The organism is Actinacidiphila cocklensis, from assembly GCF_907177275.1.
Classification (GTDB): Bacteria; Actinomycetota; Actinomycetes; order Streptomycetales; family Streptomycetaceae; genus Actinacidiphila; species Actinacidiphila cocklensis.
This window is the reverse complement of the sequence record NZ_CAJSLV010000042.1, coordinates 57,672-112,959: the sequence shown is the minus strand read 5'-3', so window position 1 is coordinate 112,959 and position 55,288 is coordinate 57,672. Positions and strand designations below refer to the sequence as shown.

The 55,288-nt window shown below is 70.1% G+C and carries 52 protein-coding genes and 6 pseudogenes (2 of these 58 only partly in view); 24 read left to right on the top strand and 34 right to left on the bottom strand.

Going from position 1 to position 55,288, the window contains the following annotated elements; translation table 11 throughout:
- Positions 1–636: the 5' portion of a PP2C family protein-serine/threonine phosphatase gene (locus tag NFU81_RS06440; protein WP_251485898.1), read on the bottom strand. Its footprint begins 354 nt before the window's first position; 636 of the gene's 990 nt are visible here — the first part of the coding sequence; it begins with the start codon at positions 634–636; its stop codon lies beyond the left edge, outside the window.
- Between the two features lie 475 nt (positions 637–1,111).
- Between NFU81_RS06440 and NFU81_RS06435 the strand changes: the two genes are divergently transcribed.
- Positions 1,112–2,032 (top strand): SMP-30/gluconolactonase/LRE family protein, encoded by a 921-nt coding sequence (locus NFU81_RS06435; protein WP_251485896.1) that lies wholly within the window; start codon positions 1,112–1,114, stop codon positions 2,030–2,032.
- Positions 2,033–2,597: 565 nt separating this feature from the next.
- On the opposite strand, the gene NFU81_RS06430 is transcribed toward NFU81_RS06435, so the two are convergent.
- Both NFU81_RS06430 and NFU81_RS40765 read right to left on the bottom strand, forming a co-directional pair.
- Positions 2,598–3,245: a dihydrofolate reductase family protein gene (locus NFU81_RS06430; RefSeq protein WP_251485893.1), complete on the bottom strand. Its 648-nt coding sequence runs from the start codon at positions 3,243–3,245 to the stop codon at positions 2,598–2,600.
- 349 nt (positions 3,246–3,594) lie between these two features.
- The gene (locus tag NFU81_RS40765; RefSeq protein WP_274038116.1) at positions 3,595–6,480 is read right to left on the bottom strand and encodes a helix-turn-helix transcriptional regulator; all 2,886 of its coding nucleotides are present in this window, start codon (positions 6,478–6,480) and stop codon (positions 3,595–3,597) included.
- A 221-nt stretch (positions 6,481–6,701) separates the two neighbouring features.
- Here NFU81_RS40765 and NFU81_RS06415 point away from each other — a divergent pair, with 221 nt between their 5' ends.
- Complete coding sequence (locus NFU81_RS06415) at positions 6,702–7,379, top strand: esterase/lipase family protein (RefSeq protein ID WP_251485891.1); 678 nt, start codon at positions 6,702–6,704, stop codon at positions 7,377–7,379.
- 106 nt (positions 7,380–7,485) lie between these two features.
- Here NFU81_RS06415 and NFU81_RS06410 read toward each other — a convergent pair.
- Positions 7,486–7,779: pseudogene (locus tag NFU81_RS06410) on the bottom strand (helix-turn-helix domain-containing protein); the annotation flags it as partial.
- 419 nt (positions 7,780–8,198) lie between these two features.
- Between NFU81_RS06410 and NFU81_RS06405 the strand changes: the two are divergent.
- A complete protein-coding gene (locus NFU81_RS06405) occupies positions 8,199–8,861 on the top strand; it encodes a hypothetical protein (RefSeq protein WP_251485890.1) in 663 nt (220 codons plus the stop codon).
- A gap of 8 nt (positions 8,862–8,869) precedes the next feature.
- Positions 8,870–9,511, top strand: a pseudogene (locus NFU81_RS06400) (IS701 family transposase); the annotation flags it as partial.
- Between the two features lie 193 nt (positions 9,512–9,704).
- On the opposite strand, the gene NFU81_RS06395 reads toward NFU81_RS06400, so the two are convergent.
- Both NFU81_RS06395 and NFU81_RS41215 read right to left on the bottom strand, forming a co-directional pair.
- Positions 9,705–10,637 carry a hypothetical protein gene (locus NFU81_RS06395; protein WP_251485889.1) on the bottom strand — a complete coding sequence of 311 codons (933 nt, stop codon included), beginning with the start codon at positions 10,635–10,637 and terminating at the stop codon, positions 9,705–9,707.
- 350 nt (positions 10,638–10,987) lie between these two features.
- Positions 10,988–11,458: a transposase family protein gene (locus tag NFU81_RS41215; protein WP_422665156.1), complete on the bottom strand. Its 471-nt coding sequence runs from the start codon at positions 11,456–11,458 to the stop codon at positions 10,988–10,990.
- 72 nt (positions 11,459–11,530) lie between these two features.
- Here NFU81_RS41215 and NFU81_RS06380 point away from each other — a divergent pair.
- Together NFU81_RS06380 and NFU81_RS06375 are read left to right on the top strand one after the other, a co-directional pair.
- Positions 11,531–12,221: pseudogene (locus tag NFU81_RS06380) on the top strand (transposase family protein); the annotation flags it as partial.
- A 108-nt stretch (positions 12,222–12,329) separates the two neighbouring features.
- Positions 12,330–12,953 carry an HD domain-containing protein gene (locus tag NFU81_RS06375; RefSeq protein ID WP_251485888.1) on the top strand — a complete coding sequence of 208 codons (624 nt, stop codon included), beginning with the start codon at positions 12,330–12,332 and terminating at the stop codon, positions 12,951–12,953.
- Between the two features lie 152 nt (positions 12,954–13,105).
- On the opposite strand, the gene NFU81_RS06370 is transcribed toward NFU81_RS06375, so the two are convergent.
- Positions 13,106–13,636, bottom strand: a complete 531-nt coding sequence (locus NFU81_RS06370; RefSeq protein ID WP_251485887.1) for a hypothetical protein — start codon at positions 13,634–13,636, stop codon at positions 13,106–13,108.
- Positions 13,637–13,700: 64 nt separating this feature from the next.
- The gene (locus tag NFU81_RS06365; protein ID WP_251485886.1) at positions 13,701–13,994 is read right to left on the bottom strand and encodes a hypothetical protein; all 294 of its coding nucleotides are present in this window, start codon (positions 13,992–13,994) and stop codon (positions 13,701–13,703) included.
- 521 nt (positions 13,995–14,515) lie between these two features.
- Between NFU81_RS06365 and NFU81_RS06360 the strand changes: the two genes are divergently transcribed.
- The gene (locus tag NFU81_RS06360; RefSeq protein WP_251485884.1) at positions 14,516–15,019 is read left to right on the top strand and encodes a GNAT family N-acetyltransferase; all 504 of its coding nucleotides are present in this window, start codon (positions 14,516–14,518) and stop codon (positions 15,017–15,019) included.
- On the opposite strand, the gene NFU81_RS06355 is transcribed toward NFU81_RS06360, so the two are convergent.
- The 3 genes from NFU81_RS06355 to NFU81_RS06345 all read right to left on the bottom strand — a co-directional run bounded on the left by NFU81_RS06355 (position 14,938) and on the right by NFU81_RS06345 (position 17,211).
- Entirely contained in the window at positions 14,938–15,876 is a 939-nt protein-coding gene (locus NFU81_RS06355; RefSeq protein WP_251485882.1) for an aldo/keto reductase, read from the bottom strand. The two genes, NFU81_RS06360 and NFU81_RS06355, sit on opposite strands and share 82 nt — an antisense overlap.
- Before the next feature lie 91 nt (positions 15,877–15,967).
- Entirely contained in the window at positions 15,968–16,180 is a 213-nt protein-coding gene (locus NFU81_RS06350; RefSeq protein WP_251485880.1) for a hypothetical protein, read from the bottom strand.
- On the bottom strand, positions 16,177–17,211 hold the full coding sequence (locus NFU81_RS06345) for an alcohol dehydrogenase catalytic domain-containing protein (RefSeq protein WP_251485877.1): 1,035 nt from the start codon (positions 17,209–17,211) through the stop codon (positions 16,177–16,179). The genes NFU81_RS06350 and NFU81_RS06345 overlap by 4 nt, the downstream gene beginning before the upstream one ends.
- Before the next feature lie 301 nt (positions 17,212–17,512).
- On the opposite strand from NFU81_RS06345, the gene NFU81_RS06340 reads away from it, so the two are divergent.
- Together NFU81_RS06340 and NFU81_RS06335 are read left to right on the top strand one after the other, a co-directional pair.
- Complete coding sequence (locus NFU81_RS06340) at positions 17,513–18,418, top strand: helix-turn-helix transcriptional regulator (RefSeq protein ID WP_251485874.1); 906 nt, start codon at positions 17,513–17,515, stop codon at positions 18,416–18,418.
- Positions 18,419–18,442: 24 nt separating this feature from the next.
- Complete coding sequence (locus NFU81_RS06335) at positions 18,443–19,462, top strand: aldo/keto reductase (protein ID WP_251485871.1); 1,020 nt, start codon at positions 18,443–18,445, stop codon at positions 19,460–19,462.
- Positions 19,463–19,711: 249 nt separating this feature from the next.
- Here the strand turns inward: NFU81_RS06335 and NFU81_RS06330 are convergent, their stop codons facing one another.
- Positions 19,712–20,434, bottom strand: coding sequence for a hypothetical protein (locus NFU81_RS06330; protein ID WP_251485868.1), 723 nt, complete (start codon positions 20,432–20,434; stop codon positions 19,712–19,714).
- Positions 20,435–20,723: 289 nt separating this feature from the next.
- Between NFU81_RS06330 and NFU81_RS41210 the strand changes: the two are divergent.
- Positions 20,724–20,843 (top strand): annotated as a pseudogene (locus tag NFU81_RS41210) (VOC family protein); the annotation flags it as partial.
- A gap of 59 nt (positions 20,844–20,902) precedes the next feature.
- Here the strand turns inward: NFU81_RS41210 and NFU81_RS06325 are convergent.
- The 7 genes from NFU81_RS06325 to NFU81_RS06295 all read right to left on the bottom strand — a co-directional run bounded on the left by NFU81_RS06325 (position 20,903) and on the right by NFU81_RS06295 (position 28,615).
- On the bottom strand, positions 20,903–21,820 hold the full coding sequence (locus NFU81_RS06325; protein WP_251485865.1) for a TauD/TfdA dioxygenase family protein: 918 nt from the start codon (positions 21,818–21,820) through the stop codon (positions 20,903–20,905).
- Positions 21,821–21,871: 51 nt separating this feature from the next.
- Positions 21,872–23,221, bottom strand: a complete 1,350-nt coding sequence (locus NFU81_RS06320) for an LLM class flavin-dependent oxidoreductase (RefSeq protein ID WP_251485863.1) — start codon at positions 23,219–23,221, stop codon at positions 21,872–21,874.
- Positions 23,218–23,979 (bottom strand): ABC transporter ATP-binding protein, encoded by a 762-nt coding sequence (locus tag NFU81_RS06315; protein WP_251485860.1) that lies wholly within the window; start codon positions 23,977–23,979, stop codon positions 23,218–23,220. Before NFU81_RS06315 ends, NFU81_RS06320 begins: the two co-directional genes overlap by 4 nt.
- On the bottom strand, positions 23,955–24,800 hold the full coding sequence (locus NFU81_RS06310) for an ABC transporter permease (protein WP_251486049.1): 846 nt from the start codon (positions 24,798–24,800) through the stop codon (positions 23,955–23,957). Before NFU81_RS06310 ends, NFU81_RS06315 begins: the two co-directional genes overlap by 25 nt.
- 77 nt (positions 24,801–24,877) lie before the next feature.
- Positions 24,878–25,945, bottom strand: coding sequence for an ABC transporter substrate-binding protein (locus NFU81_RS06305; RefSeq protein ID WP_251485857.1), 1,068 nt, complete (start codon positions 25,943–25,945; stop codon positions 24,878–24,880).
- 477 nt (positions 25,946–26,422) lie between these two features.
- Positions 26,423–27,673: an ROK family protein gene (locus tag NFU81_RS06300; RefSeq protein WP_251485854.1), complete on the bottom strand. Its 1,251-nt coding sequence runs from the start codon at positions 27,671–27,673 to the stop codon at positions 26,423–26,425.
- Between the two features lie 633 nt (positions 27,674–28,306).
- A complete protein-coding gene (locus NFU81_RS06295; RefSeq protein WP_251485852.1) occupies positions 28,307–28,615 on the bottom strand; it encodes a hypothetical protein in 309 nt (102 codons plus the stop codon).
- Positions 28,616–28,796: 181 nt separating this feature from the next.
- Here NFU81_RS06295 and NFU81_RS06290 point away from each other — a divergent pair, with 181 nt between their 5' ends.
- Positions 28,797–29,795, top strand: a complete 999-nt coding sequence (locus NFU81_RS06290; protein WP_251485849.1) for a helix-turn-helix transcriptional regulator — start codon at positions 28,797–28,799, stop codon at positions 29,793–29,795.
- An 88-nt stretch (positions 29,796–29,883) separates the two neighbouring features.
- On the opposite strand, the gene NFU81_RS06285 is transcribed toward NFU81_RS06290, so the two are convergent.
- The 3 genes from NFU81_RS06285 to NFU81_RS06275 all read right to left on the bottom strand — a co-directional run bounded on the left by NFU81_RS06285 (position 29,884) and on the right by NFU81_RS06275 (position 33,020).
- Positions 29,884–31,173, bottom strand: coding sequence for a tachylectin-related carbohydrate-binding protein (locus NFU81_RS06285; protein ID WP_251485847.1), 1,290 nt, complete (start codon positions 31,171–31,173; stop codon positions 29,884–29,886).
- A 79-nt stretch (positions 31,174–31,252) separates the two neighbouring features.
- The gene (locus tag NFU81_RS06280) at positions 31,253–32,437 is read right to left on the bottom strand and encodes an aggregation-promoting factor C-terminal-like domain-containing protein (RefSeq protein ID WP_251485845.1); all 1,185 of its coding nucleotides are present in this window, start codon (positions 32,435–32,437) and stop codon (positions 31,253–31,255) included.
- Positions 32,438–32,648: 211 nt separating this feature from the next.
- Positions 32,649–33,020, bottom strand: a complete 372-nt coding sequence (locus tag NFU81_RS06275; RefSeq protein WP_251485842.1) for a hypothetical protein — start codon at positions 33,018–33,020, stop codon at positions 32,649–32,651.
- A gap of 474 nt (positions 33,021–33,494) precedes the next feature.
- Between NFU81_RS06275 and NFU81_RS06270 the strand changes: the two genes are divergently transcribed.
- The 3 genes from NFU81_RS06270 (at position 33,495) to NFU81_RS06260 (ending at position 38,389) form a co-directional block, all read left to right on the top strand.
- Positions 33,495–35,540 carry an alpha-L-fucosidase gene (locus NFU81_RS06270; protein WP_251485839.1) on the top strand — a complete coding sequence of 682 codons (2,046 nt, stop codon included), beginning with the start codon at positions 33,495–33,497 and terminating at the stop codon, positions 35,538–35,540.
- Between the two features lie 576 nt (positions 35,541–36,116).
- Entirely contained in the window at positions 36,117–36,452 is a 336-nt protein-coding gene (locus NFU81_RS06265) for a hypothetical protein (protein WP_251485838.1), read from the top strand.
- Between the two features lie 278 nt (positions 36,453–36,730).
- Positions 36,731–38,389, top strand: coding sequence for a TerD family protein (locus tag NFU81_RS06260; RefSeq protein ID WP_422665152.1), 1,659 nt, complete (start codon positions 36,731–36,733; stop codon positions 38,387–38,389).
- Between the two features lie 199 nt (positions 38,390–38,588).
- On the opposite strand, the gene NFU81_RS06255 is transcribed toward NFU81_RS06260, so the two are convergent.
- Genes NFU81_RS06255 through NFU81_RS06245 form a run of 3 tightly spaced genes read right to left on the bottom strand, consistent with a single transcriptional unit; the run spans position 38,589 to position 41,597 of the window.
- Complete coding sequence (locus NFU81_RS06255; RefSeq protein ID WP_251485836.1) at positions 38,589–39,854, bottom strand: hypothetical protein; 1,266 nt, start codon at positions 39,852–39,854, stop codon at positions 38,589–38,591.
- Positions 39,847–41,388, bottom strand: coding sequence for an alkaline phosphatase D family protein (locus tag NFU81_RS06250; protein WP_251485835.1), 1,542 nt, complete (start codon positions 41,386–41,388; stop codon positions 39,847–39,849). The genes NFU81_RS06255 and NFU81_RS06250 overlap by 8 nt, the downstream gene beginning before the upstream one ends.
- Before the next feature lie 53 nt (positions 41,389–41,441).
- Complete coding sequence (locus NFU81_RS06245; RefSeq protein WP_251485834.1) at positions 41,442–41,597, bottom strand: hypothetical protein; 156 nt, start codon at positions 41,595–41,597, stop codon at positions 41,442–41,444.
- Here NFU81_RS06245 and NFU81_RS06240 point away from each other — a divergent pair.
- Together NFU81_RS06240 and NFU81_RS06235 are read left to right on the top strand one after the other, a co-directional pair.
- Entirely contained in the window at positions 41,596–43,005 is a 1,410-nt protein-coding gene (locus NFU81_RS06240; RefSeq protein WP_251485833.1) for an amidase, read from the top strand. The genes NFU81_RS06245 and NFU81_RS06240 overlap by 2 nt on opposite strands.
- A 340-nt stretch (positions 43,006–43,345) precedes the next feature.
- Positions 43,346–43,963, top strand: coding sequence for a hypothetical protein (locus tag NFU81_RS06235; RefSeq protein ID WP_251485831.1), 618 nt, complete (start codon positions 43,346–43,348; stop codon positions 43,961–43,963).
- An 83-nt stretch (positions 43,964–44,046) separates the two neighbouring features.
- On the opposite strand, the gene NFU81_RS06230 is transcribed toward NFU81_RS06235, so the two are convergent.
- Together NFU81_RS06230 and NFU81_RS06225 are read right to left on the bottom strand one after the other, a co-directional pair.
- A complete protein-coding gene (locus tag NFU81_RS06230; RefSeq protein WP_251485828.1) occupies positions 44,047–44,379 on the bottom strand; it encodes a hypothetical protein in 333 nt (110 codons plus the stop codon).
- On the bottom strand, positions 44,376–45,512 hold the full coding sequence (locus NFU81_RS06225) for an IS256 family transposase (protein WP_251485826.1): 1,137 nt from the start codon (positions 45,510–45,512) through the stop codon (positions 44,376–44,378). The genes NFU81_RS06230 and NFU81_RS06225 overlap by 4 nt, the downstream gene beginning before the upstream one ends.
- 770 nt (positions 45,513–46,282) lie before the next feature.
- On the opposite strand from NFU81_RS06225, the gene NFU81_RS06220 reads away from it, so the two are divergent.
- The 5 genes and pseudogenes from NFU81_RS06220 (at position 46,283) to NFU81_RS06200 (ending at position 48,681) form a co-directional block, all read left to right on the top strand.
- Positions 46,283–46,573 (top strand): peptidase inhibitor family I36 protein, encoded by a 291-nt coding sequence (locus NFU81_RS06220; RefSeq protein ID WP_251485824.1) that lies wholly within the window; start codon positions 46,283–46,285, stop codon positions 46,571–46,573.
- A gap of 5 nt (positions 46,574–46,578) precedes the next feature.
- Positions 46,579–47,241 carry an FG-GAP repeat domain-containing protein gene (locus tag NFU81_RS06215; protein WP_251485822.1) on the top strand — a complete coding sequence of 221 codons (663 nt, stop codon included), beginning with the start codon at positions 46,579–46,581 and terminating at the stop codon, positions 47,239–47,241.
- Between the two features lie 248 nt (positions 47,242–47,489).
- Positions 47,490–47,724 (top strand): annotated as a pseudogene (tpg, locus tag NFU81_RS06210) (telomere-protecting terminal protein Tpg); the annotation flags it as partial.
- Between the two features lie 427 nt (positions 47,725–48,151).
- The gene (locus tag NFU81_RS06205) at positions 48,152–48,418 is read left to right on the top strand and encodes a hypothetical protein (RefSeq protein ID WP_251485821.1); all 267 of its coding nucleotides are present in this window, start codon (positions 48,152–48,154) and stop codon (positions 48,416–48,418) included.
- A gap of 62 nt (positions 48,419–48,480) precedes the next feature.
- Positions 48,481–48,681: a hypothetical protein gene (locus NFU81_RS06200; protein ID WP_251486055.1), complete on the top strand. Its 201-nt coding sequence runs from the start codon at positions 48,481–48,483 to the stop codon at positions 48,679–48,681.
- Here NFU81_RS06200 and NFU81_RS06195 read toward each other — a convergent pair.
- Positions 48,669–49,235, bottom strand: a complete 567-nt coding sequence (locus NFU81_RS06195; protein ID WP_251485819.1) for a TetR/AcrR family transcriptional regulator — start codon at positions 49,233–49,235, stop codon at positions 48,669–48,671. The genes NFU81_RS06200 and NFU81_RS06195 overlap by 13 nt on opposite strands.
- A 107-nt stretch (positions 49,236–49,342) precedes the next feature.
- Here NFU81_RS06195 and NFU81_RS06190 point away from each other — a divergent pair, with 107 nt between their 5' ends.
- Complete coding sequence (locus tag NFU81_RS06190; RefSeq protein ID WP_251485817.1) at positions 49,343–50,056, top strand: MBL fold metallo-hydrolase; 714 nt, start codon at positions 49,343–49,345, stop codon at positions 50,054–50,056.
- A gap of 747 nt (positions 50,057–50,803) precedes the next feature.
- Here the strand turns inward: NFU81_RS06190 and NFU81_RS06185 are convergent.
- The 6 genes from NFU81_RS06185 to NFU81_RS06160 form a co-directional block, all read right to left on the bottom strand.
- Entirely contained in the window at positions 50,804–52,336 is a 1,533-nt protein-coding gene (locus NFU81_RS06185) for a Kelch repeat-containing protein (protein ID WP_251485815.1), read from the bottom strand.
- On the bottom strand, positions 52,333–52,662 hold the full coding sequence (locus NFU81_RS06180; RefSeq protein WP_251485813.1) for a carboxypeptidase-like regulatory domain-containing protein: 330 nt from the start codon (positions 52,660–52,662) through the stop codon (positions 52,333–52,335). The genes NFU81_RS06185 and NFU81_RS06180 overlap by 4 nt, the downstream gene beginning before the upstream one ends.
- Before the next feature lie 755 nt (positions 52,663–53,417).
- The gene (locus NFU81_RS06175; protein WP_251485810.1) at positions 53,418–53,516 is read right to left on the bottom strand and encodes a helicase associated domain-containing protein; all 99 of its coding nucleotides are present in this window, start codon (positions 53,514–53,516) and stop codon (positions 53,418–53,420) included.
- Positions 53,517–53,726: 210 nt separating this feature from the next.
- Positions 53,727–54,044 carry an EthD family reductase gene (locus NFU81_RS06170; protein ID WP_251485808.1) on the bottom strand — a complete coding sequence of 106 codons (318 nt, stop codon included), beginning with the start codon at positions 54,042–54,044 and terminating at the stop codon, positions 53,727–53,729.
- Positions 54,041–54,607: a dihydrofolate reductase family protein gene (locus tag NFU81_RS06165; RefSeq protein ID WP_251485805.1), complete on the bottom strand. Its 567-nt coding sequence runs from the start codon at positions 54,605–54,607 to the stop codon at positions 54,041–54,043. Before NFU81_RS06165 ends, NFU81_RS06170 begins: the two co-directional genes overlap by 4 nt.
- 58 nt (positions 54,608–54,665) lie before the next feature.
- Positions 54,666–54,872, bottom strand: coding sequence for a hypothetical protein (locus NFU81_RS06160; RefSeq protein WP_251485803.1), 207 nt, complete (start codon positions 54,870–54,872; stop codon positions 54,666–54,668).
- Between the two features lie 155 nt (positions 54,873–55,027).
- Here NFU81_RS06160 and NFU81_RS06155 point away from each other — a divergent pair, with 155 nt between their 5' ends.
- Together NFU81_RS06155 and NFU81_RS41205 are read left to right on the top strand one after the other, a co-directional pair.
- Entirely contained in the window at positions 55,028–55,273 is a 246-nt protein-coding gene (locus NFU81_RS06155) for a hypothetical protein (RefSeq protein WP_251485801.1), read from the top strand.
- Positions 55,165–55,288: pseudogene (locus NFU81_RS41205) on the top strand (replication-relaxation family protein); its annotated part runs 272 nt beyond the window's last position; the annotation flags it as partial. The gene NFU81_RS06155 and the pseudogene NFU81_RS41205, both read left to right, overlap by 109 nt.

Genomic DNA, 55,288 nt, shown 5'->3' with positions numbered 1-55,288 from the left:
CGGCGCCGGATGCCCGCGGTTGATCAGCCGAACTACGCCGCCGTCGGTGGACACCTCTGCCAGTAGTGCCGTGGTGAAGTCCTCGGTGGAGATGTCGGCCAGCAGGTTGCGTTCGTCGCCCCTGGAGAGTGCGTCGTCCATCCGTTCTGCCAGGGTGGTGAGGCCGGGGGAGTACTCCGCCTCCTGGCGGAAGGCGCCGACCGCGACGGACACCGAGGCGAGCGCCTGGAGCCCCTTGCCCCGCACGTCCCCGATGAGCATGCGGACGCCGAACGGGGTGTCATGGATCGCGAAGAGGTCGCCGCCGATCCGGGCCTCCGCATGGGCCGCGGCGTAGCCGACCGCGACAGCCAAAGGGCCGACACGGGCAGCGGGTTGCGGCAGCATCGCCAACTGCGCTGCCTCCGCGACCCCTCTGGACCGTGCGAGATCACGTCCCTGTCGCTCCAGCAGGACGTTCACCGCCAGGGCCAGGATCCCGATCAGGCCGACCACCGCCAGATCCACGACGAGTGCTGACGCCGGCCGCCCCCGATACACATCCAGGCCCACCGAGGCGGCAACCGCGGCGCATGCGAAGCCCGTCGTGAAACGGAAGGACAGCATCGCACCGGCGACCAGCGGCGAAGCCGCCAACAGGGGCAGTCCGATGTACGGCTGAGGCGCGAACGCGGTCAGCAGAGCGCCGGCTATGAGAGCGAGGGCGGCAAGCCCCCACGAAGTTCTGACAGGCGTGTACCGGATTCCCTCCACCGACGATTCCTCCTGGTGGGTACACCCCTCACGGACAAATATTTATATTCTGGCAGAAATACCCCTTGATCGGACGACGGCACGACCCTCGAGAACGAGTGCGCGACCTCGCTGGAGTAGGCCCAAGGCCAAAGACTGCCCCGCAACTGCCGCCTGGGGTCCGTGTCGGTCACTGCGTTCGTGGTTGCGCCTTACACCGAGCAACTTCTACGCTTCGTTCTGTGCCAACGGGAACGCCTCCGCAACGAGCCGACGACCCCAGGGCTGGGCGATGACGGCCAAACCCGGGCTGCGGCCGGTCCGCTGGCGCCCGCCACTTCGCTCCCAACGAGCTGTGCAGCGCACAGGGAGCGACACGATGACGCTCCTGCGTCGCATTCCCGTGCCGGGTACAGGCCCGGAAGACGTGGTCACCGACAACGACGGCACGCTCTACACCGGCCTGGACGACGGAAGCATCCTCGCCGTGGACGTCGAGACAGCGTCCGTACGTCCGGTCGCCCATACCGGTGGCCGCCCCCTGGGGCTCCATCGGCTGCCCGACGGGCGCCTGCTTGTCTGCGACGCCCAGCGCGGACTGCTACGCATGGACCCCGGCAGCGGCCACATGGAAACCCTGCTGACCGAAGTACGTGGTGAAAGGCTGACGTTCTGCAGCAACGCCGCCACGGCCGCCGACGGAACGACGTACGTCAGCGACTCCAGCCGCCGGTTCGGCCTGGATCATTGGAAGGGCGACCTGCTGGAACACTCCGGCACCGGTCGTCTCGTCCGACTGTCCCCGGGGGAGGAACCCGAGGTCGTTCTGGACGGCCTGCAGTTCGCCAACGGCGTCACCCTGGCCGCCGACGGCAGCTTCGTGGCCGTCGCGGAATCAGGCGGCTACCGCGTGCGACGAGTCCATCTCACCGGTCCGCGCGCCGGACAGGCCGATACGCTGATCGGCGATCTCCCCGGCTTCCCGGACAACCTCTCCACCGGCCCCGACGGTCTGATCTGGATCGCCATGGCAGCACCCCGCGATCCACTCCTGGACCAGCTCCACCGCTCTCATCCGGTGCTGCGGCAGGCACTGTGGCGCGTGCCGCAACGGCTGCAGCCCGACGCGCGGCCTACTGCCTGGGCACTCGCAGTGGACGCCGAAGGCCGTATCGTCCACGACATGCAGCGCAACGACCTGCACTACCGGATGGTCACCAGCGCTTGCGCCAGCGGCGGACGGCTCTACCTCGGCAGCTTGGTCGAGAACGCCCTGCTGGAAATCGACCTGCCACGTTGATGGGCACACTCCGCGACGGCGCCCGGCGAGTACCGCGCCGGTGGTCCGCCCGCCCATCACCTTCCCGCCGGTCACCGCAACCGCCCCTCCACTGGACGGCCGCGGTCACCGCTGCAGCCCGTGGCGCGCCGCAGGACACTGCGGCGTTCGCATCAGTACGGGTTCGTCCCCACCCACCTCTTGCTCACGGTGGTGTGCGCCGGTGTGGGGGCCACCAGGAGTCCGCCGAGTGCCGCTGCAGCGGTGGCGGCTAAGCCTGCGACGCGCCGCCTTCTCGATGTCTTCATCGCCGTACCTCCGAGATCATGGTCAGATGCCGAGAGGGTGCTCTGATGCCGCCCCAAGATTATGTGACATCGACCGAATGCGCCGGAAATCGCGAAACGTCAGCCGGTCGCCCGGCGCGTCCGGAACGGGCGCTCGGACCTCCGGCGAGGCGCCGGTCCGCGGGTGTGGGCGAGTGCCGGGATCTGCAGTGGCGACTCGCCCACGGCCACGCGTTCACCTGCCCGAAGGCTCGCGTCCGCAGTGCTGAGGTTCCCGCGTTGTCCCTCTCGTCATCTCGTCATTTGCGCCAGAAAAGGTGGTGCGCCACGCCGCTCGGACTGGGCACGACCTCCATGTGGAACCGGTCCAGCAGCTCGTCGGGCGAGTCCCACAGTCGTAGCCCGGCCCCGAGCTTCACGGGTGCGACGGCCACATGCAGGGTGTCGACGAGGTCGGCGTCGAGGAACTCCCGGATGGTGCTGACGCCGCCGCCGAGGCGGACGTCCTTGCCGTGCGCGGCCTCCCGCGCCTGCGCGAGAACGGTGGCGGGATCGCCGTCCACGAAATGGAACGTGGTGTCGGAGAGGGTGAACGACGGCCGCTCGTGGTGGGTCAGGACGAACACCGGCGTGTGGAAGGGCGGCTCGTCACCCCACCAGCCGCGCCACTCGTGGTCGCTCCACGGGCCGCGCTGGGGTCCGAACTTGTTGCGGCCCATGATCTCGGCGCCGATGCCGTGGCCGAAGTCCCGGATGAAGTAGTCGTCGAGGCCACGGCTTCCCCCGGGTTCGGTGCGCAGCGACCAGCTCGCCGTGGCGCCGGCCCAGGCGAAGAGCTTTCTCGGATCGATGTCGCTGCCGAAAGGCCGCTCCAGGCTCTGGTCCTCGCGGGCGGCGACGCCGTCGCTCGAGATGGTGAAGTTCTGCACTCGCAGCAGCTGATCCATGTGCTCCCTCATCAGGTCCTGTCGCCTCCTCGCAGGGCGATACGCCCTCCATCAGGATGTCGAACGGGACCCGGCAGAATCGACAGCGGCGCGCAGGTTCTTCCCGAGGGTGCCCGCGCGGCCGTTCACTGTGGGCGGCCCTTCTGCGAAAGGCACCGGACACCTGCGCGAGCAGGAAGGCCTGGGCGGGTCCACCGAGTGGAACCGCCCAGGCCTTCCGCGAACGGCTTGACCGCGGCGGTCTTCGCCTTGGCCCGGGGCATCCCGGTTCCGGCCCGCGGTGTCATGCAGGCATCAGCACGGGTCACGGCGAACGCGAGGTCGGCGTCGCGAAACTCCTCTTCGGCGGTCACCGCAGGAGCGCGGCGAGTTCGACCCGGGAGCGGACGCCGAGGCGTACGAAGATGTTGCGGAGGTGGTAGTCCACCGTGCGGGGGCTGAGGACGAGCAGGTCGGCGATCTCCCGGTTGGTGGCCCCCTGCGTCACCAGCTCGCAGATGCGCTCCTGCTGGGCGGTGAGGTCGGGGGCGCGGCGGGGGACGAGGGGGTCCACGGCGGCACCCGCGGCGCGCAGCTCTGCGGCCGCGCGGTCCGCCCACGTGCGGGCGCCCGCCTGCCGGAAGGTGGTGAGGGCGTCGCGCAGAAGACCGCGGGCCGCTCCCGGCTTGCGGGCTCGGCGCAGGCGATGGGCGTAGAAGAGTTCGGTCTTGGCCCGTTCCAGGGCCGTCTCCCCGCCGTCGTGGAGCCGCAGGGCCTCCTGGAAGTGCTCCTCCGCGGTGGCGTGTTTCTCTGCGAGCAGCCCGTGGCATCGGTGGGCCAGCGCCCGGCGGACGGTGCTGCCCGAGGCCACCGCCCAATCCTCGAAGCCCCGCAGGGCGCCCGCGGCCCTCGCCTGCTGGTGGCATCGCACGGCGGCCTCCACGAAGTGCGGTGCGGCCATGCCCCTGATCGCCAGGTTGACCTGCCCGGTGGCGGCCGTCATGTGGCGGAAGCGGTCCAGGGCGTCGGCCGGGCGTTCCTCGGCGAGATCCACGCAGGCCGCGACCCAGCAGACGAAGGCGCCGGGGCGGCCCAGACCGCGGGAGGCGATCCCGTCGTCGGCGGTGCGCAGCCGCAGCGAGGCCGAAGCCGCGTCGCCCCGGAGCGCGGCCAGCAGCGCGAGGATCGCGAGGTGGTCCACGGCGACGTTGCGTTGCCCCAGCGCCCCCGCGGTACGCAGCCCCTCCAGGGCAGCGGCCTCGGCGGCCGCGTACCGGTCGAGCATGAGGGCGGACAGGGCCTGGTACACCAGCGCCGCGGGTACCAGGGACACGGCCCCCAGCTCCCGTGCCCGGTGCACGGCCGTACCGGCGAGGGCGTGCGCCCGCGCGGCGTCGCCGAGGGTGTAGGCCGCCTGGCTGCCCCAGACCAGCGCCTCCGGCTCCCGTACGCTGTCGGTCAGTCCCACCACCTGCCGCAGTGATCTGCCGGCTTCGTCGTGGCGTCCCCGGAAAGTGGCGGCCATACCCGCGAAGTGGCCGAGGACCAGCCGTACGGCGGGAGGATCGCCGGCTCCACCGAGCCGGCGCACCCGTTCGGCGAGCGCGAAGTAGCCGGCGAAGTCGCCGCCGAGACAGCCGGCCTCGCCGGCGAGCATCAGGGCGCGGGTGGTGAGGTCGCGCCGCGCGGCGGGAAACGCGGCTGCGGCCGCGGTCAACTCGTGCAGTGCCCTGGCCGGCACCCCGTCGCGCAACTCCATCTCGCCCCGCACCAGCATGCGCAGCCCCCGGGTGTCCGGGTCGGTGCCGCCCGGCAGCACCCGGTCCAGCAGGCCGCGGGCTCGTCCGGCCTCTCCGCCGGTCAGCCGGTCGGCCGCCGCCGCGATCAGCCAGCGCGCTCGCACCCCCGGTTCGGCGGTCACCTCCGCGGCCCGCTCCAGAGCGGACGCGCAGCCCCGCGGGTCGCCGGCCTGCCGTACATCGGAGGCGGCGGCTTCCATCTCCGCGATCAGCCGCTGCGACGGCTGTGCGGCGACTGCCAGCCGGTGCACGGCCGTCGGCAGCCGGGCTCCCTGCCCGAGCGTGTCCGCGAGGGCCGCGTGCGCGGCCTGCTGCGCGGCGAACCCCACCTCGTCGCCCAGGCACGCCCGCGCCAGCCGCCCGGCTACCGCGACGGTCGCGCCGTCCCCGGCCGCCACGTACTCCCCGTCCCCACCGGCGCAGGCGACCCTGCCTGGTACGGCCTGGCCGATTGCGCCCAGGCCCGTCACGGTGCCCGTTGCGCTGGGCGGCGGAGCCTCCTCCCGTAGCGCCACCAGCCCCGCCGCCCGGGCTTCGTCCAGCGCCTCAGGACCGGCGCCCAGGCGGGCCGCCGCGGCCAGGAGGACGGGGGGTCGCAGGGAGCCGCCGAGCAGGGTGAGGGCGACCACCGCGCGAGCGGGCGGCGTCAGGCGGTCGAGCCGGAGGCGGAAGTGCGCGCGCAGGCGGCCGTACGGGGGGAGGGTGCGGGGCGCGCGGCCGGGGGAGGCGTCCAGAGCGGCGGCGAGTTCGGTGAGGGCCAGGGGATTGCCGCAGGCGAGGTCGACCGCCTCGCGGGCGGCCGCCGCCCCGAGCCGGGTGCGGCAGCGGTCGGTGATCACGCGGAAGCTGGTGGCGGCGTCGAGGGACGCCAGGCGCAGGACTTCCGCGCCCTCCAGGACGTCCTCCGCGCGGGAGGTGCCGTCGGCGGCGACGACGGCCGCGACCGGGAGGGCGCCCAGGCGGCGAAGGGCGAAGCCGACGACGCGCAGGGACGCCTCGTCGAGCCACTGGGCGTCGTCGACGCACCACAGCAGCGGCGTGCCGGCCGAGGCCGCGGCCAGCAGGCGCACCAGCGCGGTCCCCGTGGCCATGAGCGTGTTCCCGGCGGGGGGACGCCCGTCGAGGAGGCGCCGCAGGACGCGGCTCTGGGTATCGGGCAGTTCGTCCAGCCAGCCGGCCAGCGGCAGCAGCAGTCCGTGCAGCCCGGCCAATGGGACTCGTGCCTCGGCCCTCGTACAGCCGGCGCGCCGGACGGTGAGCCCCTGGGAGCGGGCCGCCCGCGAGGCCTCGGCGAGCAGCGTGCTGCGCCCGGAGCCCGGTTCGCCCACCACCAGGACGGTCGCCCCCCGCCCGGCACCGGCGGCCGCCACCGCCGCGGCCAGCGCATGGCGTTCGCCTGCCCGCCCACGCAGCAGCGGGTGGGCGGGCGTGTCTCGTCGGCCCTGCTCCGCCTCCATGACGCCAGTGTTACGCCTGGGTTGCGCGGTGAGGAAGAGCCCGTGGGCCGGTTCGCGCCATGACGGTGACGGACAGAGCGCCCCGCCGGCACGGCTGTCCACGGGGTGCGGCGGCCCGGGCGGCCGGCGCGCTCTGTCGCCGAAGACTGGTGATTCCACCGGTACTTGAGAAGCGGGCCGTCCCCGACACTCCAGAGGTCCCCCCACCACAAGGAGGCCTCATGCGACGGATTTCCGCCGTCCTGTTCGCCCTGCTCACCGTTCTGGGCCTGGCGACCGCCGTACAGTCCGGCACCGCGAACGCCGCCACCGCCCACACCCCGGTGGTGTTCGTCCACGGGTTCACCGGCAGTGCGAGCAACTGGACGACCGCCGAGTCGGTGTTCATCGCGAACGGTTACAGCTCGGGCGAGCTGTTCGCCTACCAGTACGACTGGACGCAGTCCAACAAGAACAGCGCCGCGGGGCTGGCCACCTTCGTCAAGCAGGTGCTCGCCAGGACCGGTGCCCAGCAGGTGGACATCGTCAACCACTCGATGGGCGGCCTGGTCAGCGACTGGTACATCAAGGAACTCGGCGGTCAGCCCTACGTCCGCCACCTCGCCTCGATCGCCGGCGCCAACCACGGCACCACCTACGCCGGCAGCTGCCTGGTGTACACCTCGTGCGTCGAGATGTACCCGGGCTCCAGCTTCATCACCACCGTCACCTCGGGCGACGAGACGCCCGGCTCCACCGCGTACGCCACCTGGTACTCGCCGTGCGACGGCATCATCATTCCTTACACCAGCACCGAGCTGGACGGCGCCGCCAACCACCTGGTGCCCTGCGTGACCCACATCGGCTACCTCACCGACACGCCGACCCTCACCGCCGTGGAGAGGTTCGTCAACTCCTGACCGCGCCGGGTCCCACCGGCGCAGCGAGAAGGGTCCGCGGTACCGGACAGCAGGGTGATCCGGGACCGCGGACCCCGTTCGCCGTCACGGGTGCCCCGCAAGGTGCGACGACCACGGTGGCCTCGCGGAACCGCTTGCGGAGCGGGAAAGTGAGCCTCGGCCCGAGGTGGTCGATGTTCCGGTCTGCCGCTGACTTCGACACTCCGAACAGCGGGGCCAGTTGCCGCGCGGTCGAGTTGGTTCGCCAGTGGGCCGCGACCAACAGTGTCCGATCCTCTAGAGGCAGGCTCCATGGCCTGCCCCTACCAACCGCGTCCCCACCCTCGCGCCGCAGAACAGTCACCGGTTTTCTGAAGGCCCGCGGGCTCAGCCCGGTGAAGGGGGCAGCTGGCCTCCGCACCCCGGGTCCATGGCGCCAAGCCTCAGCTCGGTCGCTGCCCCGTCTTGGCCGAGACCGATGACCTGGTAGCAGAAACAGCAGGTGGGGTTCGGGTTCAACGATGCCCTTTCAGGCCGCGGGACGGCGTCACTGACCACGTCGTCCCGCCGACCCTACGCCGTGGCGGTCGATACTGAACTTGAACTGGTGATGTCGGTTTGGACAGGTGCGCCCGGGGCCTGCTGAGAGTCTAGTCAGCTCCCGCACAAGCCAACCAGTCGGGTGTCGCGATCGTAGCGGCCGCTTGTGAGATCGGCCTTGGTCCATCGCGCGTGGAGGGAAGGACCGGTGCCGGCTACACAGCCCTGGCTCCGGCCACACACGGCTGTATGCCGATAATCGTGCAGCGCGGAGCCACGCCGCGTCGCGATACTGGGCCGGTGAGCAACACCATGGCTGAGCGCGAAGCGAATACTGAAGAGTTGGAGCGCAGGGTCTACCTCGGTCTGCGCGAGGACAACCTCGACCCGCAGGACGTCGTCGCCCTCGCCTGCGAACTACTCGACTGGTTCCACTACACCGATGCCATCCTGGAGGTCGTCGAGCGGAACCCGGTCGACGTGTCACCGGCGGATATGACCGCCCTGGCCCGGCGAATTCTGGACGACGTGGGCTTCGATCCCGGCTTCGACATTGCCCCCGAGCGTTCGGAGACGCTGCGCGCCGCGCTACGGGTCATAGCCCGCGACCTGCCCACGCGTGGGATCGAGGGCGAACCGGAGATCGAGATCCTGGAGGACTGCTTCCCGGTGGGAGCCGGTGTCCGTCTTGCCAACGGCGACCGGCTCAACTGGGGCGGCCCCATCCTGCCGGGCATGTGCGACGACCCGACCACGGCACTGACCAGCCTGGCGATCATGATCCAGGAGAGCCTGCTCGAGTGGACCTGGCGGGTCTGGCCGGTGTGCCCCCGACATGACCTCGGCGTCCACGGCTCGGAACGGGACGGCACGGCCGTGTGGTGGTGCGTGGGCGATGGCGGACACGTGCTCGCGCCGGTCGGCGAACTCTCACGCGCACTGGGCAACCGTCGTCGAAAGTAGAGTCGGCAGTGGGCGCAGCGGGCCGTTTCGCGCGTGTCGAACCCCGTCGTCGGGCACGGAACTTGATGATGGGACCCTTGTCGGACCTACCGCGCAAGAACTGCTGGACGATCGCCGAGTGGGCCGGGGAGGCCACCCCCGACGGCCTGCAGCACCTGCTGGGGTGGGCCAAGTGGGATGCTGGCGCCGTGCGTGACGACGTGCGCGAGTACGTGCTGGACCATCTCCACGACCAGGACGCGGTCCTCGTCGTCGACGAGACCGGCGATGTGAAGAAGGGCACCCACACGGTGGGTGTCCAGCGCCAGTACACCGGCACCGCGGGCAGGATCGAAAACTCCCAGGTCGCCGTCTACCTCGTCTACACCGGACGCCACGGGCACGCAGTGGTGGACCGCGAGTTGTACACCCCACGCTCGTGGAGGACCGATGACTCGCAACGCTGCCAGGCAGCCGGGCTCGACGAAAACACCGCCTTCGCCACCAAGCCAGAGCTGGCCGCCCGCATGATCGGCCGGTTCTTTGACGCCGGCCATCGCGTGGGCTGGGTCGCGGGCCAGGGCTTCGGCGTAGTCTCGTGCTGTCCGGTTCGTAATGTTCTGCGAGCTCAGCTGCGGGGCAGCGCAACAGGCATCGCTTCCACGATCGCGGAGTTCTGGGCGAGGGTCGGCCACAACTCTTCGGACAGTTGGTCCAGGTGCCTTTTTGGCGGGCTCCAGGGCGAACGGCACCGTGTCCGCGGGTCGGGATCAGCATTCCCGAGTGCAGCGCGGAGTCGCGTGGCTGGCGACGGCACCCGGCTCTTACTGACCGTGATCTTGCTCAGTCGCCCTTGGGCGTTCGTCACGGTCTGACGGCTGACGCGTCGAGGTGGACGATGCGCTCTGCCGGTTCGTCGTTGCGTCGATCGAAGCGCTTCGGCACGCCCGGAGGGAGGGCCGGGGCCAGCGCGCGGAACACCGCTGCGTACGCGGCGGGGCCGTAGTCCCGGTAATGCTTCGTCGCCTGGAGCCACAACGCGCCCGACGGTAGGCGGACCACATCATGGAACGCGCCGGTGGCGCGCAGGGCGTCCGCACCGCCGAGGTGCCCGGCCAATTCCTTTGGGCAGATCGTCCACCACTCGTATCCGCGTAGTACTTGACGGCTCGTCGGGATCGTCTCGTAGGGGAACTTCCACGGAGGACCGAGCGTGCGCTCAAGACCCGTCTTGCCCAGCCCGTCGTCGTAGGTGACATTGGCGAAAGACGGGTCCAGAGCTTCGCTGATGCCGCGCAGGAAGCCGAGCACCACCTCCTGCTGCGCAGGGTCGAGAAAGTCCCCCTCGGGAATCCTGCAGGACAACACCGCCCAATCGATCGCCTCGGGCCAGACCCGGGCCTCCGGGCGGTCGACCGTGATCCGCAGAGGGCTCCTGCCCGGGTAGCCGCGTTCGTCGAGAACGGAGAGCCCGATCGTCGCGGTGCGCGGCGGATCGGCCAGTTGCCGCAAGAACCACGAGATGCTTCGAGCCGAGAGCACGCGGCTGGAATTGCGTAGCTGCCGCCCGTCATGGCGGGTGATCGAGACGAAACCCCAGGCAGCGTGCGGCGGCCCGCATGGCATGCTGCGGCGCATCGCCTCCGGGGGAAGTTTCGGTCCCTCCTCCAGTGCCTGTCGGTGGCTGCCCGCCAGCGTGGCAAAGCCCCCGTCCAACCAGGCGCGCGCCATCGCCTCGTAGGCCGGGGGTTCGGGCCACTCCACGTTGATCTCGGCAAACAGGTACTGATCTGTCATGCGGGCATCCCATCAGACACCACCGACATTGCGGGGCGCATGTCCAAGGCAGCAGGTTCGGGATGGCGGTGGGACTCCCGATTTGCCGTCACCTGAGGCCGAGGAGCGCGCGGGGGCGGTGGGGGCCGCGGGCGTTCGGCGGAGGCCGGCCGCGATGTTGGTGGCTCCGGCTGCCCGGAGGGCGCCGATGGCGAGGTTGCGCCACGTGGCCATTGCGCGGGGTGCGTTGCCGGTCCGCAGATGGGAGGCGTCCTCGGCGAAGGTGGTGTCGCGGACGTGGTGCAGGGCCTCGATCTTCCAATTGTCGCGGACGAGGCGGGCGAGCTGGGCCGGGGTGGCTTGCCCGGCGGTCAGGCTGGTGACGGCGTAGACGGTCTTGACGGTGGTGCTGCCGGTCTTGCGGTCGGTGCGGCGGCGCTTGATCTGGGCGGCCTGGCGGGCTCCGGGGGCCAGGCCGTTGGTGTGGTCGAGGGCGGTGAGCAGGTGGATCTTGCGGCCTGCGGGCCTGGCGGCGCCGCGCAGGCTCTTCCCGTCGACCGCCAGGCCGCGCAACGGCCCTGGGACGGGCTGCGGCGGTCCGCGAGCCAGCGGCCGACCGCTCGGTCCAGGACGTCGGCGTCGACCCGCGCCAGCAGCCTGCGAACCGTCGCCTCCGCAGGGAAGAGCCGTTTCGGGAACAGCGGATCGGGCTGCACGCCGACGCGCTCCAAGACGTGCGGCGGAGCGTCGGCGATCCACTCGCCGATCGCCGGCAGCGAGCTCGCACCCGCCGGCACCGCGCAGGCGGCCAGAGCAAGCACGCCGACAAGATCGTGACGCACTCCGCGCGGATCGCGGGGGTCGGGCACCTCGGCAAGCCGCTCAAGTAGGTCGGGGACCTCCCCGGGCGCTACCTCAAAGAGCGCCAGGCCGGCTACGTGCTCGCCGTCGCCTGCTCGCACCAGATCACCACTCGTGGGGGCAAGCTCCGCGTGGACGCCCTGGCCGCGAAGCTGCCAAAGCGGGCTTGGCAGAAGTTGTCAGCAGGGGTAGGCGCCAAGGGCCAGCGCTTCTACGACTGGGCCGTCATCGACCTGGCCGAACCGCGTCCCGGCTGCCATCAGCTGCTGATCCGCCGCAACCGCACCACACGTGAACTGGCCTACTACCGCTGCTGGTCATTTGCTCCTGCGCCGTTGCCGTTGCCGACGCTGGTGCGGGTCGCCGGGTCGCCGGGTCGCCGGGTCGCCGGGTCGAGATGGCGGGTCGAGATGGCGGGTGGAGGAGGCATTCCAAGCAGGAAAGGGCCTGGCAGGCCTGGACGAACACCAGCTTCGCCACTTCACCTCGTGGTCCCGTTGGGTCACCCTGGCCATGCTCGCCCATGCCTTCCTCGCTGTGCCCCGCGCCGACGAACACACCCGCCAGCCCGCCCCGGACGGACTAATTCCACTTACCTGCAACGAGATCCAGCGACTGTTCATCACACTCGTCGTCAGACCCATACGTAGCGTGGCCCTCCGACTCCGCTGGTCCATCTGGCGACGCCGCCACCAGGCCCGATCCAAGGCCAGTCATTACCGCCGGCAAGCCTCGAATCAGTGAAGATCACCATCCACAGCTGGAGTATTAGCGAATCATGAGGATGAAGCAGGGTAGAACGACCCGCTGCGATCGCAGCGAGATCATCGAAGGAATCGGTATAATCCTGAAATGACCATCCCAACCGTGGAAGAAATCCAGGACCTGCACGAGCGGTATGCTCCGTCGCGGCAGGCTCTCAAAACTGTGTACAGTCACTGCGAAATTGTATGGCGCATCGCGGAGCAGCTCATAGAGCGCTCTGCTGACGTTTTCGACAGGGATCTTGTTCGGGCTGGATGTCTCCTGCACGACATTGGTGTATACCGCCTCTACCGCGAGGATGGAAGTATCGATCAAAGGAACTACGTTCGCCACGGTGTACTCGGACGCGAAATTCTGGAATCCGAAGGGTTCTCGGAAGTCCTCTGCCGATTCTGTTCCTGTCATACGGGTGTAGGGCTGACGTCAGACGACGTGATCCGTCAGAAACTACCTCTGCCGCCGGCCGACTACTTGGCGGTCACTCCAGAGGAGAGGATCGTGATGTACGCCGACAAGTTCCACAGCAAGACCAAACCGCCGAAGTTTCTCACTGCCGACGCCTACGCCATCTACGTCGCTCGTTTCGGAGATGAAAAGGTCGACACCTTTAATCTTCTGCGTAAGTCCTTTGGCGATCCTGACGTGGCGTCCCTGGCAGAGACGTACTCACAGGCCGTCGAACTCCCCGTGCTCGGAAACAGAGTCGGGTGATGTTGATGTGTTTGGGAGGCGCGGGGTCTCTTGCCGGAGACAGCGCCCGGGCATAAGTCGAAATACCCGTGAACGCGGGCTTCGGATGATCCACTGGTGCGGGCGGCGGCTGCGCTACGCCGCAACGTCCAAACACCGTGATCCTCAGGACATCAGGTGCTTCGCCCACGCTTGGTCTTCGCACGCATGCGCTCGCGCAGTTGGGCCTGGTAAAAGGCGGCCTTGTCGCCGCCGAGCCCGAAGTACTCGCAGATGTCGGCCACCGTCTCGGCGTCGTCCGCGCTACCCGTGAGCCCGATCTGGACGAGCTTCCAGAACCCCTCCTGAGCGTGGTGCCTGCATCCGTCGCCCGGCCCCGCGCCTTCTGCGTGCGGCGCGTAGTCGTCGGAGCCCGCAGCCACGAACAACAAGGTCTCCAGGAGTACCCCTCGGGCGAGTACCGAGAGTTCGCCCGCCAGCGCGGCCATGATCACGCCAACTGCGTGCGGAGTGCACTCAAAGGTGATCGTGTTCACCTCGATGTGACCGTCGAGGGTGTACCCGATCATGTCTCGCGGCGTCTCAGCAGTGATGATCGCCTCGATCAGCAGAGGCACATGCTCCGCAGAATCGCCGCAGCCGCACTCCAGCGAAGCCCAATCGACCCGTCGCAGCTCTGCGCGCACCAGCTCACTGACCACCATCACTGCCCCCCAGGAGCTGTCGGCCGGAAGGAGTGCCGGTCGTGCGGTCCGAGCGCGGCTCCCCCTAGAACCGTACGTCCGAGGCGGACTGATGGTGTCGCTGGCAGGGTTTCCAGGAGCTGCCGCTGTCTCCGCCGTGGTGACCGCTGTGGTGGCCGCAGTCGAAACCCGCGTGGTCGCTGTGACCGCTGTCGTGGTGCCGTGTGGCACCGTCGCCGGATCCGCCGTAGTGGTGGGACCAGTTGCCTACTGCGCCCGTCATCCGGTCCATGAAGTCGTTCTTCCACCAGCTCACGAGGATGTCCGTGTCGGGATACAAGGTGGCGGAGCCGACGTCGGGGATGGCAGCCTTGAGCATGTCCAGTCGCTGTGCCCAGCTCGGCTTCAGGCCGAAGGCAATGGCGTAGGGCAGGCAGCGGCCGTAGAAGGCCAGTTCGTCGGCCCCCGGCAGGGGCGCGGTCCGACCAGTGCCACGCGCAGCGCCCGCAGTTCGACTCGCAGCTCCTCCGTCTCCGTAGCCGGCAGTGCGCAGTCGGTCCCAGCCCGGGAGCAACCCGGGAGATGCGGCGGTGCCGGTCACACCGTCCGGCCACGCCCTTGCCGCCTGTGAGTGGGCGTGGTTGCGTCCTTGGAAGTGGCGTAGCGGGTGGGGACCCTGCCGGTGCGCTGGCCGGCACTGGTCACCAGCACCATGGGGGGCGCCTTCGACCCTGCCGCCACTTTGCTGTTGCCGGCACGGAATTCCCCGATGGATGCGTTCGATCCAACTCGTGGCCGTGGGGATACCCCCCGTCTCGCGCCGCATCAGGCAACGTCCGCCCCGCTGGATTTGCCCGGTGTGCCTTGCGATGGGGTGGGCGAGCTGGAAGGGTCCTGGTCATGCCGATCTTGGTCAGGGCCGCAGAGCGGGAGGACGTGCCCGCGCTTGTCTGCCTGCGTCTCGCGAATGCTGAAAGGCATGTCCAACTCGATCCGGTCATCTACCGCGTGCCCGAGGTGGAGGCCGTGCGCAGGCATTTCGAGGAGGTGCTTGCCGGCGAGTCCAAGGTGGTGATCTTGGTTGCCGAGGTGGTGGGCGAGGTGGTGGGCATGGTGGAGGTCGTCCTGCTCGCGGATCCCCCGGACCATCAGATCCTGGCTCCGCGCCGCGCGGCCGAGATCCATACCGTCGTCCTGGACGGGCATCGAGGCAAGGGTGTCGGGGCCGCCTTGCTGACGGCGGCGGAGAAAGCCGCCGCGGACAGCGGTGCCCTGGTCGTCTATGCCGGCATCTTCACGCCGAACGAGGGAGCCGTCCGCTTCTACTCCTCGGCCGGCTTCGAACCGCGCGGAACCTTGCTCAGCAAGGAGACAGGTGCGCTCTCGGGGATGGCGCGGCCGTAGGCGGCGAGGGTGACGGTCTCGGGCTCGGGGCCGCCACGCCTGCCGGTTTCGAGCGAGTCGAGGGCGGTGAGCTCGCTGGGCGTGAGTGCGAAGTCGAAGACATCGATGTTCTCGGCGATCCGCTTCGGCTTGGTGGACTTGGGAATGACCGAGCGACCGTGCTGGATCCCCCAGCGCAGCAGCACCTGGGCCGGGCTCTTGCCGTGCCGCTCGGCGATGCGGGTGACCACCGGGTCCTGCAGGACACTCCTGCGGTCGTGGCCGTAGCCGGGGTAGAAGGTGATCCCTCCGATGGGGGACCACGCCTGGTTGACGATGCCGTGCCCGTCGTCGAAGTCGAGCACGGAGCGTTGCTGGAAGTAGGGGTGGATCTCCAGCTGGTTCACCGCGGGGACGACGGAGGTCGCCTCGATCAGCGCCGTCAGGTGGTCGACCATGAAGTTGCTGACGCCGATGGCCCTGACCTTGCCGTCGGCCAGAAGCGTTTCCAGTGCGCGGTAGGCAGCCAGGGTCCGGTCGAAGTCCGACGGCAGGGCCTGGTGCAGGATCAGCAGGTCGATCTGGTCGACCCCCAGCTTGGCGGCGCTCTTGTCGAAGCCGTGCAGCGTCTCGTCTCGTCCGTAGTCGCTGATCCAGATCTTCGTTTCGATGAAGATCTCGCCGCGCGGTACGCCGGAGTCGCGGACGGCCCGGCCGACCTCGTGTTCGTTGCCGTAGGCGGCGGCGGTGTCGATGTGCCGGTAGCCGAGGTCGAGCGCGGCCTTGACGGCGGCCTTGGTCTCCTCGGGCGGGGTCTGGAAGACGCCGAGTCCGAGGGCGGGCATCTGGATGCCGTTGTTGAGGGTGAGGGTCTGCATCACACGGTCCTTTCGTTGTGCGCGGCCTGTGAGGGCACGAAGAGCGTAAGGACGGCCGCGAGGGCCGGTACGAGCAGGACGGCGGAGCCGGTCAGGGCGGCGCCCGGTGCAGGTCCAGGCGGCTGACCCACACCACGCCCGGCCACGTGCGCCGGCGCGCGCTGCGCGGTGGTCGTGGCCACGACATCGCAGGCCTGGTCGCGCGGTGTGCCGCGGCGGTGCCGGTGGTCACCCGGATGGTCGACAGCGCGCCGAGACGGTGCACCGCGCCGACCGCCTCGGTGATCTCACAGTGCCTTCTCAAGGCCGCACCAGCACCTTCAGGGCCTCCCGGGCGTCCATGGCCCGGTAGCCCTCGGGCGTGCCGTCGAGGTCGACGGCACGGTCGAAGACGCGGCCGGGCTCGATACGGCCTTCCATGATGTCGGGCAGGAGCTCGTCGGTGTAGGCGCGTGCCGGGGCGGGGCCACCGGTCAAGGTGATGTTGTGGCCGAAGAGGCTGCCGAACCCGATCGGGGCCTGCTCGTACTGGGGCGCGCCCACGCGGCTGATCGTGCCGCCGGGGCGGACCACTCCGTACGCCTGCTCGTAGGCGGGGCGGTGCCCGACCGCTTCGATGACGATCGCGCTGCCGCCACCGGTGAGCTCGCGCACCTTCTCGATGCCCTCGCCACCGCGCTCGGCGACCACGTCGGTCGCCCCGAAGGCCCGGCCCAGGTCGGTACGGGCGGTGTGCCGGCCCATGAGGACGATGCGCTCGGCGCCGAGCCGCTCGGCGGCCAGGACAGCGAGCAGGCCGACGGCGCCGTCCCCGATCACGGTGACGGTGCTGCCCGGCTTGACTCCGCCGCAGACGGCGGCGTGGTGGCCGGTGCCCAGCACGTCGGAGAGGGTGAGCAGGGAGGGGATCAGCGCGTCGTCCGCGCTGACCGGAAGCTTGACGAGGGTGCCGTCGGCCAGCGGCACGCGTGCTGCCTCTCCCTGCCCGCCGTCGATGCCGTTCCTGGCCCAGAAACCGCCGTGCAGGCAGGAGGTCTGCAGCCCGGCCCGGCAGAATTCGCATGTCCCGTCCGAGTACGCGAACGGGGCGACGACCAGGTCGCCCCTGCGCACCGAGGTGACCTCGCGACCGGTTTCCTCGACGACGCCGATGAACTCATGGCCCATGCGGACCGGGCCGCCTGACGCGGACAGGGAGTGGTAGGGGTGCAGGTCGCTGCCACAGATGCAGGCCGTCGTGATGCGGACCAGCGCGTCGGTGGGCTCCTTCAGGCTCGGGTCGGCGACGTTCCCGACGCGGACGTCGCCTGCTGCGTACATGAGTGCTGCGCGCACGGTCTTCCCTTCGAGGCGGTTTCGGCTCTCAGACCTGGTCTCGCACGGCAAGTCCCTCGGTCTTCCTCCAGACAACCGCGCCAAGGCCCTCAGGTGGGAGTTACTGCTCTTCCAGGTAATGGCAGTACCTCGCAGCCCTGCGGGCAGCGGATCTACGGTGGAAGAGCCGGCACAGGATTCACGCCGATCAGGAGGAGCCACTCGTGCCCCAGGATTCCCGTCCGACACCAGCCCGGCAGCTCATGAGCCCCCGCGACCGCAGCATGATCACCGTCGCCAGAGAAGTCTTCGGAATCTGACCATGGCCGGCATCGACAAGAAGAACCTGGCCGCCGAGGTCCGCGAATTCCTCAGCACCCGGCGCGCGCGGATCACCCCCGAACAGGCCGGGCTGCCGGTCTACGGAGGCAATCGCCGCGTCACGGGCCTGCGCCGCGAGGAGGTCGCTCTGCTCGCCGGAATGAGCGTGGACTACTACATCCGTCTGGAACGCGGCAACCTCAGCGGTGTCTCCGACTCGGTCCTGGAGGCTCTGGCCCACGCCCTGCGGTTCAACGAAGCCGAACGCGCCTACCTCTACGACCTGGCCCGCTCGGCCACCCCGTCAGGGCGGCGCCCCAACGTGACCGCCTCACGCGTGCGGCCCACCATCGTGCGGCTGCTCGACTCGATGACCGACGTGCCGGCGTACGTACGCAACGCACGGTTCGACATCCTGGCCGCCAACGAACTGGGCCGGGCACTGTACGCGCCGGTCTTCGACTCCCCGCTGTTCGCCCAGTGCGGCCCGGTCAACACCGCACGCTTCCTGTTCCTGGACCCCGCCGCCCAGGACTTCTGGACCGACTGGGACAAGGGCGCCAACGACTCCGTCGCCTTCCTGCGCACCGAGACAGGCCGAGCACCCCACGACAAGGCCCTGACCGACATGATCGGGGAGCTCACCACCAAGAGCGACGAATTCGCCCGCCGCTGGGCCCGCCACGACGTGAAGTTCCACCGCAGCGGCGTGAAGAACCTGCACCACCCGCTGGTCGGCGATCTCGCACTGCCCTACGAGGCGATGGACCTGCCGTCCGACCCGGGCCTGCGCCTGAACTTCTACACCCCCGAGCCGGACTCGCGAGAGCAGGAGGCCCTGAGCCTCCTGGCCAGCTGGGCGAGTACCGGCACGGTCGTCCCCTCCAGACCCTCCCGAAACGACTGACCACCCGACGAGGAGAACAACTCCATGCACTACCGACCGCTCGGCCGCACCGGCGTCAAGGTCAGCCCGCTCTGCCTGGGCGCGATGATGTTCGGCCCCTGGGGCAACGAGGACGAAGCCGACTCCATCAGGATCATCCACCGCGCCCTGGACGCCGGCATCAACTTCGTCGACACCGCGGACGTGTACTCCGCCGGCATCTCGGAAGAGATCGTCGGGAAGGCGCTGAAGGACCGACGCGAGAACGTGGTCCTGGCGACGAAGTTCTTCATGCCGATGAGTCAGGACGACCCCAACCAGCGGGGAGGCTCGCGGCGCTGGATCATCCGCGAGGTCGAGAACTCCCTCAAGCGCCTGGGCACCGAGTACATCGACCTTTACCAGGTCCACCGTCCCAGTGCGGACACCGACATCTCCGAGACCCTCGGCGCTCTGTCCGACCTCGTGCGGCAGGGGAAGATCCGCTACATCGGTTCCTCGTCCTACTCCGGCTCCCAGATCGTCGAAGCCCAGTGGACCTCCCGCGAACGCCGTCTGGAGCGGTTCGTCACCGAGCAGCCGCCGTACTCGATCCTCGTCCGCGGCATCGAAGAGGACGTGCTCCCCACGGTGCGCCGCCACGGCATGGGCACGCTGACCTACAGCCCACTGGCCGGCGGCTGGCTCTCGGGCCGCTACCGCAAGGACTCCTCCTCCGGCCCGGCCTCCGCCGCGCGCCCGCAGGCCCGCTTCGACATGACCAGCCCCGCCAACCAGCGCAAACTCGACGCCGTCGAGCAACTCGCGGTCCTCGCTGACAAGAGCGGCCTGACCCTGATCGAGCTGGCCGTCGCCTTCGTGGTCCACCACCCCGGCGTCACCTCCGCGATCATCGGACCACGCACCATGGAGCAGCTCGACGCGTTCCTCCCCGCCGCCGACGTGGCGCTCCCGGCCGACGTCCTCGACCGCATCGACGAGATCGTCGCCCCCGGGGTCACCGTCAACCCCGCCGACAACAGCTACGGCGACGTCGAACTGCAGGCCGACCAGCGGCGCCGCTGACTGGCGATGCGCCACAAGGCGACGGTGAAGGACAAGCAGGCCGGCGGAGCCACCACCCGCGCCGCTGCCTGACGGAAGGCACCAACGATGACGGACTGGATCAGCGCTACCGCTGGTCCCGCACCCGCAACAGCTGAACCAGCGCCCCTCATACGGCGTCGTGCGAGGGATCGATCTCCCCGCGGTGTCTTCCCTGCCAGGATCCCTGGTATCGAGGTCACCAGGGATGCCGACAGGCCTTGTGCCCTCTCAGATGGCGGGGACCTGGAGCCAGTTGTAGGTGCCGGCGGTGAAGGTGGCCATCAGTTTGAGCGTGTTGCCGGGGGCGGTGAGCCAGTTGACGTAGGCGGCGTTGGCCGCTGCGCCGTTGACGTAGATGGAGGGGTTGCCGCCGGCCTGGAGGGCGTACCACTGGTCGACGACCACGCAGGTGTTGCCCCAGGTGCCGGGGGTCGCGGGGAGGCTGCCCGCTGGGCGGTCGACCACGGTGATGGCGTGGCCGGTCGCGGACATGCCGCCGGAGTACATCCCGAACCACTCCACCGTCGTGCCGATGGGCAGACCGTTCCTGGTGGCCACGAGCATGGCGATCGTCGCGCAGGCGAACCCGTCGCAGACCGCGTAGAACGGTCTCCTGCGCGCGCGTTCGGCGCCCCAACCCAGGTAAGCCCTGTCCACGTCCGCGGCCGGCGGGCGACCTGCGGACCAGCCCAGGGCCGCGAGCTCTCGCGGGGACAGCGCCGCTTTGAACGCGTTGCCGTCGACAGTGGTCTTGCTGACCGTGACCGCTCCGTTTCCGGGGCCGGTGGGACGGCCTATGCCGGTCACGTTGATGGTGGGCCACGCGTTGTCGATGAAGACTCCCTGGGCGACGGTGTTGGTGAACTGCGGAGCCGCCGGCGGCACGGGAGCCAGCGAGGACTGCGCGATGCGCTGGTCGATCACGTTGTGGAGCGGGACGGCCATGGCCATGGAAACCCCCCTGAGTCGGGATTTGGTGGTTACGTCCCGGAATCCTGCGCCACGTGACGACTTGCTGTCCGGCCTTCGGCCCATCCCGTGCGGCGGACGGAATCGTTTCGGCCATGACCATTGAACGCGGTGTCCGGCCCGCGACCCTCGCTCTCGCTGGTCCGCCGCCTGTTTCGGCGGTCCCGGACGCGGGCGGCGGAGGGCCGGGCGACGGATACGAACGGCTGGAAGGCTGCGGTGCCGCGTTCCGCCGGGCGGATCGGGACGACCTCATGCACGCCGCGACGCGTACCGCAGCCCCGCGGTGGTCAGCGCCGGGCCGCGCAACCGGCCGCACGGCATTCTGGGCACGCACCGCGTCATGTTCGCCGTCGACGACCTCGAGGACACCGTTGCCCGCCTGCGCCCGTCGCGGCGCGGGACCCGGCCCCGCCGCGTGTGCGGCAGGGCCGGGTCCCCCGGGGCCGCTCAGGGCCGGGCGACCGTGGTGTAGTGCGAGGCGTCACCCTTGATCGAGTAGCTCGACTTGCCGTCGATTCCGACCGGCACGTCTCCGGCGACCGTCACGCGGTTGAGTCGGCGCGGCTGGTCGTCGTAGTTGTCGATCGCGTAGTGCTGGGTGATGCGGTTGTCGAACAGCACGAGCTGGTTGGGCGACCAGCGCCACCGCAGGATGTTCTCCGGCCGGCGGACGTAGCTTTCCAGCAGGTCCAGGATCTTGCGTGACTCGGGGACCGACAGGCCGACAATCCGCTGGGCGAAGCCGCCGATGAACAGCCCGGGCTCGCCGGTGAGCGGGTGCACCCGGACGACCGGGTGCGCGGTACGGAACTCGATCGAGGTGAACTGCGCGCGCTGAGCGGCCTTCTCCTCGTCGAGGCTCTCCTGCGGCACTGCGTAGTCGTAGTCGTTGGTGTGCTCCGCCCACAGGGTGTCGGCGAGGTTCCGCAGCGGTTCGGGAAGGTCACGGTAGGCAGCGGCGGCGTTCGCGATCAGCGTCTCCCCGCCGTAGGGCGGGATCACGATGCTGCGCAACGTGCTGGCCTGGGGCGGGTTGACCACGAAGGTGACGTCGGTGTGCCAGTGGTTCGCGCGCCCCCGTTCACTGTCGACCGGCAGGATGTTCGGGGCACCCTCGACGGAGGGGACGGTCGGGTGCGCTGTGGTCAGTTCGCCGAAGTGCCGGGCGAAGCGCTGCTGGCCCTCGTCGTCGAGGTCGACGTCGTCGAACACCAGCGCCTTGTGCTCGTTGAGCGCCGCTCGCAGCGCGCCCACGGTCACCTGGTCCAGTTCCCGGCTGATGTCGACGCCCGACACCTGCGCACCGATCCTGGCGGTGACCTTTCGGATCTCCAGTCCGGTCACGGTTTCAGCGGTCAAAGTCATCTGAGGTTTCCTCTCGAAAGTGGTGCGTTGCTCGTCCGTTCGTGCGGATGTTCATCGCGCGGCAAGGGCTGCGGCCCGATCGCCCACGTGCTGGTTCGCCGGGCGCGGCAGCCCGTAGCGCTCGCGCAGCGTCTGCCCGGGGACGTACTCGGTGCGCAGCAGACCGCGGGCGCGCAGGATCGGCACGACGTGGTCCACGAAGAGGTCGAGCCCCGACGGCAGCACGGCCGGCATGATGTTGAAGCCGTCGGCCGCCCCCGCCCCGAACCAGTCCTCGATGGTGTCGGCCACCTGCTCGGGTGTGCCGCTGAAAGTACGGTGCCCGCGTCCGCCGCCGAGCCGGCCGATCAGCTCGCGTACCGTGAGGTGCTCGCGACGGGCCAGTTCCACGACGAGTGTGTAGCGGCTCTTGGACCCCTCGATTGCGCTCTCCGGTGGCAGGTCGGCCGGCAGCTTCGCGTCCAGTTCGAGCGTCCCGGGCGGCACGTTCAGGAGTTGTTCGAGTTGACGCTGCCCGTGCTCGTGGACGATGTGCTCTTCGAGTTCGGCTTCTCGGCGCCGGGCCTCGGCTTCGGTGTCCCCGATGACTGGAACGATCCCCGGCAGGACCTTGATCCCTTCCGGATCGCGCCCCGCCGCGCGGGTACGGGCCTTGAGGTCGGCGTAGAAGTCCTGCGCCTCACCGAGGGTCTGCTGCGCGGTGAACACCGCCTCCGCGTAACGCGCGGCGAACCGCTTGCCGTCCTCGGACGAACCCGCCTGCACCAGCAGCGGGTAGCCCTGCGGGGGACGGGGGACGTTCAGGGCGCCCTCGACCCTGAAGTAGCGGCCCCGGTGCTCGGGCGGATGGAGTTTCGCCGTGTCTCCCCAGACTCCCGAGGCCTTGTCCCCGACGACGAGGTCGTCCTCCCAGCTGTCCCAGAGCTTGAGCGCCACCTCGAGGAACTCGGCGGCCCGTTCGTACCGGCTGGTGTGCGCGGGTTCCTCGTCCAGCCCGAAGTTTCGCGCGGCCGCCGCGCCCGCGGTGGTCACGATGTTCCAGCCGGCCCTGCCGCCGCTTACGTGGTCGAGCGAGGCGAAGGTACGGGCCAGGTTGTAGGGGTAGTTGTAGGAGGTGGACGCGGTGGCGATCAGGCCGATGTGCTCGGTTGCTCCGGCCAGCGCGGTCAGCAGCGTGAGTGGTTCGAGCGTGCCGGAGGGGCGTTGCCCGACGCTGCTGAACAGCACCGGCCCGTCGGCCAGGAACAGCGAGTCGAACGTTCCGCGCTCAGCGATCCGGGCCAGGTTGCGGTAGTGGCCGACGTCGACGCTCGCGTGCGGGTCGCTCTCCGGTAGCCGCCACGACGCCTCGTGGTGGCCGGTGCTCATCAGAAATGCGTTGAGGTGGAGCTGCCTGGTCATATGGCGGTTCCTTGCCGGGTCTCGTCCTGAGGGGAATCGTTGACGCCGAGTGCCGTGAGCAGCCGCTCGCCGTACCGGCTCAGCAGCGGATCGCGGTAGGAGCGCGGATGCGGGACGTCGATGGCCAGGTCGAGGCCGACACGTCCGTCCTCGAGTACGAGGACCCGGTCGGCGAGCACGATCGCCTCGTCGACATCGTGGGTGACCAGCAGGACGGAAGGCCGGTGGCGCTCCCAGAGCTCACGCAGCAGGGTGTGCATCTTGATCCGGGTCAGCGCGTCGAGGGCGCCGAACGGTTCGTCGGCCAGCAGGAGTTCGGGGTCCCAGACCAGGGACCGGGCCAGCGCGGCACGCTGGGCCTCGCCACCCGACAGCTGGTTCGGCCAGGATTCCTCCCGCCCGGCCAGGCCGACCTCGGCGAGGGCGCTGAGCCCGCGTTCGCGGGCGTCCTTCCCTCGTCGGCCGAGCACCACGTTGTCCAGCACGCGGCGCCAGGGCAGCAGCCGGGAGTCCTGGAAGACCACCGACACCCGTTCCGGCGTGCGCAGTTCGCCGTTGCCCGTGACTTCGTGGTCCAGGCCGGCTATGGCCCGTAGCAGGGTGCTCTTGCCGGACCCGCTGTGGCCGAGCAGCGCGACGAACTGGCCGGCCGGAATGTCGAGGTCGATCCCGTCGAGTACCGTGCGGGCGCCGAAGGAGCGGGTCAGGCCGCTGATCCGGATGGCGGGTGGGGTCAGTTGGCCAGTGTGCGTCGCCATGACAGCACCCTTCGCTCGATCAGCCGGACACCGCTGTCGGAGACCAGGCCGAAGATGCCGTAGATCAGCAGGCCGACGATGATCACGTCGGTCTGCCCGTAGTTCTGGGCCTGGAACATCATGTAGCCGAGGCCGCTGGTGGCGTTGATCTGCTCCAGCACGACCAGTGAGAGCCAGGAACCGGTCACACCGAGCCGGAGCCCGACAAAGAACCCGGGCAGCGCGCCGGGGATGACCACCTCCCGGACGAACTGGAGTCGGCTCAGGCCCACTACCTCCGCGAGTTCGACGAACCGCTTGTCGATGCCGGAGAGCGCGGAGTGGAGGTTCAGGTAGATCGGGACGTACACGACGATGGCGATGATCGCGTACTTGAAGGTCTCGCCGATCCCCAGCCAGAGGATGAAAAGCGGGATCAGGCCGAGGGTGGGGATCGCGCGGTTGAGTTGGACCGTGCCGTCGATCACCGCGTCGCCCGTGCGGCTGAGCCCGGCGGCCAGGGCCAGTACCACTCCGGCGGTCAGGCCGATCGTGAAGCCGACGGCGGCGCGTCGCAGTGAGGTGGTGACATCGGTGGACAGTGTGCCGTCGGTCCACAGGCGTGCGCCGGTCCGTACCACTGTCCACGGCGCCGGGATCGCCCCCGGGTCGAGCTGTCCGGTGGCGGATGCGATCGCCCAGACGGCCAGGACGAGAAGGGGGCCGATCAACCGTGAGGCCGGCAGCCGCCTGCCCGGGCCGAGCTTGCGCACTCGGCGGCGGGCGACCGGCTCGGCGGGCGACTTCTGGGTCCCGGCAGGATCGGGCGGGAGGTGGTCCACGGAGACCGCCTGCGGGCGCTGGGCTCCGGCGGCGGGCGCCGGTGTGACGCCCTCGGAGGCGAGATCGGTCACGAGTATCAACTCCGGTAGGTCGCGGCGACGGATTTGGCGGCCAGGCCCTCGAACCGGCGGTCGAAGAGCGAGGCGACCTTGAAGGGCTTCACGAAGCCGCCTTCGGCCAGCAGGTCGGCGGTCTGCTGCTCCCAGGTGATCGCCTCGCCCCAACTCGCGGGGAACAGCGGCTTGTTGCTGAGCTTCGTGATCGCCTGGGCCTCGGCGAGAGTGAGGTTCTGGGTCTCGACGTAGAACCTCTGGTTCCACTCGTCGGGGTGCTCGTACGCCCAGACCAGACCTTGTGCCCAGCGCGGGATGAAGTCGGCGATCGCGGCGGCCTTCGCGGAGTCCGCCAGAACGCTGGCCGGCGCCCACAGCAGGCTGAGCAGGTCGATAACGTCGGTGGTGATCGTGTGCGCGCCCTTGGCGGCGTACTTGCTCAGATAGGCGGGGACCTGGCTCAGCCCGAGCGGTGCGATGTCCACCTGCCGGGCCTGCAGCGCGGTCAGGAACTGGTTGCTTGTCAGCGGCACCAGGTGCACATCGGAATACGCCAGTCCGGCCTCCTTCAGCGCCCGCAGCAGGACCACGCCCTGCGCCTGTCCCTGGGAGAACGCCAGTCGCTTCCCCTTGAACCCGCTCACGGCCTGGATGCCGCTGTGCGGTGCGGTGGCGAAGACGTAGCTGGGTTTGCGGGTGATGTTGATCGCGACGATCTTCGCGTCGTAGCCCTGGTAGTGCGCCTGGATCGGCGGGATGCCCGCGTTGTTGGCCAGGTCCAGGGAGTGGGCGCGGAAGGCGTTGATGACGTCGGGACCGGCACCGATGTTCGCCCAACTGGACACGGTGAACGGCAGCTTGTCGACACCGGCCCCCTTGAGCTGCAGCTGCTGGGCGCCCTGGTATGCGGCGATTTTGAGGCTGGTACCGGTGGGGACGGCAGTGGGCAGCGCGGCGGTGGAGGACAGCGCGGGACCGGCCGCGGCCTTGCCGGCGCAGGCGCTCAGCCCCGCCGCCGCCGCGCTGCCCAGCAGCGAGTTCAGGAAGAGCCGCCGGTTGAGACCCGGTGCTGGAGAGGCTGAGCGGGACATCGAAGAACTCCGTTTCGTTTTTCGGGCACGGGGATTCCGGGAATTCGGACCGGCAGTGCAGGCAACAGATTTCAGGCAGGCCGAATTCAGCGCCGGGCATCAAGGAATGGGGTCCGTAAGAGGGAGCGCCTACACCCGGGAGTGCCCGGGGCGGCGCCGCCGGCCTGCCGCGTGCCGCAGGGCGGGGCATCGGCGGCGAGGTTCACCGGCACACCTCGGACGAGGCGTTCCGGAGGTCAGCGTGTCAGCAACAGCGGGTGTGCCCGACCCGCATCAGGTCGACGACACGGCACCGGGTGAGCGCGAGCCGCGGGAGCGGACGCGAGGCGCAGACGGCGGCCCGGACGCGGCGCTGCCGTGTCCGGACGACCGGGGGAATTCCCTGCGTTCTGCTCACGGAAAGGATGCTCTCCTTCGGCGGCTACCTGTGTCAATATTCGGAGTTTTTGAATTAATGGGCTTTCGGTCCGGCTGCTGTCATCCTCGGACGCGGTCGGGCGAGGCCAGGGCCGCGGATGCGCCGAGCGGGTCCCGGTACAGCACGTCCAGCGCCACCGAGCCGCCCGCCGTGGCGAGCACCGTCGCGGGGAAGCTGGTCGGGATGACGGCCTCGGCGACGTCGACGACGGTCGAGGTGTATGCCGCTGCCTCTTCCCGTAGAGCGGCCAGGCAGTCCGGCCGGTGGATCACTCCGAGTTCGACGACGACGACCGCGTCGGGATTCAGCAGGTCCAGCAGCAGTCCCACCGCGCGGCCGACCAGCCGGGCGCGCTCCACGAGCAACCGCACCGCGGCCGGGTCGCCGTCGCGGGCAGCCTGGAGCACCAGCATCGGGTCGCGGTCCGCGATGACACCGGCGTCGCGCGCCTGCCGGCAGAGCGTCAGTTCGGACACCTCTGTCTGCAAGCAGCCTGTCCGGCCGCAGTGGCACCGCTGCGTACCGCCGGGTACCGGCAGGTGGGCGATCGCGCCGGCCTGCGACCGGGGGCCGTAGTGCACCTGGTCGTTGATGGCGAAAGCGGCGTCCACCACATTGCCGACGAACAGGTGCAGAACGCTTTGACGGGCCCGCGCGTGTCCGAACAGCCGCTCACCGTTGGCCAGCGCGCGCGAGTGGCTGTCGACGTGGACCGGGAGGCCGGTGTGCCGGGCCAGGGCGTCGCGGACCGCCACGTCGCGCCAGCCGAGTAGGTCGTGCGCGACCACGGTGCCTGAGTCCCGGTCGACCCAGCCACCCGTGGCCACGCCGACGCTCAGCGGTGTGGTGCCCGGCGCCTGCGCGGCCAGCAACGCGCCGAGCCCGTCGGCCGCCCTGGCGAGCAACCGCCCGGGTTCGGTCCCGTCATGGCTCAGGCGTCGCTCCTCGACCACGCGCCCGCGCAGGTCCAGCAGAGCGACCGTCGTGTAGGGCACCGCCACATGCACGCCCCCGACCAGGAGCCGGGCATCGTCGAGGTCGACCGGGATGTGCGGACGGCCGACGCTGTTCGACCGCAGCGGCCCCGGCGCCTCGCGGATCAGTCCCAGCTGCATGAAGTGGGCGCAGTAGTCGGTCACCGACGCCGCGGACAGCCCGGTCAGCCGCGCCACGGTGCTGCGGGCGACAGGTCCGTGCTCCAGGACGCTGCGCAGCACGGCACTGGCGCTGGTCCTGCGCCGGGCGCTGTCGGCCGCCCGGAGGCCGTGGACGGGGAGAGTCGCCACAGGTGATGGTGTGTCCTGGGACATAGGGATCTTCCTCAAGAGCGGGTCCGACACTGCGCCGTCTCAACCGGCGGGTCGGATGCGCTCCGCCCGCCTCACCTGGCGCGACAGCCGGACGCGCCCCGATGCCGCAGAGCGGCACGGCATCGCGCGCAGAGGACCTCGACTCGGGCAACCATGAGCCGAAACTAGCAAACAGCTCTGCCGATTCCCACCCTCTCCACTCCACGTCCCACGTGCGATATGCCACGCAACGTGGGGTGTTTCGACGCCATGGCAGGCGTCATGTTCTCGAAATCGAAACACCGTGTTCGCAGGCCAGGTTGATGCCCGCCCGGCGGTCACCCGCACGGAGTGCCCGTCCGGGGAGCACCAGGGACCGGCGGCTTGAGGGCGGGCTGGCCCCAGGGGCCGTTGACGCGACACGGATGTGAAGCATGGCGGGTCCTGTTCTGCGTGGAATGCCGGCTCTGTGCTCCGGATCGTCGCCCGCGAGGGCTCCTGCTCCGGTGGCCGTCCGGGCGGTGTCCCTTCCGGCAGGTCCACTCTCCCGGCGGATCAGTCGGCCGAGAAGGGGTTTCCGGTGGCCGGAAAGGGTCCTGGCCGGTTCCGGCGCGGCTCCGCGGGGGCGTCCAGAAGTCCTCGGAGGGACTCCTGCTAGATCCCGTCGTAGAAGGACGCGATCGGCGGTGTCCGGACCTCGACCACGGTCCAGCCGCTGAATTCCGGGAACGACGTCCGCGCCCGTTCCCAGACGCGCGCCGCGTTCGCCTCCGCCTCTTCGAGACGGTCGGCGACCACGTACACCCCCAGCACCGGGTAGGGACGGGCGTCGCTGTGCACGACGACGTGCTCCACGCCGTCCTCCGCTCTGGCCGCCGCGCGCAGCCCGCTGCCGATCCGGTCCGGCAGGACGATCAGCGGGGAGCCGCCGGTGGGCCGCAGGTGCAGATGCACGAGGTACATGAGATCACGGTGGCAACCCCGCGGTCGGGCGGCCAATGCCGTCGATCAGGCACATTGCGGCCGTGGCAGGAACAGGCCAGCGCCGGGGCATCGCGAATCCGTCGCGCCCGGAGCACGATCCTGGGATTATCTGCAGAGGCAGGGGGTCAGCAGACGGTCTTCACGCGGGGGGAAACCACTCATGCTCACCACACTCGGGCTCGACGCCGACGCCGAGGCGGTCTACCGGGCGATGCTCGCCCGGCCGCGGGACGGATTAGCGGCCATCGGCGAGGCCCTGGGACTGACCGAGGACCAAGTCCGCGCCGCACTCGACACGCTGAGCACCCTGGCACTGGTCCGTCCGTCCCACGAACGCGAGGGCTCGCTGCGCGCCGTATCGCCCGACCTGGGCCTGGAACTCCTGCTGGCCCGTCAGCAGCACGAACTGGCCGGCCAGCAGCAGCGCCTGGAAGCGTCCCGGGCCACCGCCGCGCAGCTCATCGCCGAATACGCCGACCTGCAGACCGAGACGGACAGCCCGGGGGTCGAACAGCTCACGGGCCTCGACCGGATACGCGACCGCCTGGCCACCTTGACCCGGGAGGTCAGGACGGAGGTCATGGCCTTCAACCCCAAGAGCCCGCCGACCGAGGAGGGCATGGCCGCCGCCCGCCCGCTGGACCAGCAGCTGCTGGAGCGGGGCGTACGCATGCGCACGCTCTACCTCGACAGCATCCGCAACAGTCCGCCCACCATCGCGCACGCCGACTGGCTGGCCCGGCACGGCGGGCAGGTCCGAACCGTGCCCACGCTCCCGACCCGGATGATCATCATCGACCGGGCCAGCGCCGTCATTCCCGTCCGTAACGACGACACCGCCGCGGGCGCCGTCATCCTGACCGGGCAGGGCACCGTGACCGCGCTGTGCGCCCTGTTCGAGAGCACGTGGGCGGCCGGCCGGCCGCTGGGCGAGGCGCCGGTGCGCGACGCCCACGGGCTCACGCCCCAGGAGCAGACGGCGCTGTCGCTGCTCGCCGAGGGGCTCACCGACGAGGCGATCGCCCGGCGCCTGGGCGTCTCGCCGCGTACGGCCCGCCGCCTCACCAGCGACCTCATCGAACGACTCGGCGCCCGCAGCCGTTTCCAGGCCGGTGTCCGCGCCGCACAGCAGGGCTGGCTGCCCGCCGCGCACCCGTGAACCCCGGGCACCGGACCACACGCGTCGGCCCCACCGCCGCAGCGGGCGGTGGGGCCGAGGCCGTACGAGGGGTTCTCCGGCAGCGGGGTCAGACGATCTTGTCGTACCGGATGGCCTCATAGCCCGAGGCAGAGTGCCCGGCTATGTTGCCGCTGTTGACGTTCGCCGAGCCGTACTCCATGTCCGGGACCGGGTTGGATTCCGAGTAGTAGTAGAAGGTCCCGGCGTCCTGGTCCTTCCACCCGATGAACAAGACGGTGTGCTGGCCCGGGTAGTTCAGGGCGTCGCCGGGGCGCAGGGAGGCCTTGGAGATCGTGGAGCTGACCTGGTAGAGGGTTTCGGTCGAATAGTCCGTGCTGGCGAGGTGCCAGGCCATGGCGACGAAGCCGGAGCAGTCGTCGCGGTACAGCAGGGTGTGGTTGACATCCCAGGACTTCAGGCCGCTGCCGTAGGGCACGTCCCGGTCGTACCAGTCCTTGCCTCGGGCGAGCACCTCGCTACGGCTGATGGGGCCGCCCAGCGTCGAGGCGGGCGGAGTGTCGGGGACGTAGGCGCAGTTGCCGCCCGAGGCCGAGAGCATCGACTGCGTCCAGCCGGAGGCGTCGACGGGGTCGCTGGAGTGGTACGTGAGGTCCCCGCCGTCGTTGTCGAACGGATCGGCGTCGGTGTACCAGTACATGCCGCCGCTTGTCCGGCCGTAGTAGATGCCGCCGCCGGGGGAGGACAGGGAGTCGACTGCGGACCAGCCACTGGCCGCAAGCACCCCGCGGTCCCAGTCGTTCACGCCATTGATCTTGTAGCTGAGGAGACGGCCGTCGCTGGTGGAGGCGATGAGCTGGTCGTCCCCCGCGGCCGCCAGCGTCTTGAGGACGAATCCGGTGCCGATGACGGCGTGCTGACCGATGTGCGCGGGACCCGACGGCTTGTCCTCGGAGACCACGTACTGGTGCAGCTGGCCGTCGACCGTTCCGTAGAGGTGCCCGTGGCCGTCGTAGGTGAGCTTGTCGAACGTCCAGCCGCCGTCCCAGATCTGAGTCACTCCCGCCAGGGTGAGCGCGTTGGTGTTGGTCTGGATGTCGACGCGGTAGAGGTCGCCCGTGGTCGAGGTGACCAGGACGGTGTTGAAGTTCAAGGTGGCCATCGCCTTCGGCGTGAAGCCGAGGTCCGGTCCGATCAGGGTCCGCACACGGTTGCCGGTGTCGGGGGCTATGGCCGTGTACGTGAGTCTGCCGTCGGACAGCACCCCGTACACCGAGACGTCACCGCCGCAGGACGCCGCCGCGTGGGCGGCGCCGGCGGAGACCGTGAGGAATCCTACGGACAGGGCGGCGGCCAGCATGGCGCCGGTCAGTGAATTACGGACGCGTGCGAGGTTCATGGGAACTCCTTGGTCCGGGCAGCCGGGAGCCTTCCCGGCTGCCCACGTCAGGCTGGGGGAGCGGCTTCGCGGCCGGGCTCTAGTACCAGTGGGGGTCGCGGCTCTGCCAGGCGCTCCACGCCGCGCAGGGGGAGCCGTAGACCTGACTGATGTAGTCGAGGCCCCAGGCGATCTGCGTGACGGGGTTGGTCAGCCAGTCGTCTCCCGCGGAGGCCATCTTGGAACCGGGCAGGGACTGCGGGATGCCGTACGCGGAGGAGGTCGGGTTGTCGGCGTTCCAGCGCCAGCCGCTCTCGTGGTCCCAGAGGGTCTCCAGGCAGGACCACTGCGAGGTCGTGGCCCAGCTCGACTTGAAGTCGTTCATCATCTGGCGGCCGACGGCCTTGACCTCGGTGATGTTGTCCCGGTCGAGGACGCTGGTGCAGGAGTAGCTGTTCGGCATGGCGGACAGGAACGTCTGCGTCCAGCCGGAGGCGTCCACCGGGTCGTCGTTGTGGTAGGCGATGTCACTGCCGCTGCCGTCGAGCGGGTTGGCGTCCTTGTACCAGTACATGCCTCCGGCGGAGGTCCGGCCGTAGTAGAGGCCGCCGCCGGGCGACAGAAGCTGGTTGAAGCCGGACCAGCCGTCGGACTTCAGCGTGTGGGACGCCCACTTGGTGGTGGAGGTGCTGTCGATGGCGTAGTCGATGAGCCGTCCGTCGGAGCTGGTGGCCAGCAGCCGGTCCTGCCCGGTGGCGGTCAGGGTCTTGAGGACGAATCCGTCGCCGATGATGGCCCGCTGGCCGATGTGTGCGGGGCCGGCCGGCTTGTCCTCGGAGACGAGGTACTGCAGCAGCGTGCCGCCCGCCGTACCGAACAGGTGGCCGCGTCCGTCGTAGGCGAGCTTGTCCTCGGTCCAGCCGCCGTCCCAGATCTTCGTCACTCCCGCCAGGGTGAGGGCGTTGACGTTGGTCTGGATGTCGACCCGGTAGAGGTCGCCCGAGGTCGAGGTGACCAGGACGGTGTTGAAGTTCAAGGTGGCCATCGCCTTCGGCGTGAAGCCGAGAGCGGGCCCGATGAGCGTCTTGAGCCGGTCCCCGTTGGACGGGTTGATGGCCGAGTACGTCAGCTGTCCGTCGGACAGAATGCCGTAGACGGAGACGCTGCCGGCACATGTGGTGTCCGCCTGGGCGGAACCGGTGGTCGCGGTGAGGAAGCCGAACCCGAGAGAGCAGGCGGCCAGTAGGCCGGTGACCGCCCGGCGGACTCTGGAGGATCTGAGCATCGACAACTCCGTTGATCGGTGGGTCTGCTGACGACAAGCAGCATCGCCACCGCCCACACGGAGCCGGAAGGCCGATCACCTGGCCACATACGGCCACGGACGCATCCGTCCACACCCGGCCGCACCCCGCCAGGACCTGCGTTGCCGCAGGCCGAACGGGGGTGTCGACTTCGAAGCGCCTGTTGCCCGGCTCCGTTGGCGGGTGAGCGCTTCAGCCGGCGAGTCGGTTCCTGGAAACCAACCACTGCCAGCGCTGACGCTCTGTGACGAGGGTGGCGCCGGCCAGCAGGGTCGCAGGGACAGCCGCCCCGGGGGGCCAGGCCAGCCACGAGGAGACCACGGCCGCGGCAAGCTGGAGCAGCACCAGCAGGATCGTGGCCCAGCCCGGCACCGCGATGATCACGTTGGCCTTGTCTCCCGGCGTGGAGAACAACGTGGGAAGGCCGATCAGGGCCACCACGGACAGGGCGGCGAGCAACCACGAATGGCCGGCCAGCGCCCAGGGGGTGGCCACCCACGCGACGAGTTCGGTCGCGAAGCGCAGGGCGGACGCAGCGCGGTCGTCCGGTCGTATCGAGGCCATTGCCCCACCAGCAGCGTCGGTCACCTGCGGACGATCTCACGGCAGGCGGCCGGTGGCCAGGGGATTGGGGCACGGCTGTGGGAGCGCCTGCACCGGCTGCTCGCGGCCGCGCACCCGGCAGCAGCGGCGGAAGTCGTTGCGGCTGGCCGGGTCGAACGACGCGTGCGCTCCCGCGGCGGGCTGAGTACGAAGGCGCGGGCGGTTCACCGGCATCGTCGACGACGTCCTGACCGACCGGCTCCGCACCGCCACCCTCTGTCTGGAGCCGCGCTGACCGGCAGGTCGAGACGAGCAGAGACCCGATCTCTGACGAAGCTGAACATCGGCTCCCGAGTCGTGAGCAGGTCGCATACGTCGCAGAATCTGCCGTACCTCTGGACACCTCCCGCGCTCTCCTCTATACATTCATCCGATGTAAGACCCCGCGCTACTCCACCCCCCCATCGCAGGAGTCGCCCCGTGTCCTCACTCCCCATGAGCCGAAGGTCCCTCATCAAAGCCGCCGCACTGGCCGGCGGCACCGTGGCCTTCGGGCTCCCGCAGATCCTGCGGGCCGCGCCGGCCCAGGCGTACACCGTCCCCGAGAAGATGAACTGGTGGTACCAGGCCCGGTTCGGCATGTTCATCCATTTCGGGTCCTACTCCTACCTCGGCCACGGCGAGTGGGCCTTCACCAACGAGAGCTGGACGAAGGCGAACTACCAGAGCCAGGTGTCCTCCCACTTCAACCCGGCCTCTTTCAACGCCGCCACCATCGCGAGCCTGGCCGCGAACGCCGGCATGAAATACCTCGTGATCACCGCCAAGCACCACGAGGGCTTCGCCATGTGGGACTCAGGCGTCCCCGGCTTCACGGACACCACAGGCAAGGCGTACAACCTGCACGACTACACCGCCTACCAGGGCGACCTGCTGGCGTCGCTCAAGACCGAGTGCGAGGCGCGAGGCGTCAGATTCGGGCTCTACTACTCCATCCTGGACTGGAACCACCCCTCCCAGACCGACCGGGGCGGCCTGACCACCATGTCCTCGCTGGCCGATCGCACCAGCTACATCGCCGACATGAAGGCCCAGCTCCAGGAGCTGCTGGACCGCTACGACCCGGCGGTCCTGTGGTTCGACGGCGACTGGTTCGGCGAGCCGGCCAGCCCCACCCTGAACGACTGGTGGCTCAAGTCCGACGGAGCCGACCTCTACAGCTGGCTGATCGCCCGCAAGCCTGGCCTCATCGTGAACGAGCGCGTCAAGCGCAACCTCGGCCTCGGAGACTTCATGTGCCCGGAGCAGACCGTGCCCGGGGCACCGCTGTCCCGGCCCTGGGAGACCTGCGCCACCATGAACGGCGCCTGGGGCTACAACTCCGGCTCGGAGAACTCCTACCGGTCCGTGACGGACATCGTCCGCGAGCTGGTCACCGTCGTCTCCCGGGACGGCAACTACCTGCTCAACATCGGCCCCAAGGGCGACGGCACGGTCACCCCCGGCTCCGTGACGATCCTGCAGGGCCTCGCCTCGTGGATGTCGACCTACGGCGACAGCGTCCACGGTACGACCGCCAGCCCCTATACGACCGACCCCTCCTGGGGCCGGGCCACGAAGAAGGACGGCACGCTGTTCGCCCACGTCTTCAGCTGGCCCGCGAACGGCCGACTCCAGATCCCGGCCCTCACCAACACCATCAGCCGGGTCTACCTGATGAACAACCCGTCGGCCTCGCTGCCGTACACCGTCAGCAGCGGCCAGATCAACGTCACCGTGCCGGCCGCTGCGCCCAACGGCAGCGACTCCGTGGTGTGCGTCGCGGTCACCGGTGTGCCCGCGAGCAGTGCGGCCGGCGCCTCCGGCGCGACCGTCTTCCAGGACACCGGCTACGCGGGCGGCAACGCCGTCCTGGCCCTGGGGAACTACGCCGGCGCCCAACTGACGGCCGCGGGCGTGGGTCCCGCCCAGATCTCCTCCCTCCGGGTCCCCGACGGCTTCCGCGTCATCGGCTACTCCGGCGACAACTTCACCGGTACGGCCTGGGTGTTCACCGCCGACGCCGCCGACCTGCGGCAGACCGGCAACAACGACGCGATCGTCTCGCTGAAGGTGGCGTTCAACCCGGCCACGTACTTCCGGCTGGTCAATGTCACCGACGGCCTCGCCCTCGACAGCGGCGGCAACGTCGCCTCCGGCTCGGCCATCAAACAGTGGACGCCCGTCGACAGCACCAACCTCCAGTGGCAGGTGATCGACCTGGGCACCGGCTACTACCGCCTGGTCAACCGCACCAACGGCTTGGCGGCCGACGGCTGGGGCACGACCACCGCGGGCGACCCGGCCCGCCAGTCGGCCTGGAACGGCGGCACCGACCAGCAGTGGGTGATCACCGACCGCGGCACGGGCCGGTACTCGATCGCCAACCGCGCCACCGGACTCGTCCTGGACGGCGGGGGGTCGGTCGCGTCGGGTTCGGTGTGCAAGCAGTGGCCGTGGCAGGACAGCCCCAACCTGCTGTGGACCGTTCAGCCGGCCTGACCTGCCGCGGGACCGCGGCGACTACGCTGCGGCCAAGCCCCCGACCGTCGCACGGCGCCCCGCCCCGGCCGGTGGCGGGGCCACCGCGCCCCGCTGAGGGCAGCGAACGCGGCCTTGCCCACAACCTCCTGATCGCACCATCCGAGGTGGACTGCGGCTTCCCCGTGGCCACGCCCGTCGGCTTGTGTGTCAGTGCCCGTGGTTACGGTGTCGGCGTGACTGATCTTGAGGACATGGCGCGTGCGCGCGTCAGTAGCGGGCGCCGTGTCGAGCGTTTGGTGTGCCACCCTCGTCTACCTCTGGTGGCGGGCCTGGGCGGGGAGCGTCCGGCGGTTCATGTGTGGAGTTGCCAGGCGGGACAGTTGCGCGAGCTCGGCTGTGTCGGTGCCGAGTCGGATGGCTACGGTGACGCGGTCGGGTGGGAGCGGATCGAGCGGACGCCCGCACTGGCCTGGCATCCCGACGAGCCGCGGCTGCTGGTGGCAGGTGGCGAGTACGGCGTGGTGCAGTGGACTCCTGCCGGGCTCTCCGCGGCGGACGCTGTTCCCCCTGCCGCGGACTACCGCGGTCTGGCATGTGGCCGCGCTGGCTGCCACGGCGACAGGCGAGCTCGTCCTCGCGAGCGGCGGCGGCGAGCTCATCCTCGTGTCCGTGCGGTCCGACCCCGAGGAGACCCGCGCTGCGCATGACACCGACGCGTCCACGGCCGCAGCGTCGGCGGTCCGGGAGTTCCTCGACGCTACGTCCGAAGTCCCCGACGGCGGCGACCTGGAAGAGCACCTCGTCCTCACCGACGGAACCCGCACCTGGAACTCGGACGATCTGGCAACGGTTTACACCGCAACGGCAGAGGATCCCACCTGGCTCCAGCGCCGAGCGGCCATCAACAAGGCGTGCGAGGCGCAGCCGTGATCGACCCGCCCTACGGGTCCGCGGCTCCTACGAGCAGTAGTTCTCCGCGGGGCGGTCTGCGGGTCGCTGCCCGCGGCTGTTGCTTCATGGAACCGGAGCGGCTGCGTCGGCGCCCGCGCTGCTGCCTCGTCTGAACCGGTGACGGGGTGGCAAGGATCGCGGGCCGTGCCCGGTGCCGGCCCTGCCGACCGGCCGTGCCACGATGCCGGCCCGTGAATCCGAGTGCGCCGTGGTGTTGCTGCTGCGAGCATGACCGGGTGATCCAGGATCTCGAACGCATGGTCGTACGGCATACCCTGCGCATCCCCGCGTCCGGCGGCTCCACGCCGATCGGCAACGCCTGGCCGTTGGTGCGGCAGTTGGACGCCGCGCTGCTGTCGGCCGGCTTCACGCTGTCCGCCGAGGCGCGCCGGTACCTGGCGGGACTTCCGGACCCGCTGGCCACCTGCGCCGGGGTGCGCACGATCGACGCGGTACGTGAGCTGGCCGGCGCGCACGTGCGGCACAACGCGTATTTCGTCGACTTCCCGGCAAATGTGCCGGACACGCTGGAATTCTGGTGGTCCTGCGTGGCCGGGGCGCTCGCGGACGAGGCGACACGCGCGGCCACCCGTGAGCAGCTGAGCGCTGGGGTGGTCGACCTGCTGCCACTGCCGGCCTACGGCCGGTACCAGCACACGTACGCGGAGATGCTTGCCGCGCATGGCCAGTTGGTGGCCGCGGCCGGCGACCGGGTGACCGTGCTGCATCTGGGCGGCCCGCTGGAGGAGGAAGTCCGGGCGCTGTACCTGGCCCTGGCCGGGAGCAGCACGCCGCTCGGGGACGAAGGACTGCGCGTGGGGCGGCCGGTACGGCGGGCACTTCTGGCCGGGCGGGACGCCGTGGTGGCCGCTGCCTCGCAGGCCGTGGCAGGCGCGTCCGGGCGGGTGCTGCTGGCGGTGCGCGAGCATTTCCTGGGACGCGGGCGACCGTCGTCCGATACGCGCGTCTTCGTCAACCGGCGCGGTGCCGGCTGGGCCACCGGCGACAACCGCCGACCCCTGCCGGTGCCGGAGCTGGAGCGGGTGACCGACGCGCTGGACGCTGAGATCGTGCGACGGCTGCCGCGGCCCGAACAGCTGCTGATCGACCCGGACATGCTGGACGTGGCGCTGCCACTGAGCGGCCGGGCGACCACGAGCGGCTTCGGCGTGCTGCCGCGCGGGTCGCAGTCGCCGGTCGACGGCGACCTGCTGCGGTTCTTCGTCTATTGGAAACAGGCCCAGGAGCGGACCGACTTCGACCTGTCCGCGCAACTGCTCGACGCCGACTACCGGACAGTGGCCTGGCTGTCGTACACACAACTCACGCAGTACGAAGGCGAGCACTCCGGCGACATCACCGAAGCCCCTGACGGCGCCTCGGAGTTCATCAACCTCAGGCTGGCGGCGGTGCGCGCCGCCTTCATCGTCCCGCAGGTGCACATCTACTCCGGCGAGGGCTTTGACGAGGTCGAGGAGTCCTTCTTCGGCTTCATGCTGCGCGACCGGGAGCAGCAGGGGCAGCCGTTCGAGGCACGGACGGTGCGGATGAAGTCCGAGCTGCGCGGACCCGGGCGGGCGTCGCTCCCGCTGGCGTTCGTACGCGGGCGGGACGGCGAGTGGCGGGCGAAGTGGCTGCACCTCTACCTTCGGGGCATGCCCGCGGGCAACCGGGTCGAGGAGCACAAGATCACGGCGGCTGAGCTGCTGCGCAGCGTCGTCGAGCGGGAGTACCTGACAGTGCGCCGGCTCACCGACCTGATGGCCGCGCAGCCAGGCACGGTCAGTACACGGTGGGACGGTACGACGTTGCCGGCAGGTCCCGTCACGTACATCGGCATGGAACGGCCCGAGGGCCTGCACCCGGACTCGGTGGTCATCACGCCGCAGAATCTGCGAGCGCTCATCCCGGAGTGAGTGCTAGCGTTCCATGCGGCGAGGCCATGAACGGACTTCCTTCTCATCAACTCTCGGACGATAGTCCCTTCGCTCTCCTCGCCATCAACGTTCCGCGACTGGGGCGCTGCATCAGCAGCGCCCCAGCCCGCGTTGACCCCGCCCGTCGGATCTCCCCACCCGGGGCCGGCCCGGAGGACGTCCACGGATCGGAAGGTCGTCACCAGTCCGAGTTGGTCGCCCCCAGACTCATCAGAACCTGGTCGAAGGTGTTGCCGTCGTTGTCATCGGTGTACGACATCGCGAGCGTGCCGAACGGGGAGGAAGCCACCGCGACCTGCTCCTGCCGACCGGTCGTGACCTGGCTGACGGACTGGGCCGGCAGCCGGCCGGTGAAGGTGCCGTCGGGGTTGAGGCCCCTGGCCCAGACCGCCGGATCGGTGCCGGCGACGCTCCAACCGACCACGGCGTCGCGCTGGTCGTCGATGCCGACGATGGGGTTGCCGGCTCCGGCTCCGCTGGAGATCTCGACCTCGGCCGGGCCGGCGGTGCCGGTCGCGGTGAACGACCGGGCCCAGACGCCACGGGTGCCGGTGTGATCGGACTCCCATGCCACGGCGAAGTCGCCGTTGAAGTCGGCGGCCACGGACGGGCGTTGCTGCTGCTGTCCGCTGCCGAGGCTGTTGGCGCTGCGGCGGGTGAGGGTGACGGCCCCGTTCGCCTTGGCCAGCTTCACCAGACCGATCTGGTAGAAGCCGTTGTTGTCGGTGTCCTCGTCCCAGACGACGACGGCGTCGCCCGAGGCGGAGGTCGCGACGTCGGGGTTGTGGTGCGCGCCGCCGGCCGCGTTGACCGTCACCTCGTAGGCCTTCGTGGTCGTCCCGGTGAACCCGGCTGCCTTCACCGTCGCCGCCGCGGTGCCCTGGACGTCCTCCCACACCACGGAGAACGCGACCGCGGTGGTGCTGTTGGGCGCGCCGTCCGGATCGACCGCGACGCGCGGATGGATCTGCTGGCCGTCGGCGCTCGCGTTGGCCTGACCGGAGCCGAGGACCGCACCGGTGGGGGAGAGCACACGGTAGGTGATGTTGTAGTACCCGTTGCCGTCCGGGTCCTCCGCCCACACGACGACGGCGTTGCCCCGGTCGTCGAGTCCCACGTCGGGCTGGAGGTGCCGCCAGGCTGTGCCCGCGGTCCCGCCGGCCGAGAGCTTCGTCTCGTAGGCCGAGGCGCCGTTGCGGAACATCCGCACCCATACGTCGCTGTGCGCGTTGTCGCCCGGGTCGGTCGTGTCGCGGTCGTCCTCCCAGACCACCGCGACGTCGCCGAGGCGGTTGGCCGCGATCGAGGCGGAGTCCTGGTCACCGGTTGCGGTGCTGTTCGCGGTCACCCAGGACGAGGGCCCCGCCGCCGAGGCCGGGGCGATCATGGCGAGAACCGCGGCGAAGCCGGCGACGGTCGCGCCGAGTACTGAGAGCTTACGCATCGGCCAACCCCGGCTGTCCGTCGTGGATGACAAAGGTCCGGGCGGTGGTCGCCGCCGCGCCGTGCTCGGTCACCGTCGCCACCGACCGGAAGTCGGCTGTGAGCTGCGACGGCGTGACGTGCGTGCGGACGTACCCGCGCAGATTGGAGTAGAAGCGCAGATGCGGGTTGAGCGATCCGTTGGGGATCGTCGTGGTGGTGCTTCCGTTGCCGCCGCTGGTGATGGAGGTGCAGACGAGCTCGGAGCCGATCGTCGCCGACGACGGATCGGCGTAGTCGGCCTTGAGGTCGTTGCCCCACGAAGCGTGCACATCACCGGTGAGGACGACCGGGTTGCGTACGGCCCGGTCGATGATGCCCTGCTGGATCCGCGCCCGGCTGGCCCGGTACCCGTCCCAGGCGTCCATGTTCATCGCGCCCGACGAGTTCACGTTGCGGGCGAAGAAGACCTGCTGGCCGATGAGGTCCCAGGTGCTCAGGTGCTGGCCGAGTCCGTCGAGCAGCCATGCCTCCTGGCCCGCGCCGGTGATCGTACGGCCGGCCAGATCGGCGTCGGCGCAGACCTTCGTCCCGTCGCCGCAGGCCTGGTCGTCGCGGAACTGGCGGGTGTCGAGCATGTGGAACGTGGCGAGGGTGCCCCAGCGGACCCGGCGGTAGAGCTGGATGCTGTTGCCGGAGGGCGTCGCGGCAGCCCGCAGCGGCATGTTCTCGAAGTAGGCCTGGTACGCGGCGGTGCGTCGCGCGGTCCACTGGGCCGCCGTCAGCACAGGGCTGTTGTCGGCCCGGACCATGTTGGCGTAGTTGTTCTCCACCTCGTGGTCGTCCGGCACCACCAGCCACGGCGCGATCGCGTGCGCGGCCTGCAGGTCCGGGTCGCTGTGGTAAAGCGCGTATCGGCGGCGGTAGTCGGCCAGCGACACGATCTCGCTGCCGAGGTGCTGCCGCAGGGCGCCGGAGGTGGCGCCGCCCTCGTAGATGTAGTCGCCCAGGTGCAGGATCAGGTCGGGGCGGTCGTCGGCCATGCGGCGGTAGGCGGTGTAGTAGCCCTGCTCGTAGTGGGCGCACGAGGCGAAGGCCATCGTGAAGTCACGCCCGACCGTGGCCGGCGCCGGCGCGGTGCGGGTCCGGCCCACCGGGGATATGTACCCCTGGGCCCGGAACCGGTAGTAGTACTCCGAGTCCGGGGCGAGTCCACCGGCCAGCACGTGCACCGAGTGGGCCTGGGCGTAGCGGGCGGTGAACGTACCGGAGCTGACGAGCGTGGCGAAGCTCTGGTCGGCCGACACCTGCCAGTCGACGGCGACGTCGGCGTTGGGCATGCCGCCCTGACCGTCCGCGTTGGTCGGTGTGGGAGCCAGACGCGTCCAGAGCACCACGCTGCTGTCGTCCGGTTCCCCGGAGGCGACGCCGAGCGTGAAGGGGAAGGGAGCGGAGGCCGCGGCCGACGACTGGGCCAGCGCCCCGAGTTGGAGCCCGACGGTGCCGGCGGTGGAGAGCCCGCCTAATATGAAGATGCGGCGACTGAGGTTGGTCATGGTCGATCATTCTCGCGGACACAGGTGAACTTCCACCCCTGCGGTGGGGACGGTCAAGCGAAGCGGCAGCGTCGCGAGTCGGTGAGTGTCCGTATTGCGGCAGGTACCCGTTTGCGCAGGTCGGCCAGCCGGCCGTCGAGCGAGAGGTCGAGCAGCGCTCCGGTGGCGTTGGCGATCGGGATGCCGGCGAGCGCGGTGAAGGCGGGCATGCCGGCGAGGTGCTCGCGGAGCGCCCATGCCAGGTCTGGGAGGACCCGCTGCGCGCAGGCCCGGCGCGGTGCCGACCGGCTGGCCAGGGGCGCCGCACCCGGGCCGCTGACCGGGGTGCCGCTGGGCGTCAAGGACCTGTTGGCCACCGCAGGCGTACGGACCACCGGCGGTTCTGCCGTCTACGCCGACTTCGTCCCCGACGAGGACGACGTCGCCGTACAGCGGGTCAAGGCGGCCGGGGCGGTCGTCCTGGGCAAGACCAACGCGAGCGAGTTCGGCTACAGCGCCGTGGGGCACAATCCGCTGTTCCCCGCCACCCGCAACCCCTGGAACACCGCGCTGACCCCGGGCGGCTCCAGCGCCGGGTCCGCCGCCGCGGTGGCCGCGGGCCTGGGGCCGGTGGCGCTGGGCACGGACGGCGGCTGTTCGATCCGGGTCCCGGCCGCGCACTGCGGCCTGGTCGGGTACAAACCGTCGATGGGCCGCGTCCCCGCTTACCCCGGCTGCCGCGACGAACGCTATCCCGGCATGTCGGGCTGGGAGAGCCTGGAGCACATCGGCCCGCTCACCCGCACCGTCGCGGACACCGCCCTGATGATGTCGGTCCTTGCCGGGCCCGATCCGCGGGACCGGCACTCCATCCCGTGCGCTGACGTCGACTGGCGGGCCGCCGCGTCGCGCGGCACCGCCGAGGGCGCCCCGGGACTGCGTGTCGCCTACAGCCCCGACCTGGGCTACCTCGCCGTGGACCCCCGGGTCAGGGAGGTGGTCGAGGCGGCGGTGGGTGTCATGGAGCGGGAGTTGCGGTGGGACGTCACCGCGGTCGACCCCGGGTGGCCGGACCCGGCGGAGGCTTTCGCGGCTCTGATCGTCGCCGAGTCCGACCTGTCCGGGATACGTGCCATGGCCGACGCGCACGCCGACGTGATGTCGCCGCACCTGGTGGCCTGGATGCGCAGACCGTGGACGGCCGAGCAACTCACCGACGCCAACATCACCCGCAAGGCAGTGGTGAACCGCATGGCGCGGCTGATGTCGGGCTACGACCTGCTGGTCACCCCCACCGCAGCCGTACCGCCCTTCCCCGTGGGCATCCAGGGACCGGAACGGACAGACGGGCGCGAGGTCGCCGACACCGCGTGGATCGGCTTCAACTACCCGGCGAACCTGACCGGCCAGCCCGCCGTGAGCCTGCCCGCCGGCTTCACCGATGACGGACTGCCCATCGGCGTCCAGCTCGTCGGCCGCCACCTCGACGACGGTACGGTCCTGCGCGCCGCCGCCGCCTTCGAACGAGTGGCGCCGTGGGCGCACCACCGCCCGCAGGTAATCTCCGGAGATCGGGCCACGGACCGCGGGAGCAACCGAGAACATTCGTTCGCCGCGCGACGGTGCACCCCTACGTGATGGAGGGACGTCGCAGGCCGCCGACCGACATCCGCCGGCGCCCGCCTCCCGATTCCGGCTCCTCCACCCCGTGCGGTGAGGCCCGGCCAGGCCGATGCCTCCGCATCCCACGGCTGGTGAACTCGTCGTCAAGGTGGCGACGCCTTCGGCGTGGCGCTGGGGAACGAACGGGCAGTGGTGCCTGGCAAGTCCGAGGGCCAGTTCTTCGTGACGCCGACGGCTGTCTCGGTGACGTGGGAAGGGCGTGCAGGCCGGTGAACCGGTGTGCACGCCACTGGAGGGGGTTCGGCATTTCCGGAAGGATCGGCTGGGATACTGCCGTACAGGACTCGGGGAGACCGTGGCCTACCGCATTCATTTCACGGTCGAGGACCTGGCGCGGACTCGTGTGGCCGAGCCTCCGCCGTTGATGGAGCTGAGCGCCGCCGTGCGCGTCCTGCAGACGCGCAGCCACCCCGTTTGGTTCGGCGGAGACGCGCCGCCGGCGCCGCCCACCGGCGAGGCACTGCCCGCCTCGCTCCACCCGCCGTGGATCCGCTGGAACGCACCCCTCCTGGAGATCGCGACGCTCTCCGGCTTCGACGGCGACCTGCGCCTGGAGGGCCGCCGACTGCTGCTCGTGCCCTCGTTCTTCGGCGCCGATGCAATCGCGATCGACATCGACGCCGAACCGCAGCCCGTGATCAGGTACCCCATCGGCCGCGATCAGCCCTCGGCACCCCGGTTCGCCCTGCCTGCGCAGCCGACCGCACCGCCGGGAGCCCGATCGCCGCTGGCCGCGCTCCTCGACCGGACCCGGGTCGTCGTCGCAACACGGCGCTCCACAGCCCCACCGTCGTCGGCGTCACCCTCCTCAACTCCCCGCCCGGCGAACCCCGGCCCTGAGGCCCTGTGTGTGGGCGCGGTGGTGGCATCGGCTGGGCGTCAGCGGGGCCGGATGCTGAGTGCATGGCCGTAGGGACGTCTACGGGGGGCTTCGCTGTCACGGCAGGCTGGCTGTCGTGGGGATGGGCTACTTGCCAATCCCTGTGGATCGCTGGTTTAGGGCAAGGGGTTGGCGCCTTCGATGACCTGCGACCTGGAGGCCAAGGTTCCCGTCTTGAGATGCTGAACGCCCTCTCCTCGGAGCGTCACGAGGGCGGTGAGGCCAGTGTCGAGTTCGGCCACTCGATACCCGTAGACGGCGGCCTGCGTCAGCGTCAGGTCGATCGCTTGGTCTGAACCGCTGAGCCGGTTGAAGCGGGCACCGCGACGGACCGGTCCCCGCAGGCAGCGCACATGGACAGTGGCCTGTTCGAGGGATGCCACGATGACCCGCTCAATCTGCAGTTCTACGCTGCTACGACGGCTGCCGGGGCTGGGTATCTCACTCACGCTGCTGCGCCCTCCCGCTCGACCAGGACGCAGTTTTTGAACCGGGCACCTGCGCGGACCAGGTGAACGAGGTGGGCGTCGGTGATCGCGTGCCGGCGGGCCTGCGCGGATTCGACGAGCTTGAACACCATGGCGAGGGCCGCGAAAGCCGGCAGCTCCTCGTGGTCGTCGGTGATCTTCGCGACGGCCTTGGGCCACTTCGTGCCGTAGGTGCGGGCGAGCGCCTCGATGGCCATCTCGGCCTGGGGGCGGTCTTCGGCGTTGCAGATCTCCTGCATCGCCTTCGTCGCGCCCGGCTGTGCGGATTTCGGTAGGGCATTCGCGACATTTCTTGCCTTATGGACCCAGTGGCGCTGACGCCGGGCGGTCGGGAAGACCTCGGCGAGCGACTTCCATAGCCCCATCGCACCGTCGCCGCCGACCAGCTCCGGGTCACGCACCCCGCGTCGGCGGCAGTCGCGCAGGAGGTCTGCCCACGATTCGGTGGACTCACGGAGCCCTTCCGCGAGGGCGATCAGCTCCTTGGTGCCGTCGACGCGGACGCCGAGCAGGACCAGGACACACGAGTGCGCCTGGCCGAGCCGGACCTTGGGGTGGACCCTGTCGGCCCACACGTAGACGAGGTCGCGGTCGGACAGGTCACGGGCCTGGAAGGCGGCGTGGTCGTCACCCCACTGCTTGGTCAGCCAGGTCACGGTGGCCGGCGACAGTCCGGCGGCTGAGCCGGGGAACTGCTCCAGCGCGGGCACGAAGTCCCCGGACGGCAAGCCGTGCAGGGAGAGCAGCGGCACCACCTCGGTGACCTTCGGCGACTTACGGCACCACGGCGCAAGGATTCTCGACGAGAACCGCTGGCGCCCGCCGCTGGACTCGTCGACGCGGCGGTCGTACACCCTGGGCTCGGTGACCTCGATAGGTCCGGCCACCCTGACCACGGTCCGCGGTCGGTGGCGGCCGTTGCGGACCACCAGGCGACGCCCCCGCTCGTCGGTTTCGGCCGCCAACTCGGCTATGTACCGGTTGACTTCCGCTTCCAGCGAGGCGGCCAGCATCCGGCGGGCGCCCTCGCGGACGATCTCGTCGATCAGGGAGCCGGACCGGGTGGAGCCGTTGTCGGTGACTACGCTGAGCACGGGCGTTCCTTCCCGACCCGCGGTGCAACGCGGGCCTACTCGGAGACCCTCAAAGGATCATTCGGGAAGGTACGCCCTCCGCGTTCCTTCCCGAAACCATCCACAGGTCTTGAGCATTGCTCGTCGCGGGCAGGTCGCAACGCTTCGACATAAGACCTCGGTGACGAGGGGACGGCGGCTGGGATGCCTGCCCAGCACCTTCATCACAACGGGGTGCGGATTGGTCGGAGGAGCGTGTTGTAGATGTTCCAGCCGGTGCCGACGCGGGTGCGCGGATCGAAAGTGCGGGGGTGATACGCGCTCCTGGCGGCCTGCTGCTGCCACAGCACGCCCGCGCTGTCGCGGCCGTACAGTGTCCCGCGGCGTGAGGCGGGGACGATGCCGCCCCAGGCTCTGACGAGCGATGGGACTGGGGCCGCAGCGGACACACGATGTGCCCCGCCGCGTGAATCCGTTGTGGGTGAAGGCTACTGCCCCTGTAACCGGCGAACGGGGCAGGGCGCCTGAGAGCGAGTGGTCATCGGCGCCCTGGAACGGTCGTCGCTGGTGGGCCAGTTGACGTTTCCCCACGATCCGCGCTGGGCCGCCACGCGTGACGGTGTCCGGCAGCGGGCCGACCTGCGGGGGAGCCGGGCGGGCTCGCACGGGGGTTCGGCGGATCGGATAGATTCGCGCTCTGCGTCTCCGGGGTGGGGCCGAATGGGTGGGGGAGCGTGCTGATGCGTCGCAGGGTGGCAGCGCGAGGATTGGCCGCGATTACGGTGGGGGCGTTGCTGTCGCTGCTGCCCACGGGGGCGCCGGCGCAGGCGGCTTCAGGGAGTTACGCCTGCCCGAAGGGGTACTTCTGCGGGTGGAGCGGCGAGAACGCCACCGGCACCATGATGAAAACCAAGACGGACATGCCCACGATGGGCTCCTGGGACAACCGCATCCGCTCGTCGGCCAACCGCACCAGCGTCGTGGTGTCCCTGTACAACGAGCCCGCCTACTCGCTGACCGGATACGCCGAGGACGACGGGCCGATGAACCCGGGCGAGATCAACGCACGATCAGTTCGCTGAAGTTCGTGCGGACCGAGCGCGAGTGCAGGTATCCGGCGTACGTCGTGTGGCACGCTGAGAAGAGTCCGGTCAGGGCCGGTTTCGGTGACATCGACGGGGACGCCCGGGCGGACGTGCTGTCCAGGGACCTGGTAGGTCGGCTGTGGTTCATGCCCGGCAACGACGACAACGGGCGGCTGATCGGCAGCGGCTGGAACAGCATGACGGCCCTGACCCGGCACGGGGACCTCACCGGCGACGGCATCGAGGACCTGCTCGCCCGGGACACCGCGGGAAACCTCTGGCTCTACCCGGCCACCGGCCGCTGCGGCTTCCTGTCCCGACGCCTGGTCGGCGGCGGGTGGAACGCCATGGCCCGCATCACCGCCGCAGGCGACCTCACCGGGGACGGGACCAACGACCTCCTGGCCGCGGACAGGACCGGAAAGCTGTGGCTGTACCCGGGGACGGGACACAGCCACTTCAGCTCGCGCCGCCTGCTCGGGAGCGGTCGGAACGCCATGACCGCGCTCACCGGCCCCGGCGACGTCACCAGCGACAAACACCCGGACCTGCTGGCACATGACACGGCCGAAAAGCTGTGGCTCTGCCCCGGCGCCGGGCACGGCACCTTCCGCGCACCCCAGCAGCAGAACGGCGACTGGTGGAAGGTCAACGGGACCTTCTGAGACCCGCGCCGGGACCACATCCCGTCCGGCCGCCGAGGAAGACCTGGACCTCGTGGACGAGGCCGTCCCTGACGGCGATCGCCTCCACGCCCCAGTACGCTCGCCCGTCGTGAGCCGGTACTGGCAGCGGCCAGGCCCCGGATCGACGCGCCGTTGCGTGGCGCCATGCCGTTCGGCGCGCCGCCCGCGCTCCTGCCGCAGGATCTCAACCCGCTCGCTCTGCGTTCGCACCGGGGTGCCGTCCGGCCTGCGCCGCACCGGGCGGCACGGACGACGGCCGGATCCGCCGGATCACCCCAGCACCTGCCGCCCGTCTACGCCAGCCGACTCTTCGACGCGCAGGCCGCCGGCGCCACCGAGCAGCAGTTCCAGGCCATCGCCGCCGAAGGACTTCAGGAGATCTACTTCAAGGACCGCGGCCGCCGCGCGGCCGACCTCGAGGTGGAGTTCACCGACATCGACTACGTGGAGCTGGACTTCTGATGACGCCGCCGAGCCGGCCCCCGCCAGTGAGGGCGGAGAAGAGGAAGACGACCCCGGCTTCCGGTACGTCGGCGTGGAGATCATCTGCACTCCGGAAGTCGCCGACGCCATCGCGCAGCAGCTCCGAGACGCCGTTGAGGAGATCCTGGAGGGCTACACCGACGACGACATCATCGACTACGGAGTCGGCTGAGGCCCCCGTGCGAGCCGGCCCGGCAACGGCGTGTACGACAGCGCTGGGCATATTAGCCGGGTCCGGGACGGCCGGCGGGGAAGGACGGGGCGGTCTGGTGATCTGCTGGGCTGGTTAGCCTTGAGCTGATTTTGGCGGGGTTGGGGAAGGGCGGGTTCGCGGCGGGCCGGGTTTCGGTGGGGGAGGCGCTGCGGCTGCTCGCGGTCGTATGGCTGTTCTGGGTGGGGCGTAACTGTGCTGTGGCTGCTGGGCGTGCCGAACCTGGCGGTCTGGGCGCCGGCGTTGATGTATCTGGGCGGTTGGCGAAAGCGCCGTCAGCTGTCGATAGGGGTGGGGATGGCCGCCGTGGTGGCGGGCATTGCGGTGGGGTTCTTGCTGCTGGACGCTTTGCGGGAGCATCTGCCCGAAGCGCCCGCCGAGGCGCTGGCCGCGCGCGTCGCGGTCATTCCGGTCAGTGTGGTGCTGGTGGTGTGGACACGGCTGTCGCCAACGCGTAGATAGCTGTGGATGAGTGTCCTGCACCTGAGGAGGGGCCGCGCAGCCTCGCCGGCGTCGTGCCTCAGATGGGGTCATCAAGCTCCTGGCAGTTCACCCGCTACGGCCTGATCGTCCCCGCCGCCACCCTCGCGGTCTCCGCCCTCTACCTGTGGCTGCGCTACTTCGCCCTGGCGTACATCGGGGAACGCCGGCGCCCAGCCGCAGGGCTCCGGAGTCGCCGTTCCACGGCTGCGACCCGGCGGGACAACGCCCCTCATGGAGCCTGAGCACGGCTGTGCGCCGGTCCGCCGTCGTCGCCGGCGGTCAGGGCACGGCGGATCTGTGTGAGGCCGTACGCGAAGGACCGGTCGACGTCGCCGCCGAGCCGAAAAGCACCGGAGATCTCCATCCAGAGAAAGCCGGTGGCCCACGCCGTCACCAAGCGCGCGGCTTCGAGCGCGTCCTGCTCGCCGACGAACTCCCGGCCCATGCGCAGGACCGGGCCTGCTGCACGAGCGAGGGCTTCAGGTGGTGCGGCAGGAGACTGCATCAGCCTGAATTCCTCCGGGCGCTGACGGGCGAAGTCGCGGTAGGCGTGGCCGAGTGCTTCGAGCGAGCCGTCGGTCGCCTCCAGGCGGGCGGTCAGGTCGTCGACGGCCGCCTCCGCGACGGCTGCGAGCAGGGCAGCGCGGTCGCGGACGTGCTTGTACAGCGAGGGAGCGCGCACGCCCACGCGGTCGGCGACGCTCCGCATCGTCAGGCGGTCCTGGCCGCCGGCGGCCAGGATGCTCCGGCCCGCTGCGACGATCGCGCCCAGTGACGTCTTCTCAGGAGCTGGCATCGTTGGTTCCGCCCCATAAGCTATTGCTCTTAGCCATCATGCCTATCTATCGTAGCCTTCGTACGCTCCGGTGTCCTCGGCATCCGGAGACTTCGAAGGGGGAACACATGAAGCTCGGCCCGCACCTGCACCGCCTCGGAAACGATGTGGTGGCCTGCTACCTGATCGACACCGCGGAGGGCATCACACTCGTGGACGCGGGCCTGCCCGGGCACTGGCGCGACCTGCAGGCCGAATTGAGCTCGCTGGGCAAGACCGCCGACGACATCCGCGGCCTGGTCCTGACCCACGGGGACTCCGACCACATCGGTTTCGCCGAGCGACTGCGGCGCGAGCACGGGGTGCCGGTGTACGTGCACGCGGCCGACGCCGTCCGTGCCCGTACCGGAGACAAGCCCAAGACCCCGGCCGGCCCCATGCGCCTCGGCCCCGCGCTCGGCTTCTTCTCCTACGGCCTGCGCAAGAACGGCTTGCGTCCCACCTATCTCAGCGAGGTCGTCGAAGTTGCGGACGGCGACGTCCTGGACCTTCCTGGCAGCCCCGAGATCGTGCCGATGCCGGGCCACTCGCCGGGCAGCGTCGCGGTCTATGTGCCGCTGGCCGACGCGGTCTTCGTCGGAGACGCGCTGACCACCCGGCACGTACTGACCGGGCGCGGAGGCCCGCAGCCGGCGCCCTTCACCGACGACGCGGCCGAGTCACTGGCCTCACTCGAACGGCTGGCCGCCCTGCAGGCATCCTGGGTACTGCCCGGCCACGGTGCTCCCTGGCAAGGGTCGCCGGCCGACATCGCGGAGGCTGTCAGGCAGGCCGCGTCGTAGCAACGGCCGGCAGGCCGGGACCGGTCGCGGCGGCGGATTCAGGGACAGTCGTGAGCCCCGCCGCGCCCGCGCGCCAACGGGCGAGCGACAGCATGGTCCCTCCCTGCGCCCCTTGCGGGGTCGAGGCGGCACGGTTCATGGCGCATCGGGGATGTGAGTGGGCATCCTCGTGGCAGCGGTTGTTCGTCAGCCGTGCTCGGAGGCTGATAGACACGTCGTGCGCTGTAGTCGCGTGCCGGTCTGCTGCCTGAGGTAACCAAGCCGCTGCTCTCTGGCCAAGATGCGGTGGACCGGCTGCCATAGCGGTGGCCGCTCACACGCGCCAGCTCCCACGGGCACGCGGTGAGTGAGCGGACTGTCGTTGCCGTTGCGCTCTCCGTGCAGCCCAACGAAGCGGAGCTGCAACAGCGGCCGTCAACCACCATTGCCTTTTCTTGAGCGCCTTTCTGGGACTGCCCTCGTGGTCGCCGCTTTCGCGATTTTGCGTAGGCCCGGAATCGCTGGGCGTTTGCCTGTTTGACCCTTGGCGATCGCCTCCACGAGTTTCATCCTCGCGGTCCGCGCACCGCTCCCGCAGTTCGGGCGATGGTCGCGGCGACGCTCTGGATGGTCCGGCGGGGACGCGTCGCGGAATCCTGCGGTCCCTCGCCCCCCGCGGGGCGGCGGCGGTGCGCGATGGCGGTGCCACTCGGATGCCCACGCGGGGGAAGAGGGCGGGCCTGGCGCGGCCCTCGGTGCCTGGTCCGGCTACTGGCAGCTGTGGTCGGGCTTCAGGGTGAAGTCCTCGCTGACCGTGGCGCCCTTGGCCAGTTTGACGGTGGCGCCCTTGGGCGCCCAGCCGTCCTTCGCCACGATGAGGCTGAGCGGGTTGTTGCGCACGTCCATCCACATCGCGTACGCGCCGCCGGCGTCGGTCTTGAGGGTGACGCTCTCGGCCCAGCTGTCGAGCTGGACGGTCGCGCTCCTGATGGCGGCGGTGGTGCCGGTGCAGTCGGTGCCCGAGACCGTTCCGCTGATCTTTCCCCAGGTCTTCGGCGGATTCACGGTCATGGCGACGGTGATCGGGTCGATCTGGTACGGGGTGTCATGGGCGATCGTGAGCCACGCCGTGTACGTGCCGGGCTGGACGATCTCCGGGCCTGACGCGTCGACCGTGACCGTCTTCGACGCCCCCGGCGCGAGGGTCAGCGCAGAGGTGTCCTCCGACAGCCAGGAGGCTTCGGACGACGTACCGCACTGGCCGTAGCCGGGGAGCAGTTCGGCGCTCCTGGTCGGGCTGGAGGAGCTCACCGAGCCGCCGACCTTGTAGAAGCCGCAGGCGCTGCCGCCGCGGTAGACGGCGTTGTTGGAGTTGGGCAGGTTGCTCCAGGTCTCGGTGGACGGGTCGTAGGCGACGCCCTTGTTGGTGAGGGTGACCGAGTTGTCGGTGATGCCGCCGGAGAGCAGGAGCTTGCCGTTGGCGCCCACCGCTCCGGTCCCCCACAGGTCGAAGGGCATGTCCGGCAGGGACGTCCAGGCGCCGGCCGACGGGTCGAAGGTGTAGGCGGCCTTGGTGCTGGTGGAGGCGGCGGTGCCGCCGGCGCAGAAGAGGGCCCGGTCGATCGCACCGCAGCCCAGCCAGGAGATGGGCTGCGGGTAGGCGGCGCCGCTGCTCCAGGTGTCGGTGTCGGTGTCGTAGACCTCGACGGTGTTCGTGCCGCAACTGGTGGTGCAGCCGCCGATGAGGTACCACTTGCCGTCGATCACGGCCGAGGCCGCTCCGGCCAGCGGCCGCGGGTTGGGGGCGCCGCTGCTCCAGGAGCCGGTCCTCGGGTCGTAGATCCGCAGCGACGCGACGGTGCCCTGGGAGGCGTCCCAGCCGCCCGTGAGGTGGAGCTTGCCGTCCACGAACGCGGCCTGTCCTGCCTCGCGCGGGGTGCCGGAGTCGGCGATCGGCGACCACGCGAGGGTGGTCGGATCGTAGACGTAGCCCGCCGAGGTGATGACGGAGCTGGTCGCACCGGTCACGCTGTAGACCTTGCCGTCGTCGCCGGCGGCGACGGCGTTGTCCATCAGCGAGGTCGGGAGGTCGGCGATCGAGGCCCACGGCTCGGCTGCCGAGGACACCGGCACGGTGGCGGCCTTCGTGCCCTTGGCCGGGTTCAGGAAGCCCGGCGAATAGCTGCCAGGGATGTCCTGGACCGCCGCGCCCGCCGGCTGCTCCGCCCGGTCCTGCGGGGTGAAGCCCTTTTCGCGCTCGCCCAGTGTCAGGCTCGCCTTGGCGGTGCCGGTGTTGGTCACGGTGCCGGTGGCGGACTTGCTGCGACGGTCTTGGCGATGCCGGACGGGGTGACGGACAGCCGGCCGGCGCCCAGCTCGACGTCGGCGGTGGTGACCTTGTCCGCGGTGATGTCCGGCTTGGCCGTCGAGCCCTCGTACAGCAGCTTCGTGGCGTTGACCGGGTGGGGGCCGGTGAGGGTGGACACGAACCAGTAGAAGCCGTCTCCCAGCGCCGGGTCGTCGGGCGTGGCGGCCGAGGTGGCTCCCTCGCCCGCACGGTCGGCGGACACCACCGAGGCGCCGGGGACGCCCGCGCCGGTGTTCTTGTCCAGGACCTGGCCGATCACCAGGCCGCCCGTCGTGGGCGCAGGGCCGGTTGCCGACGAAGACGTCGTCGACCTGCCAGTAGTGGGCGGCGGTGGCGGCGAAGTGGAAGCGGATCCGGACGTCGCTGTGGCCGGCGGCGGCCGCGAGGTCCGCGATCTCGGTGCGTGCTCCGATGCGGTTGACGGTCGTGAAGCGGCTGACGTTCTGCCAGGTCGTTCCGCCGTCGAGGCTGAGGTCCACGTCCGCGGTGCTGTTGACGGAGTAGGCCCAGTAGGAGCTGCCGAAGGACATGAAAGGGTCGGACACGCCGCTGAAGTCGTAGGCCGGGCTGACCAGGGAGGTGTCCTCGCTGACGCCAGGTCCGTACTTGGCGCTGTCCATGATGGCGAAGGTGCCGGAGCCGCCGGTGTGGTTGCCGCGCGCGCCGGGGTCGTCGAACCGCCAGGTCCGGCCCGCGCCGAGGGATGGCGGTTGCCGCAGATGCAAGGTCGGGTTGACCAACCACGACGCCAGCCGTGCAGCCTGACTCTTCACCTCGCTGGTCACGACGGTCGAGCGTGCACCCTCCAATGGGACAGGACATGCGGCAGACGAGCTGGTCCGACGATACGACCGGAAGCGTCCCGGGAAGGCCGCTGTACGCCCGTGTGGCGGTCTGATGTCAGCAGCCGGGTCCGTTGGCCACCTCGTGTCAGCGGGGCAGCCACAGCAGCGCACAAGGGTCGGGCCCGGACCCCTCGGGGGGGTCCGGGCCCGGCCCTTGGCTGCGCCGCTGCTACGAGCGCATTCCCAGCGCGTCGAGTTCCGCGCGCCGGTCCGCGCTCAGGCTGTCGGCCCGGCGTCGGGCGTTGTCCACGAAGGTGCCCAGCCGCACCTCAGTGACCGTCCGTCCGGCTCGGCCAGCTGCTCAACCGCCTTGCGGGGAACAGCCTGCAGGCTGCCCTCACGGGCGTGGAACTGCCGGGCGGCCCGTGACAGCGGCCAGTTGGAATTCCCCACGTACGGCCGGTTGTCTGTTCACTGTCAGTAGCCCTATTCGGTGCGCCGGCCTCGCTCGTCCGGTGGGTTCTCCTGCCGGGATCGCCTACAGCACGCTGTCGTGCACGGTGAAGGTCATGGTGTGCAGGGGAGCGAGTTCTCGCAGGTGCGCGGCGTCGGCGCCGCACGCGAGCCCCTCGGGTGAGGCGAACGCGGCGCGCAACTCGTCCATCGTGTCCCAGTCCAGCTCGGCGACCATGTAGTACGGGCAGTCGCCGCCAGTGGCGGCCAGGTCCCGGCCGACCGTATAACGGCGAAGCCCCGGCAGGCGTCGCGCGAGCGGGATGTGGACCTCGCGGTAGTGCTGCTCGAACCGCTCGGGGTTCGTGGGCGTCTCGTACAGGGCGACGAAGCGTGCCGTCATCGGGCAGCCCTCCGGTACCGGGTGAGGACGGCGGGACCGACGTGCGCGACATCCAGCAGCTCCAGGTCCGCCGGCCGGCCGCTGGCGGGGAAGAGCCGGCGGCCGGTTCCCAGGACCGCGGGAAAGGTCAGCAGCCGGTACTCGTCGACCAGGTCCGCGTTCCTCAGCCGGTCCACGATCCCGAGGCTCCCGAGGACGAGCACGTCTCGCCGCTCGCGCCTGACAGCGTCGACCAGGTCGTCGTCCAGGACCTTCGAGTTGGCCCAGGTCGAGGTGTCGGCCTGGGCCAGAGTGCGGGAGGCGACCAGCTTCGCCGCGGCGTTCATGCGCGCGGCGTAGGGATCCTGTCGGCCGGGCCATATCCGCGCGAACAGCTGCCAGGTGACGCGCCCGAGCAGCAGCACGCCCTCGTCCAGCGCGGGGCCGAGGCGGAATCTGTCCTCCGTGCCGACCGCCTTCCCGCCGTACCGGAACATCCAGCCGCCCAGCGGCGTGCCTTGCGACCCGTCCGGGTCGGACACGATCCCGTCCAGGGTGATCAATTCGACGACGATGACGCTCATGCGGGGGTTTCCCTTCGGTTGGGTGCTCACCGGTACGTACCGGCGGCACCGCCCCGACTCATCGCCCCGGGCGGAATTCACCCGGAGGAATCTCGCGTGGCAGCCCGAAGACGTCGAAGACGCGCGGGTCGGCGAACACGACCTTGCACGCGACCAGCCCCGCGGTGACGGTGAGGACCTGCAAGGTGTGCGCACGATGCCCGCCGCCGGACTGTGGCGCGTAGGCGGCGAGCGCGGGCTGCCCGTTGGCGGTCAGCGCCCGCATCGCTCAGCCGGTACCGCGCAGGTCGAACACGCGCTCCATGAATCGGCCGTGGCCGCTGCTGCTGCGACGGCCCGGGGAAGGGGCTGCGGGCGGGCTGTCAGTGTGTCAGGCGACCATGGAATGCCTCCATGTATGACTTGTAGGGGAGGCAGTAGATGGCGAAGCCGCGGTCGACGGTCCGGGACCGGGAGGACGTGCTGGGGGTGCTGAAGGTGGCCACCGCCACCCAGGTCATGCACGTGGTGCGCCCCGGCCTGTCGGACAACAAGGTGATCCGCAACGCGCTGCTGGTGTGTCAGGCGGCGGGCCAGGTGCGTTCGGAGGGCGACACGGCAGGCCCGGCGGGGAGGTTCGGGGCACCGGACCGGACCGGGGAGGCGTCGCAGAGCTGTGGAATTTGACGGATCCTGGCCTGG

What these genes read in the sequence shown, in the direction of transcription:
- NFU81_RS06435 (WP_251485896.1), top strand. Translation starts at nt 1,112, where the DNA reads ATGACGCTCCTGCGTCGCATTCCCGTGCCGGGTACAGGCCCGGAAGAC.
- NFU81_RS06430 (WP_251485893.1), bottom strand. Translation starts at nt 3,245, where the DNA reads ATGGATCAGCTGCTGCGAGTGCAGAACTTCACCATCTCGAGCGACGGC.
- NFU81_RS40765 (WP_274038116.1), bottom strand. Translation starts at nt 6,480, where the DNA reads ATGGAGGCGGAGCAGGGCCGACGAGACACGCCCGCCCACCCGCTGCTG.
- NFU81_RS06415 (WP_251485891.1), top strand. Translation starts at nt 6,702, where the DNA reads ATGCGACGGATTTCCGCCGTCCTGTTCGCCCTGCTCACCGTTCTGGGC.
- NFU81_RS06395 (WP_251485889.1), bottom strand. Translation starts at nt 10,637, where the DNA reads ATGACAGATCAGTACCTGTTTGCCGAGATCAACGTGGAGTGGCCCGAA.
- NFU81_RS06375 (WP_251485888.1), top strand. Translation starts at nt 12,330, where the DNA reads ATGACCATCCCAACCGTGGAAGAAATCCAGGACCTGCACGAGCGGTAT.
- NFU81_RS06370 (WP_251485887.1), bottom strand. Translation starts at nt 13,636, where the DNA reads ATGGTGGTCAGTGAGCTGGTGCGCGCAGAGCTGCGACGGGTCGATTGG.
- NFU81_RS06365 (WP_251485886.1), bottom strand. Translation starts at nt 13,994, where the DNA reads ATGCTCAAGGCTGCCATCCCCGACGTCGGCTCCGCCACCTTGTATCCC.
- NFU81_RS06360 (WP_251485884.1), top strand. Translation starts at nt 14,516, where the DNA reads ATGCCGATCTTGGTCAGGGCCGCAGAGCGGGAGGACGTGCCCGCGCTT.
- NFU81_RS06355 (WP_251485882.1), bottom strand. Translation starts at nt 15,876, where the DNA reads ATGCAGACCCTCACCCTCAACAACGGCATCCAGATGCCCGCCCTCGGA.
- NFU81_RS06340 (WP_251485874.1), top strand. Translation starts at nt 17,513, where the DNA reads ATGGCCGGCATCGACAAGAAGAACCTGGCCGCCGAGGTCCGCGAATTC.
- NFU81_RS06335 (WP_251485871.1), top strand. Translation starts at nt 18,443, where the DNA reads ATGCACTACCGACCGCTCGGCCGCACCGGCGTCAAGGTCAGCCCGCTC.
- NFU81_RS06330 (WP_251485868.1), bottom strand. Translation starts at nt 20,434, where the DNA reads ATGGCCATGGCCGTCCCGCTCCACAACGTGATCGACCAGCGCATCGCG.
- NFU81_RS06325 (WP_251485865.1), bottom strand. Translation starts at nt 21,820, where the DNA reads ATGACTTTGACCGCTGAAACCGTGACCGGACTGGAGATCCGAAAGGTC.
- NFU81_RS06320 (WP_251485863.1), bottom strand. Translation starts at nt 23,221, where the DNA reads ATGACCAGGCAGCTCCACCTCAACGCATTTCTGATGAGCACCGGCCAC.
- NFU81_RS06315 (WP_251485860.1), bottom strand. Translation starts at nt 23,979, where the DNA reads ATGGCGACGCACACTGGCCAACTGACCCCACCCGCCATCCGGATCAGC.
- NFU81_RS06305 (WP_251485857.1), bottom strand. Translation starts at nt 25,945, where the DNA reads ATGTCCCGCTCAGCCTCTCCAGCACCGGGTCTCAACCGGCGGCTCTTC.
- NFU81_RS06300 (WP_251485854.1), bottom strand. Translation starts at nt 27,673, where the DNA reads ATGTCCCAGGACACACCATCACCTGTGGCGACTCTCCCCGTCCACGGC.
- NFU81_RS06295 (WP_251485852.1), bottom strand. Translation starts at nt 28,615, where the DNA reads ATGTACCTCGTGCATCTGCACCTGCGGCCCACCGGCGGCTCCCCGCTG.
- NFU81_RS06290 (WP_251485849.1), top strand. Translation starts at nt 28,797, where the DNA reads ATGCTCACCACACTCGGGCTCGACGCCGACGCCGAGGCGGTCTACCGG.
- NFU81_RS06285 (WP_251485847.1), bottom strand. Translation starts at nt 31,173, where the DNA reads ATGAACCTCGCACGCGTCCGTAATTCACTGACCGGCGCCATGCTGGCC.
- NFU81_RS06280 (WP_251485845.1), bottom strand. Translation starts at nt 32,437, where the DNA reads ATGCTCAGATCCTCCAGAGTCCGCCGGGCGGTCACCGGCCTACTGGCC.
- NFU81_RS06275 (WP_251485842.1), bottom strand. Translation starts at nt 33,020, where the DNA reads ATGGCCTCGATACGACCGGACGACCGCGCTGCGTCCGCCCTGCGCTTC.
- NFU81_RS06270 (WP_251485839.1), top strand. Translation starts at nt 33,495, where the DNA reads ATGAGCCGAAGGTCCCTCATCAAAGCCGCCGCACTGGCCGGCGGCACC.
- NFU81_RS06260 (WP_422665152.1), top strand. Translation starts at nt 36,731, where the DNA reads ATGGTCGTACGGCATACCCTGCGCATCCCCGCGTCCGGCGGCTCCACG.
- NFU81_RS06255 (WP_251485836.1), bottom strand. Translation starts at nt 39,854, where the DNA reads ATGCGTAAGCTCTCAGTACTCGGCGCGACCGTCGCCGGCTTCGCCGCG.
- NFU81_RS06250 (WP_251485835.1), bottom strand. Translation starts at nt 41,388, where the DNA reads ATGACCAACCTCAGTCGCCGCATCTTCATATTAGGCGGGCTCTCCACC.
- NFU81_RS06240 (WP_251485833.1), top strand. Translation starts at nt 41,596, where the DNA reads ATGCCGGCGAGGTGCTCGCGGAGCGCCCATGCCAGGTCTGGGAGGACC.
- NFU81_RS06245 (WP_251485834.1), bottom strand. Translation starts at nt 41,597, where the DNA reads ATGCCCGCCTTCACCGCGCTCGCCGGCATCCCGATCGCCAACGCCACC.
- NFU81_RS06200 (WP_251486055.1), top strand. Translation starts at nt 48,481, where the DNA reads ATGGGGTCATCAAGCTCCTGGCAGTTCACCCGCTACGGCCTGATCGTC.
- NFU81_RS06195 (WP_251485819.1), bottom strand. Translation starts at nt 49,235, where the DNA reads ATGCCAGCTCCTGAGAAGACGTCACTGGGCGCGATCGTCGCAGCGGGC.
- NFU81_RS06190 (WP_251485817.1), top strand. Translation starts at nt 49,343, where the DNA reads ATGAAGCTCGGCCCGCACCTGCACCGCCTCGGAAACGATGTGGTGGCC.
- NFU81_RS06170 (WP_251485808.1), bottom strand. Translation starts at nt 54,044, where the DNA reads ATGACGGCACGCTTCGTCGCCCTGTACGAGACGCCCACGAACCCCGAG.
- NFU81_RS06165 (WP_251485805.1), bottom strand. Translation starts at nt 54,607, where the DNA reads ATGAGCGTCATCGTCGTCGAATTGATCACCCTGGACGGGATCGTGTCC.
- NFU81_RS06160 (WP_251485803.1), bottom strand. Translation starts at nt 54,872, where the DNA reads ATGCGGGCGCTGACCGCCAACGGGCAGCCCGCGCTCGCCGCCTACGCG.
- NFU81_RS06155 (WP_251485801.1), top strand. Translation starts at nt 55,028, where the DNA reads ATGGCGAAGCCGCGGTCGACGGTCCGGGACCGGGAGGACGTGCTGGGG.